The sequence below is a fragment of the Acinetobacter tandoii DSM 14970 = CIP 107469 genome, assembly GCF_000400735.1.
Classification (GTDB): domain Bacteria; phylum Pseudomonadota; class Gammaproteobacteria; order Pseudomonadales; family Moraxellaceae; genus Acinetobacter; species Acinetobacter tandoii.
The window spans coordinates 1-42,854 of record NZ_KE007376.1 but is presented as its reverse complement, the minus strand read 5'-3'; the positions used below and the strand labels follow the sequence as shown (position 1 = coordinate 42,854).

39 protein-coding genes, 8 pseudogenes and 1 other annotated feature are annotated in these 42,854 nt (G+C 38.4%); of the genes and pseudogenes, 18 read left to right on the top strand and 29 right to left on the bottom strand.

The features are described 5' to 3' along the window. From I593_RS18825 to I593_RS18785, 9 genes and pseudogenes are all read right to left on the bottom strand, one after another. Positions 1-446 (bottom strand): IS6 family transposase (locus I593_RS18825; RefSeq protein WP_016165440.1); only part of this gene is annotated, 446 nt, incomplete at its 3' end. Positions 447-510: 64 nt separating this feature from the next. Continuing rightward, positions 511-1,653 (bottom strand): annotated as a pseudogene (locus I593_RS18820) (SulP family inorganic anion transporter); the annotation flags it as partial. Positions 1,654-1,899: 246 nt separating this feature from the next. Beyond that, complete coding sequence (locus I593_RS18815) at positions 1,900-2,109, bottom strand: hypothetical protein (RefSeq protein WP_010116191.1); 210 nt, start codon at positions 2,107-2,109, stop codon at positions 1,900-1,902. A 179-nt stretch (positions 2,110-2,288) separates the two neighbouring features. After that, entirely contained in the window at positions 2,289-3,347 is a 1,059-nt protein-coding gene (locus tag I593_RS18810; RefSeq protein ID WP_016165438.1) for an ArsO family NAD(P)H-dependent flavin-containing monooxygenase, read from the bottom strand. 151 nt (positions 3,348-3,498) lie between these two features. Further along, entirely contained in the window at positions 3,499-4,446 is a 948-nt protein-coding gene (gene trxB / locus I593_RS18805) for a thioredoxin-disulfide reductase (protein ID WP_016165437.1), read from the bottom strand. 19 nt (positions 4,447-4,465) lie between these two features. Then, positions 4,466-5,170, bottom strand: coding sequence for an arsenical resistance protein ArsH (arsH, locus tag I593_RS18800; protein WP_016165436.1), 705 nt, complete (start codon positions 5,168-5,170; stop codon positions 4,466-4,468). Positions 5,171-5,180: 10 nt separating this feature from the next. Beyond that, positions 5,181-6,221 (bottom strand): ACR3 family arsenite efflux transporter, encoded by a 1,041-nt coding sequence (arsB, locus tag I593_RS18795; RefSeq protein WP_016165435.1) that lies wholly within the window; start codon positions 6,219-6,221, stop codon positions 5,181-5,183. Between the two features lie 11 nt (positions 6,222-6,232). After that, complete coding sequence (locus tag I593_RS18790; RefSeq protein ID WP_016165434.1) at positions 6,233-6,703, bottom strand: arsenate reductase ArsC; 471 nt, start codon at positions 6,701-6,703, stop codon at positions 6,233-6,235. A 6-nt stretch (positions 6,704-6,709) separates the two neighbouring features. Then, the gene (locus tag I593_RS18785) at positions 6,710-7,030 is read right to left on the bottom strand and encodes a metalloregulator ArsR/SmtB family transcription factor (protein WP_016165433.1); all 321 of its coding nucleotides are present in this window, start codon (positions 7,028-7,030) and stop codon (positions 6,710-6,712) included. 187 nt (positions 7,031-7,217) lie between these two features. Between I593_RS18785 and I593_RS18780 the strand changes: the two genes are divergently transcribed. Beyond that, complete coding sequence (locus I593_RS18780; RefSeq protein WP_016165432.1) at positions 7,218-7,646, top strand: universal stress protein; 429 nt, start codon at positions 7,218-7,220, stop codon at positions 7,644-7,646. A gap of 106 nt (positions 7,647-7,752) precedes the next feature. On the opposite strand, the gene I593_RS18775 is transcribed toward I593_RS18780, so the two are convergent. From I593_RS18775 to I593_RS18760, 5 genes are all read right to left on the bottom strand, one after another. Further along, complete coding sequence (locus I593_RS18775; RefSeq protein WP_016165431.1) at positions 7,753-7,992, bottom strand: thioredoxin family protein; 240 nt, start codon at positions 7,990-7,992, stop codon at positions 7,753-7,755. 19 nt (positions 7,993-8,011) lie between these two features. After that, positions 8,012-9,031 carry a permease gene (locus tag I593_RS18770; protein WP_016165430.1) on the bottom strand — a complete coding sequence of 340 codons (1,020 nt, stop codon included), beginning with the start codon at positions 9,029-9,031 and terminating at the stop codon, positions 8,012-8,014. After that, on the bottom strand, positions 9,032-9,319 hold the full coding sequence (locus tag I593_RS20195; RefSeq protein ID WP_016165429.1) for an ArsR/SmtB family transcription factor: 288 nt from the start codon (positions 9,317-9,319) through the stop codon (positions 9,032-9,034). It abuts the gene before it with no gap. Positions 9,320-9,442: 123 nt separating this feature from the next. Continuing rightward, positions 9,443-9,877, bottom strand: coding sequence for an arsenate reductase (glutaredoxin) (gene arsC / locus I593_RS18765; RefSeq protein ID WP_016165428.1), 435 nt, complete (start codon positions 9,875-9,877; stop codon positions 9,443-9,445). Between the two features lie 80 nt (positions 9,878-9,957). Beyond that, positions 9,958-10,887: a cation diffusion facilitator family transporter gene (locus tag I593_RS18760; protein ID WP_005253541.1), complete on the bottom strand. Its 930-nt coding sequence runs from the start codon at positions 10,885-10,887 to the stop codon at positions 9,958-9,960. Between the two features lie 133 nt (positions 10,888-11,020). Between I593_RS18760 and I593_RS18755 the strand changes: the two genes are divergently transcribed. After that, on the top strand, positions 11,021-11,725 hold the full coding sequence (locus I593_RS18755) for an IS6-like element IS1008 family transposase (RefSeq protein WP_001067783.1): 705 nt from the start codon (positions 11,021-11,023) through the stop codon (positions 11,723-11,725). Between the two features lie 27 nt (positions 11,726-11,752). Here I593_RS18755 and I593_RS19830 read toward each other — a convergent pair whose 3' ends face one another. The 3 genes from I593_RS19830 to I593_RS18740 are packed head-to-tail and all read right to left on the bottom strand — an operon-like array spanning position 11,753 to position 15,346. After that, positions 11,753-12,577 (bottom strand): lecithin retinol acyltransferase family protein, encoded by an 825-nt coding sequence (locus I593_RS19830; RefSeq protein ID WP_016165427.1) that lies wholly within the window; start codon positions 12,575-12,577, stop codon positions 11,753-11,755. A gap of 46 nt (positions 12,578-12,623) precedes the next feature. After that, positions 12,624-13,802: a restriction endonuclease subunit S gene (locus I593_RS19825; RefSeq protein WP_016165426.1), complete on the bottom strand. Its 1,179-nt coding sequence runs from the start codon at positions 13,800-13,802 to the stop codon at positions 12,624-12,626. Continuing rightward, positions 13,799-15,346 (bottom strand): type I restriction-modification system subunit M, encoded by a 1,548-nt coding sequence (locus I593_RS18740; protein WP_016165425.1) that lies wholly within the window; start codon positions 15,344-15,346, stop codon positions 13,799-13,801. The genes I593_RS19825 and I593_RS18740 overlap by 4 nt, the downstream gene beginning before the upstream one ends. A gap of 254 nt (positions 15,347-15,600) precedes the next feature. Between I593_RS18740 and I593_RS18735 the strand changes: the two genes are divergently transcribed. Both I593_RS18735 and I593_RS18730 read left to right on the top strand, forming a co-directional pair. Next, entirely contained in the window at positions 15,601-16,179 is a 579-nt protein-coding gene (locus I593_RS18735) for a LexA family protein (RefSeq protein ID WP_004676046.1), read from the top strand. Between the two features lie 15 nt (positions 16,180-16,194). Then, complete coding sequence (locus I593_RS18730) at positions 16,195-17,499, top strand: Y-family DNA polymerase (RefSeq protein ID WP_016165424.1); 1,305 nt, start codon at positions 16,195-16,197, stop codon at positions 17,497-17,499. A 164-nt stretch (positions 17,500-17,663) separates the two neighbouring features. Here the strand turns inward: I593_RS18730 and I593_RS18725 are convergent, their stop codons facing one another. Genes I593_RS18725 through I593_RS18715 form a run of 3 tightly spaced genes read right to left on the bottom strand, consistent with a single transcriptional unit; the run spans position 17,664 to position 18,653 of the window. Further along, positions 17,664-17,951 carry a type II toxin-antitoxin system RelE family toxin gene (locus tag I593_RS18725; RefSeq protein WP_005134734.1) on the bottom strand — a complete coding sequence of 96 codons (288 nt, stop codon included), beginning with the start codon at positions 17,949-17,951 and terminating at the stop codon, positions 17,664-17,666. Next, positions 17,941-18,189, bottom strand: a complete 249-nt coding sequence (locus tag I593_RS18720; protein ID WP_000192612.1) for a type II toxin-antitoxin system Phd/YefM family antitoxin — start codon at positions 18,187-18,189, stop codon at positions 17,941-17,943. Before I593_RS18720 ends, I593_RS18725 begins: the two co-directional genes overlap by 11 nt. Positions 18,190-18,191: 2 nt before the next feature. After that, complete coding sequence (locus tag I593_RS18715) at positions 18,192-18,653, bottom strand: hypothetical protein (RefSeq protein WP_016165423.1); 462 nt, start codon at positions 18,651-18,653, stop codon at positions 18,192-18,194. A 69-nt stretch (positions 18,654-18,722) separates the two neighbouring features. On the opposite strand from I593_RS18715, the pseudogene I593_RS18710 reads away from it, so the two are divergent. Next, a pseudogene (locus I593_RS18710) lies at positions 18,723-19,115 on the top strand (mechanosensitive ion channel family protein); the annotation flags it as partial. A gap of 1 nt (position 19,116) precedes the next feature. After that, positions 19,117-19,686, top strand: a pseudogene (locus tag I593_RS20185) (choline transporter); the annotation flags it as partial. Positions 19,687-19,718: 32 nt separating this feature from the next. Here the strand turns inward: I593_RS20185 and I593_RS18700 are convergent. Then, complete coding sequence (locus tag I593_RS18700) at positions 19,719-21,128, bottom strand: TIGR00341 family protein (RefSeq protein ID WP_016165420.1); 1,410 nt, start codon at positions 21,126-21,128, stop codon at positions 19,719-19,721. A 260-nt stretch (positions 21,129-21,388) separates the two neighbouring features. Here I593_RS18700 and mtlD point away from each other — a divergent pair. From mtlD to I593_RS18675, 5 genes and pseudogenes are all read left to right on the top strand, one after another. Further along, positions 21,389-22,969 (top strand): annotated as a pseudogene (mtlD, locus tag I593_RS18695) (bifunctional mannitol-1-phosphate dehydrogenase/phosphatase); the annotation flags it as partial. Continuing rightward, positions 22,969-23,544, top strand: a pseudogene (locus tag I593_RS18690) (MBL fold metallo-hydrolase); the annotation flags it as partial. The pseudogenes mtlD and I593_RS18690, both read left to right, overlap by 1 nt. Positions 23,545-23,628: 84 nt before the next feature. After that, a complete protein-coding gene (locus I593_RS18685; RefSeq protein WP_016165417.1) occupies positions 23,629-24,171 on the top strand; it encodes a cysteine hydrolase family protein in 543 nt (180 codons plus the stop codon). Between the two features lie 652 nt (positions 24,172-24,823). Beyond that, positions 24,824-29,872: an AAA domain-containing protein gene (locus I593_RS18680; protein WP_000052514.1), complete on the top strand. Its 5,049-nt coding sequence runs from the start codon at positions 24,824-24,826 to the stop codon at positions 29,870-29,872. Next, on the top strand, positions 29,865-31,253 hold the full coding sequence (locus I593_RS18675) for a hypothetical protein (protein ID WP_016165416.1): 1,389 nt from the start codon (positions 29,865-29,867) through the stop codon (positions 31,251-31,253). Before I593_RS18680 ends, I593_RS18675 begins: the two co-directional genes overlap by 8 nt. Before the next feature lie 376 nt (positions 31,254-31,629). Here I593_RS18675 and I593_RS18670 read toward each other — a convergent pair whose 3' ends face one another. From I593_RS18670 to I593_RS18665, 3 genes and pseudogenes are all read right to left on the bottom strand, one after another. Then, the gene (locus I593_RS18670; protein WP_004676004.1) at positions 31,630-32,193 is read right to left on the bottom strand and encodes a recombinase family protein; all 564 of its coding nucleotides are present in this window, start codon (positions 32,191-32,193) and stop codon (positions 31,630-31,632) included. 373 nt (positions 32,194-32,566) lie between these two features. Continuing rightward, positions 32,567-32,659, bottom strand: a pseudogene (locus I593_RS20510) (IS6 family transposase); the annotation flags it as partial. Between the two features lie 183 nt (positions 32,660-32,842). Beyond that, a complete protein-coding gene (locus I593_RS18665; RefSeq protein ID WP_016165159.1) occupies positions 32,843-33,259 on the bottom strand; it encodes a hypothetical protein in 417 nt (138 codons plus the stop codon). Between the two features lie 715 nt (positions 33,260-33,974). Here I593_RS18665 and I593_RS18660 point away from each other — a divergent pair. After that, entirely contained in the window at positions 33,975-34,169 is a 195-nt protein-coding gene (locus I593_RS18660; RefSeq protein ID WP_016165158.1) for a hypothetical protein, read from the top strand. A 206-nt stretch (positions 34,170-34,375) separates the two neighbouring features. On the opposite strand, the gene I593_RS18655 is transcribed toward I593_RS18660, so the two are convergent. Further along, positions 34,376-34,633: a hypothetical protein gene (locus tag I593_RS18655; protein ID WP_016165156.1), complete on the bottom strand. Its 258-nt coding sequence runs from the start codon at positions 34,631-34,633 to the stop codon at positions 34,376-34,378. A gap of 83 nt (positions 34,634-34,716) precedes the next feature. Between I593_RS18655 and I593_RS18650 the strand changes: the two are divergent. Beyond that, positions 34,717-34,941: pseudogene (locus tag I593_RS18650) on the top strand (ISNCY family transposase); the annotation flags it as partial. Between the two features lie 126 nt (positions 34,942-35,067). Here the strand turns inward: I593_RS18650 and I593_RS18645 are convergent. From I593_RS18645 to I593_RS18635, 3 genes are all read right to left on the bottom strand, one after another. Then, positions 35,068-35,499, bottom strand: a complete 432-nt coding sequence (locus tag I593_RS18645) for a hypothetical protein (protein ID WP_004763240.1) — start codon at positions 35,497-35,499, stop codon at positions 35,068-35,070. Positions 35,500-35,659: 160 nt separating this feature from the next. Beyond that, positions 35,660-36,055 carry a type II toxin-antitoxin system tRNA(fMet)-specific endonuclease VapC gene (gene vapC / locus I593_RS18640; protein ID WP_000639719.1) on the bottom strand — a complete coding sequence of 132 codons (396 nt, stop codon included), beginning with the start codon at positions 36,053-36,055 and terminating at the stop codon, positions 35,660-35,662. Then, positions 36,052-36,282 carry an antitoxin gene (locus I593_RS18635; protein ID WP_000401521.1) on the bottom strand — a complete coding sequence of 77 codons (231 nt, stop codon included), beginning with the start codon at positions 36,280-36,282 and terminating at the stop codon, positions 36,052-36,054. Before I593_RS18635 ends, vapC begins: the two co-directional genes overlap by 4 nt. Positions 36,283-36,976: 694 nt before the next feature. Here I593_RS18635 and I593_RS18630 point away from each other — a divergent pair. Both I593_RS18630 and I593_RS18620 read left to right on the top strand, forming a co-directional pair. Then, positions 36,977-37,455 (top strand): annotated as a pseudogene (locus tag I593_RS18630) (transposase); the annotation flags it as partial. Beyond that, positions 37,252-37,368, top strand: a sequence feature (AL1L pseudoknot). Its footprint overlaps the pseudogene before it by 117 nt. Positions 37,456-37,842: 387 nt before the next feature. Further along, positions 37,843-38,340 carry a hypothetical protein gene (locus I593_RS18620; protein WP_004726987.1) on the top strand — a complete coding sequence of 166 codons (498 nt, stop codon included), beginning with the start codon at positions 37,843-37,845 and terminating at the stop codon, positions 38,338-38,340. A 238-nt stretch (positions 38,341-38,578) separates the two neighbouring features. On the opposite strand, the gene I593_RS18615 is transcribed toward I593_RS18620, so the two are convergent. Then, the gene (locus tag I593_RS18615) at positions 38,579-39,751 is read right to left on the bottom strand and encodes a replication initiation protein (protein WP_000064928.1); all 1,173 of its coding nucleotides are present in this window, start codon (positions 39,749-39,751) and stop codon (positions 38,579-38,581) included. A gap of 891 nt (positions 39,752-40,642) precedes the next feature. On the opposite strand from I593_RS18615, the gene I593_RS18610 reads away from it, so the two are divergent. The 3 genes from I593_RS18610 to I593_RS18600 all read left to right on the top strand — a co-directional run. Then, positions 40,643-41,419 carry a ParA family protein gene (locus I593_RS18610; protein WP_000104830.1) on the top strand — a complete coding sequence of 259 codons (777 nt, stop codon included), beginning with the start codon at positions 40,643-40,645 and terminating at the stop codon, positions 41,417-41,419. Positions 41,420-41,437: 18 nt separating this feature from the next. Next, entirely contained in the window at positions 41,438-42,337 is a 900-nt protein-coding gene (locus I593_RS18605) for a ParB/RepB/Spo0J family partition protein (RefSeq protein WP_016165153.1), read from the top strand. Positions 42,338-42,485: 148 nt separating this feature from the next. Continuing rightward, positions 42,486-42,854: alkaline phosphatase (locus I593_RS18600; protein ID WP_016165414.1), on the top strand; the 369-nt coding region annotated here is incomplete at its 3' end.

Here is a 42,854-nt window from a genome sequence, read left to right as displayed (position 1 = left end):
CGTGATAAAGCATGGCCATAGGTCGCTGCTTTATCTGTATTGATGACCCGTGGAATTTGCCATTTTTTCACCGTATTGAAGATCTTTCCTAGAAAACTATAGGCTGATTTACTGTTCCGTCTAGCGGAAAGGTAAAAGTCAATCGTATGACCCCGTTGATCAACTGCACGATACAGGTAAGTCCATCGCCCCTTCACTTTGATATAAGTCTCATCCATATGCCATGAATGTAAATCTGTAGGATTACGCCAATACCAGCGTAACCGTTTTTCCATTTCTGGAGCATAACGCTGAACCCAACGATAAATTGTACTGTGATCCACATTTATGCCTCGTTCAGCGAGCATTTCTTGAAGTTCACGATAGCTGATGCCATATTTACAATACCAACGAACAGCCCAAAGAATGATTTCACCTTGAAAGTGCCGACCGTGGAAGGGATTCATCTGCTGTATCTCGAAATAAATAAGATATTTAGCTTATCATGTCAGCCTATTTGCAACAGTGCCAGAATAAGGCTGAAAGCAATACGCCCGTTAATACACCTAGAGCCAGGTTATGCGTAGCAACAACTACAATTACGGTCGCAATCATGACGATATTACTGCTCTTAGGATTATCTTTTAACTGAGTGACAGAACTCCATTCAAAGGTACTGATCGAGACCATGATCATCACCGCTACCAATGCAGCCATTGGAATCACTTTGAGCCAGTCACTAATAAATACAACCAGAATAAGAAGAAAAATACCCGCAGAGAATGTTGATAAGCGTGTAAGGCCGCCTGATTTTACGTTAATCATAGATTGACCAATCATGGCACAACCGGCCATGCCACCCATAAAGCCAGAAGCAATATTCGCAATCCCTTGTCCCTTACATTCCTGATATTTATCACTTGGCGTATCTGTCATTTCATCCACGATGGTTGCTGTCATCATCGATTCAAGTAAACCTACAGCCGCCAGTGCTACTGAGTAAGGCAAAATAATCATCAATGTTTCAATATTCAAAGGAATATTTGGAATCAAAAACATTGGAAGTGTGTCAGGTAAAGACCCCATATCACCAACAGTCCGTACATCAATTCCTAAAGCGATTGCCAGTAATGTGATCGCAATGATGCAGACAAGTGGAGAGGGGAGTAATTTTCCTAATTTGGGAACCAAAGGAAAGAGATAAATAATCGCCAGACCTAAAGCAACCAGAGCATATACATGCCAGGTCACATTAATCAGTTCTGGTAACTGAGCCATGAAAATTAAGATCGCTAACGCATTTACGAATCCAATAACTACAGATTTAGATACGAACCGCATTAACTTGGCGAGCTTTAAATAGCCTGCCAATATCTGAATCATGCCTGTCAGAATTGTTGCTGCCAGCAGATATTCAAGCCCATGCTCTTTGACCAATGTGACCATAAGCAGTGCCATAGCCCCTGTAGCAGCTGAAATCATTGCTGGACGACCACCTACGAAAGAAATCACGACAGCAATACAGAAGGATGCGTATAGACCGACTTTAGGATCTACACCTGCAATAATTGAAAATGCGATGGCTTCAGGGATGAGTGCAAGACCGACGACTAATCCGGCAAGTACATCCCCACGGATGTTAGAGAACCACTGTTCTCGAATAGTGGATAACATGAAAATAGCCTATTTTTTTAAATTTTAGGAAAGGCTAGTGATGTGATATATGACACACAAGCTACTACACCACATCACTAGACAGTGATGAGTTATTTACAGATTTAAGAGGGTAAATAAACTTAAGGTGGCGTAAGCGTCATAAGATGGAGGAACTTTTTAGAGTAAAAAATCAGGACAAGGGTAACAGCTAGGTACTTTTTTATAAAGCCTGGATGTTATACCAAGCTTTGTTTAATCGGTATTTTATGAAGCTTTTAGCTCCCCAAGTAATTGACCTATTTCCAAACGTGTATAGCCACGTTCTTTAAAGATCAAAACAATAGCCTGTTTATAATCTTCAGAAGTGGCCGTTTTATATTTATTAATTAATTGCAGCTCAGCATTAAGCTGAAGGTCATTTTTGATGGTCAATACTTCTGCAGAGACTTTATTAAAAATCTTGAAATTAAACATACAGGCGCTCTTTATCAGTATTGTAGCGGCCCGACTACAACAAACACCTGTCTTAGCCTAGCTAGACACCCTTAGTAACAAGGATTACAAATTTTAAAAGGGTCTGCAAGTTTTTCTAAATGGGGAGTATAAATGATCTACTAATTTTTATAGGCTCATAAATAACTACCCCATAAAATTTAAGCTAAAAATTTAGTAATTTCTTCAGCTGTTGCTTTTGCTGTCCTTGAAACGCCCACTAAAGTTGCTGAACCAGGTCCAGTCCATTCACCATATCCCACTAACCACAGGTTAGGTTGTTTGACTGACCTTGTCCCTGTAACCAGTACCGTATTGTTTTCCTCTACGACCTCAAGCGGTTTTAAATGATCTAGAGCCGCTTTAAACCCAGTACACCAAATCACGGCATCGATCTTTTGAGCTGATCCATCTTCCCAAATCACGCCATCTTCCGTGAATGCTGTAAATGGTCGCTCGCTATGCAGCACACCACGTGCACGTGCATCTTTGACCGAATCAATCATAACAATATCGCCTAGGCCGCCAATCGGCTGATCTACAGTACGACCTTCGAGTTGTGCCTTTAAACGCTCCGTGGCGCGTAAAAACAAGATACGTCCATCAACATCATCAGCTAGAAATTGAGGAGGTGTCGGCGTGATCCAAAGTGTATTTGCCACTTGAGAAACTTCAGCCAGAATTTGTGCTCCAGAATTTCCACCACCCACAATCATGACGTTCTTATCTTTGAAGTTTTCTGCATTTTGGTAATGTGCGGAATGTAATTGTAGTCCTTTAAAATTTTCCTGACCTGGATAAGCTGGCATATAAGGATGACTCCAGGTACCGGTTGCACTCACCACAGCCTTGGCTTTCCATGACTGTTCACCCGCATAGACGTTTAACATGTCTTCCTCAGCCTCAACACGATCAACATGCACAGGACGGACAACCGGAAAATGATAACGTTGCTCATATTGTTGTATGTATTCAATCACTTCATGACGAGTTGGATAGGTTTGTTCGGTCCCTGGCATCATCCAGCCTGGTAAGGAACTCCAGCTATTCGGTGAAAACAGTCGCAAAGAATCCCAAGCATGTAGCCAGGCACCGCCTGCCTGCGGCTGTTCATCTAAAATGATAAAAGACAGACCATTGCGCTTTAAAAAGTAAGATGTAGCTAATGCTGCTTGCCCCCCACCAATGATGATCACGTCTGTTTCTGTTGTTATTGACATTTTTCTTTCCCATAACTTCATTATTATCAAAAGTATATATCTATCTTGATCATTGTGCCCAATAAAAACCCAATATCAGGATGAACTGATATTGGGCATGGGCAGCACTATCTCTCTATATTAGAGGGTAGATAAAATGAGAGTATTACTTCTACAAATTATCAAGGTACTTTTCAGCATCCAATGCAGCCATACAGCCTGAACCAGCCGAAGTAATGGCTTGACGGTATACGCTATCTGCAACATCACCAGCAGCGAAAACACCCGGTACGGAAGTGGCTGTAGCATTGCCTGCAGTACCGCTTTGTACCTGGATATAGCCATTTCGTAACTCAAGCTGGCCTTCAAACATACTGGTATTTGGTTTATGACCAATTGCAATGAATACACCTTGAACATCAACGTCCTGAATGGAATCATCCTGTGTCGATTTTAAACGTACACCTGTAACACCGGTATTGTCACCCAATACATCATCCACTTGATGATTCCAGATGATACTGATCTTACCTTCTTTTTCTTTTTCGAAGAGATGATCTTGCAGGATCTTTTCTGAACGCAGGAAGTCACGACGGTGCACCAATGTCACATGCTCCGCGATGTTGGACAAATACAGGGCTTCTTCAACCGCTGTATTACCACCACCGACTACCATAACTTTCTGGTTCTTATAAAAGAAACCGTCACAGGTTGCACAGGCACTTACGCCTTGACCCATGAATGCCTGTTCGGATTCCAGGCCGAGATATTGTGCGGTTGCACCTGTTGCCACAATCAGGGCATCACAGGTGTATTCTTCCATATCACCTTTAAGGACAAATGGACGCGTGTTCAAATCAACTTCATTGATATGGTCATAGACCAGTTCAGTACCAAAACGTTCGGCATGCGCCTGCATACGTTCCATTAATGCCGGACCGGTTAAGCCTTCAGGATCACCTGGCCAGTTATCGACTTCAGTCGTGGTGGTCAACTGGCCGCCGAGTTGCATACCTGCAATCAGCATAGGTTTTAAGTTGGCACGTGCCGCATATACCGCTGCACTATAACCGGCAGGACCAGAACCTAAAATGATGAGTTTTGAATGGCGTGTTGACATTTTTATATTCTCTAACAGATTAGATGTTACGTTGATTGACACGCTTAGACAGCTCTTCAGCCGATTCCTTACGCTCCGAGTAACGATCCGTGAGGTACGCGCTTTGTCCGCGGGTCAGCAAGGTGAACTTATACAGTTCCTCCATCACATCGACAATCCGATCATATAAGGACGAAGGTTTCATGCGTCCCTCTTCATCAAATTCCAAAAAGGCCTTGGGAATAGAAGACTGATTCGGAATCGTGATCATCCGCATCCAGCGCCCCAAGATTCGCATCTGGTTGACGCTATTGAAAGACTGTGAGCCACCACTGACCTGCATCAGTGCCAGGGTTTTGCCCTGAGTCGCACGAATGGCTCCCGCTGCTAGTGGAATCCAGTCAATTTGCGCTTTAAAGATCGAACTCATCGAACCATGCCGCTCAGGTGAACACCAGACCATGCCTTCAGACCATGCTAGCAATTCATGCAGTTCCTTGACTTTAGGATGTTCCAGATCACCATCTTCCGGCAAAGGTAAACCTTTGGGATGAAAGATTTTTACTTCACAGCCAAACCGCTCCAAAATACGACCTGCTTCCGTCACTGCAAGACGACTGTACGAGCGTTCTCGGTTTGAGCCATACAGCAATAACATCCGTGGGGGATGGGTCAGTTCTTTGGCTTGTACCTCAGCAAATGTAGGCGTCGGCAAAAGATCAGATTCAAGATTTGGGAGTGTCATATTCTGCCTCTTAACTATTTGGATAATATTTTTTCTTCAGCCATAAAGATACGCTCACCAAGGCAATTAACACCGGTACTTCAACCAATGGACCAATAATGGTGGTAAAGGCAATCGGAGAAGCCAGACCAAACGTGGCGATTGCAACAGCCAAAGCCAACTCGAAGTTATTGCCCGCAGCAGTAAAGGAAATCGCGGTGGTTTTTGGATAATCATTGCCCATCCATTTACTCATAAAGAAGCTGACAAAGAACATCAGTACAAAGTAAATCGTTAGTGGAATCGCAATACGCAATACATCTAAAGGCAAGCTCACTACATCAGCGCCTTTTAAACTAAACATCGCCACGATGGTGAACAATAAAGCCAGCAAGCTGAGTGGGCCAATTTTTGGCAGGAATTTCGTCTGATACCAATCCAGACCTTTGGCTTTGACCAATGAAATACGCGTCAGGAAACCCATCAGGAAAGGAATACCCAGGTAGATCAAGACGGCATTGGCAATGGTCCAGAAATCCACATTAATCACATGACCTTCTACCCCAAAAAATGGTGGCAAATAAGTCAGGAAGAACCAGGCATAACTACTAAAGAAAACAATCTGGAAGATACTGTTAAACGCCACCAGTGCGGCACCGTATTGGTTATCACCACAAGCCAGGCCGTTCCAGATCAGTACCATCGCAATACAGCGTGCCAAACCGATCAGGATCAGGCCGGTCATGTATTCCGGATAATCACTGAGAAAGACGATGGCCAGCACAAACATCAGTACCGGTGCAATCAGCCAGTTTTGTACCAGTGATAAAGTCAGAGTCTTTTTATCGTGAAAAACCTGTGGCAGGGTCGCGTAGTCCACTTTGGCCAACGGGGGGTACATCATCAGAATCAGACCAATCGCAATCGGCAGATTGACCGAGTTCACACTCATGGCATCCAGTGCTGTCGATGCTTGCGGAAAAAACACCCCAATCGCAACACCCAATGCCATGGCCACAAAAATCCATAGCGTCAGGTTGCGATCTAAAAAGGATAATCCTTGTTTAGACATAATGTGCTCGATTAAATATGAGAAATTTTATTGATTTCAGCAATGAGCTCTGGACGGCTCAAGTTTTTTGCATCTAAAGCGAAGAACGCATCTAAACGCTTGTTGATGTGATCCACAGTGGTCAAGAACGCCTGTAATTTTTCTTCTTCAGGTAAGTCCAGATGTGAAGGATCAGACAAGCCCCAATGTGCCTTGATTGCGCCACCCAAATACAATGGGCAGGCTTCCTGTGCAGCTGAATCGCATACCGTAATCACGACTTCTGGCTCATATTGCTCGCAGGCATCAATGGTTTTGCTCGATAAGCCTTCGGTAGATAAACCCAGATTCTGCAAGGTTTTAATCGTTAAAGGATGCACCTGACCTGATGGTTTGCTGCCCGCACTGTAAGCGATCCAGCCTTCAGGCGCACGGCTGTTAAACAGAACTTCAGAGAGAATGCTGCGGCAACTGTTACCGGTGCACAAAAATAAAAACTTCATAAAAACTTACTCGCAATGGCTCTGAATCGGCAGAGCAGATGTGGAAAGGGAAATCGGAGATTGGCTGTGTTTGAGAGCATCCAGAATTTCAAAACACCACGCCGGTAATTGCGGATTGATGCTGTAATACACCCACTGACTTTGACGACGGTCATTCAACAAACCACTAGAGCGCAACAAAGCCAAATGCCGTGAAATCTTGGGTTGGCTCACTTGCAATTTGTCCGTCAGATCACAGACGCATTGCTCTTCATTTTCAGCAATCAACATGACAATACTGAGACGTGTCTCATCGGATAAACATTTAAAAAACTGAACGTGGTCCATAGCTGCTCCCATTCTATTATGCAAATATATACATATCCGCATATACAGTAAATAGTATAAGTTAAAAATGATAAAGGAAGGATTATAATGTGGTTTGAAAGAGGTCAATTTAAAAAATTGTCCGCTTTTCTCGGCTGTGTTATGAATAAAGAAAATTTTAACGATTAGAAAATTTAAGGAATATCGAATGACTGATAAAAATATTTTAGTGCCGATTGACGGTTCTGATCAGGCACTTGCAGCAGTCAGAGAGGCCGCCATTATGGCAAATGCCCTGGACAGCAAGCTGATTGTCATCAGTATTGTCGAAGAAAATCCGTTTGCCAATACCGATTTTTATTACTTTGGTGCAGATGCAACAACGATGAAAAAGTTTTTTGATGAAGCGTGTGGTAATGCAACAAAGGCCTTGGCCGATGCACAAAAACTCTCGGTCGATTCAGGTGCACGTGAGGTTGAAACCAAACTCGTCAAAGCTGAAGTGTCTGCGCAAACTATTGTCAGTCTCTCTGAAGAACTGGCTGCTTCACTGATTGTGATGGGATCGCATGGACGAAAAGGCATTCAGAAACTGGCTTTAGGTAGTGTGGCTGAAGAGGTATTAAAGTTGTCCTAAGTACCCGTATTAATCGTTAAGCAATAACTGACATAATTTCAGTTCACGCCATAAAAAACCCAGTAGTCTGAGCTACTGGTTTTTTTAAAGAAAATGCATTTTGGGCTTATTTATTTTTCTCAATCAGCTCCGCTACGGCTTGAGCTTCCAGCACCTTACCGCTAGAAACGATTTTATTATCAATAATCAGACCTGGCGTGCTTAACAGGCCTGTTTCCGCAATTTTCATCATATCCGTGACATATTCAATGTCCGCTTGCACACCCGTGCTTTGGACTGCTTCTTCTGTTGCCGCCAAGAGCGCCTTACATTTACGGCAGCCTGTACCTACGACTTTAATTTGCATGTTTTATTCTCCAAACGTTTTATAAAAACCAGTAACCAAAACTATTTAAACTGTAGCCGATGACCAAAATCCCGACAAATACGATACCAACAAACAGGCTAAGTAAAGGAAGTTTCACCACCTGTTTTAACAGGATCAAGGAAGGCAAGGAAAGCGCGGTCACCGCCATCATAAAGGCCAAGACCGTACCCAACCCTACACCTTTGCCTACCAACGCTTCCGCAATCGGCAGGGTACCAAAGATATCCGCGTACATCGGTATACCAACGACCGTAGCGATTAACACAGAATACCAGTGTTCCTGGCCGAGTAAGGCGGTAATCCATTGTTCAGGAATCCAGTTATGAATCGCCGCACCAATACCTACCCCGATCAGTACATACAACCAGACCTTTTTAAAAATTTCTACTACTTGCTCCCAAGCGAACTCGCGTCGCTGTTTAGCCGTCATACTAAAATCTTCTTCTCCCTGAATGGCACCATTATGGGTGACAAACTCAGCCACATACTTTTCCATTTTTAAAAAGCTAATCAATGAGCCGCCCAGTACCGCCAGCACTAAACCCAGTAGCACATAGATCATGGCGATTTTCCAGTTAAAAATACTGGCCAATAAAATAATTGAAGCTAGATCGACTAACGGAGATGAAATCAGAAATGAAAAGGTCACCCCCACAGGCAATCCGGCACGGGTAAAACCGATAAACAGCGGAATCGAGGAACAGGAACAAAATGGGGTAATGGTGCCGAGTAAGGCCCCCATTATATTGGCTTTAATCCCGGTCATTCGGCCTAAAATCTGCTTGGTACGTTCAGGCGGAAAATAACTCTGGATATATGACAGAGTATAGATCAGGACCGAGAGCAGAATAAAGATCTTGAAGACATCATAGATAAAGAAGTGAATACTGCCACCAAGCCGGGTCGCGACCGATAAACCGAAGACATTTTCGACCAGCCAGCGTACACCATCCGAGAGCCAGGTCATTTTAAGCAGCACATCATTCAGCCAAGCAAAGAGGGCAATTATTTGATCCATTTAAATCTCCTGGTCTTGGGGGAATAATAGTGCTTGTGTAAATAGAGACAGTTCTTCAGCACGGATGGGATTCAGTGAATAGCGTATCCAGCGTCCGTCTTTTCTTCCTTTGACCAGACCCGATTCAGTCAAACACTTCATGTGATGCGATAAAGTAGACTGGGTAATGGCAAGATTTTGCAACAATTCGCATGCGCAACATTCCCCTGTCTGTAGCATCTGTAAGATCTTGAGACGGGTAGCATCCGTCAAAACTTTATAAAGAGAAGTCGCTTGTTCATGATCCAATTAAGATTTTCCGTAACATACTTATAATATTGAGTATCTAAATTATATTGATGGCTGTCAATGTGTTTTTTTCTGTAAAAAAAAAGCCCAACAGAGTTGAGCTTTTCTTCAGTGAATAATGCTTTATTTTACGCGATTGCCCTGTTCATCAATGATGACTTCACCATCTTCTTTGGCAAAAGCTTTTAATTGTGGCAAAGGCAGGATGTCCAGCACTACTTCCGATGGACGGCATAAACGTGTTCCGAGATCCGTAACTACCAGTGGACGGTTAATCAGGATCGGATGTTCAAGCATGGCATCAATGAGTTTTTCATCGGTCCAACTTGCATCATCCAGATTCAACTCGGTATAAGGATCCACATTCTTACGTAACACTTCACGAACGCTTAAGCCAGAATCCTGAATCAGTTTGATCAACTGATCTTTTGAAGGGGGGGTGACCAGATATTCAATCACTTCAGGTTCAATGCCCGCATTACGAATTAAAGCCAGGGTATTACGTGAAGTGCCACAGGCAGGGTTATGATAAATTTGCACTTTCGGCATTTGATCCATGAGAGTTATCCTTAAAAGAATAGCTTGGTTATATATGAATATCCGAATATGCGCAATATGAAATATATGATTCTGAGACTTTATTTCAACAAGGATTGGCTAGAAGTATAATGTGGTTTAAGTTTCATTTCACAACCTTCAGCATAAGCGATCGATTCCAGCTGCACCGTCACATGTTTGAGATCAAAATGATGATGTAAAGCTTCGGTAATTTCTGCAAGTAAGGTATTCGCAGTTTGTAAGTTGTCATCATAAACCACATGCACCGTGAGTGCATTTTCCAGGGTACTCATACTCCAGATGTGTAAATCATGCAGATCCACAACGCTCGGAATATTGAGTAAGCAGTTCCTGACTTCTAAAAGGTTAATCTGATCGGGCACACCATCAAAGAGCAAGTGTAAGGATTGGCGGAACAAGGAAAATGTTCCCAAAATAATAATAATGGCGATAATCAAACCTACCACAGCGTCAATCCATAACCAGCCCTGCCATAAATATAAGGCCCCCGCGACCACTACGCCGACCGAAACAACGGCATCTGCCGCCATATGCAGAAAGGCACCTTTGATATTCAAATCATGCTGACTGTTTTTAAGAAACAAAAGGGCGGTGCTCAAATTCACTACCACACCGATTGCAGCGACGATCATAACGGTGACTGCCGCTACAGGGCTGGGAGACTGAATCCGTTGTATAGATTCCCAGCCTAGAGAAAACATCGCAAAGAGGATCAGCACGGCATTAGTAAAACTGGCCAGAATCGAGGCTTTTTGCCAACCATAAGTATGTCGACGATTGGAGTGAATACGCGCTACGCTATAGGCTGCCCATGCCAGAAGTAATCCACCGACATCGGTTAAGTTATGGCCCGCATCAGCCAGCAAGGCCATGGAGTCGGTTTGCCAGCCATAGAATGCTTCAATTAAAACAAAGCCCAAGTTCAATACAATACCGATAGCAAAGGCCGTACCGTAATGTGATGTCTCATGTGTGTGGGAATGAGCCATGGTCAATAAAAATCCAGATAAGGTCTGTTGTACTAATTAAAGCATTTCTAATGCTAAAGCAATTCCTTGCGGCACTGTTGCAAATAGGCTGACATGATAAGCTAAATATCTTATTTATTTCGAGATACAGCAGATGAATCCCTTCCACGGTCGGCACTTTCAAGGTGAAATCATTCTTTGGGCTGTTCGTTGGTATTGTAAATATGGCATCAGCTATCGTGAACTTCAAGAAATGCTCGCTGAACGAGGCATAAATGTGGATCACAGTACAATTTATCGTTGGGTTCAGCGTTATGCTCCAGAAATGGAAAAACGGTTACGCTGGTATTGGCGTAATCCTACAGATTTACATTCATGGCATATGGATGAGACTTATATCAAAGTGAAGGGGCGATGGACTTACCTGTATCGTGCAGTTGATCAACGGGGTCATACGATTGACTTTTACCTTTCCGCTAGACGGAACAGTAAATCAGCCTATAGTTTTCTAGGAAAGATCTTCAATACGGTGAAAAAATGGCAAATTCCACGGGTCATCAATACAGATAAAGCAGCGACCTATGGCCATGCTTTATCACGATTAAAGCGAGAAGGAAAATGTCCAGTAGATATTGAGCACAGGCAGATTAAGTATAAAAATAATGTCATTGAATGTGATCATGGTAAGTTAAAGCGAATCATCAGGGCCACATTAGGATTTAAATCTATGAAGACTGCTTATGCCACAATTAAAGGTATTGAAGTCATGCGTGCACTACGTAAAGGACAAGCATCGTCATTTTATTATGGTCAGCCTCAGGGTGAAGTGTGTCTAATCAACAGGGTTTTCGGTCTCTAAGTACTTTTTAAAGGGAACATCATCGACTCAAATCACTATTTGCAACAGTGCCCTTGAAATACCTAATGCAGCAGTTGTGGCTGTAGTTGCTGTATACATTCCCCAACCTGCATACATCATGCGTAAACCAATAATTGTAGTAGTAGTTGTCGTCACGTGCTCTTTTACTTTTTCAACTTGTTCACTTCTGTGTTCACCTGTAATGCACCAAACAGCAAAGTGCTCACAATTATTGGTAAACAGGTTATAGCTATTTTCATCCAACCTACTTCGTGCACGATCCACAATCTCAAACTTGGAGTAGGCAACAACTTCAGGAGAGTATTGAATGTGATACAGAGTGTCTGCATCACCTTGGAATTCCTCCAACGATGTAATAGTGATTTCGCCTTTCTTAAGAGGTTCTGAGAATCCGCTATAATGAGCAACTAAATCTGTACCATTGAAGTTTCCAAGATAAATTCCATGATGGTCATACAATCCTCTTGATGCCTTAATATGGATTCCTGACACAACCAAATTCCCTTCTAAAGGTTCTCCCATAAAGCACCATTCGACAAATTCTTCCCCACTACAAAAATGAGGTAAATCTTCTGGTTTATCCAAGGCTGTTAGGGCTCTATTCAGAACTGTGATGTCATCATATAGTCTCTTATTATCTGAATAACGATATGTGGTATAGCTATCATAAGGTGCTAAAAAATCTTCTAAAATTTGAAGTCTAATTTGAGAGTCTTCTTCAGAAAAAAATACTACATATTTTCCATTTTCTGTTTCTGTTAGATAAAGAGCATGCTGTTCAAATACTCCATCAGAAACCATAAAGTGTGTTGCTATTTTTAAATTGTCCATAATGCTCTCCCTTAAGGTGAAGCCATCAAATGACTTCACCGCAATATTATGCAATTTGTTCTGTTTGGTGTTGGACTCTGACTTCACCGCTCATGAGCTTTGGTAGAAGCGTATCTCTTAGGTTTTCTAGTGTTTGGATTTGTCGGTTGTTTTCCCAACATTTTTCAAATATTGGTTTAACGATCTTGACTGCTTTATCCTGTAAATCTTTGGGTGGTAATTGTATTGGAAACTTACGAAAGTCTTTTAAGACAATCCTTGGAATCACAGCCCCAGTGACGATGTTTTGCATCAACTCATGGGTTGAATCTAGTTTCAAGAATAAGGTTAAAAGCATAGGGTGGTATTGACCATTTGGTCTCAACATAGCAATAGACGATAATAAGACGACATCTAAGCTCTCCTCCATAAGGAAGACATGTTTTAGATAACTACCATCTTTAGCTATTAGGATGTCACCTTGTAATGCCTTACAATCTGCCTGTACTAAAACCTCGTAATCTTCTTTAGAGATTTTGCGACATGTAGACTGATTAATACCCCAATCATACATATCTTTTACCGAAGCCATTGGATACCCATCCTCAACCGATGCAGGACTACTATGAGATCCATCAGTGATACGAGTACAAACATCAGCTAGAGTTACTTCCTCCCAATCCTCTTTCGCTTCCTCAATAAACCACTGACGAAATAGTGTTTCAGCCATGGCTTCCAAGGTCTTGTTCTGACGATGCAGTAAGTCAATCTTGTCATCCAATGATGAAAGGATTGAGGCTATGGCTTTTTGTTCAGGGAAGGATGGATAGCTTATCTCAAGCTCGTTTAACTGATCTTTTGAGACATTCGGGAAAGTTGAACCTGACGCTGAAGCCAACATAGTATCAAGGTAGTAATCGAGAATAGCTTTTACAAAGTAACGATACTCTTCCCCCTGCTTGTGCCTAATGGCAGCTAGACCACGACCAATTGCATAGTCTTCATCAGCCCAATTCATTCGCCCTGTGGTTGAACCACGAACGCAAAACAGTATGTCATTAACTTTGCTAAATCTTTTAGGATCAGTTGAGAATTGAACAGCTTTAGGATACCTAATCGTAAATTCAGTTGGACCATTTAACAAAGGTACCCCTAATCCATTGGTATTGACTGATTCGCCTGTTGGTGATTGTCCCATTACGATATCAGCAATATCTCCGAGATTCCCACTTAACCACTCGCTCATACAATCACCTTTGCCAAGTTTTCAGCAATTGCTTGATTGAGCTTAGCTTCCTCTGCAAGCTGTCCTTCAAACTCTGCCTTTAAGCTTGTAAAGCGTTCCTTAAAGTCGAACTCATCTTCATCATCAGCTAAACCAACATAACGACCTGGGGTGAGTACATAATCAAGCTCTGCCACTTTTTCAAGTGGTACAGATGCACAGAAGCCAGCAACATCCTCATACTCACCCTCTTGGTTTCTCCAATTGTGGTAAGTGTCAGTAATCAGCTTGATGTCTTCATCAGACAATACTTTGGTTCTGCGGTTAATGAGATGACCTAAGTTACGAGCATCAATGAATAGGATTTCATTGCTACGATCTTTGTATTGGGTTGAACCAACACGATCCCGACGCATAAACCATAAAGCAGCAGGAATCTGAGTATTCAAGAACAGCTTGGCAGGTAGATTCACAATACAGTCAATCACATTGGCTTCAGAAACCAAGGCTTTACGAATCTCACCTTCACCACTGGTCTTAGAGGTCAATGCACCTTTCGCAAGGACTACACCTGCCTGACCTTTAGGACTCATGTGATACAGGAAGTGTTGCATCCATGCGAAGTTGGCATTACCTGCAGGTGGTACACCCAATGACCAACGAGCATCTTCTTTAAGTAAGTCACCACTCCAGTCAGAGACGTTGAATGGTGGGTTAGCAATGATGTAATCCGCTTTTAGGTCTTTGTGTGCATCGTTCAGGAATGAACCCTCAGAGTTCCATTTCACATGCTCTGAGTTGATGCCACGAATCGCTAAGTTCATTTTGGCTAATCGCCAAGTCGTTTGGTTACTCTCTTGTCCATAGATGGAGATGTCATCGACTAAGCCCTGATGCGATTCTACGAACTTCTCGGACTGTACGAACATACCACCCGAACCACAGCAAGGATCGAATACACGTCCTTTGTATGGTTCAAGCATATTGACCAATAGGCTCACAATAGATTTAGGCGTGTAGAACTGCCCGCCTTGCTTGCCTTCAGCTAAAGCGAACTCACCAAGGAAGTACTCGAATACATGCCCTAGAACGTCTGCAGAGCGCGATTTCGCATCGCCTAGTGCAATGTTACCAATCAGGTCAATCAGCTCTCCTAGGCTCGTAGGATCGAGATTCTGACGTGCATAGACTTTAGGAAGTACACCCTTCAATTGAGGGTTGTCATTCTCGATGGCTTCCATTGCCTCATCAACGAGCTTCCCGATGTTAGGCTGTTTGGCTTGGTTTAACAGGAATGACCAACGTGCATTCTCTGGAACAAAGAAGACGTTGTATGCCGTGTATTCATCACGGTCTTCAGGGTCAGCTCCTGCAAACTCACCCTCACCCTGTTCTAAATTTTGGAAATGGACATCGAAAGAATCCGAAATATACTTCAGAAAAATTAAGCCAAGCACTACGTGCTTATATTCCGCCGCATCAATGTTCTTACGAAGTTTGTCTGCTGTTTTCCACAGAACGACTTCTAAGGGTTCTTGTTTGGTTTGCTTTGGAGCACGAGCCATAAAATCATCCTGCAATGAATAGCTTATCTAATATTTGTTAATTGAATACTAACCAATTATCTATGCGTGCGTAAGCATGCAGATGACATTAATTGTCGTATACCTCCAGTGAGGTGGCGATAATGCGGGAAAATTTGCAGTAGCCTTTATGGGAACCATAAGGTTTATTCGCCACTCATCGAAATGGTCTTGAATCTGTAATACATTCAGTCATATATTTGATTACGTCACAAAATCAAAAAAGTAGATGAGTCATGAGCAATAGTCGTGGGGGAAGCCGAGAAGGTTCCGGTAGAAAGCTCAAATATAATGAGCCTACAAAAACGATAAGAGTACCTGTATCCAAAATCATAGAGATCAGGAATTACCTCAACGAGGCAGAGAAGCAAAGCTTCAATGATGTGACATCCATCACGCTTGTAGATCCTACAACACTTATGCATATTCCTTTGGCTTCAGAAAAGGTTGCTGCTGGTTTCCCTTCTCCTGCCCAGGACTATATCGACAAAACTTTGGACATGAATGAACACCTCATCAAAAATGAAGCTGCAACCTTCGTTGTGAAAGTAGCTTCACTTTCCATGAGAGATGCAGGTATTGAGATTGATGATGAACTGATTGTAGACCGGAGCATTGAAGCCAAGCATGAAGACATCGTGATTGCACTGATCGACAATGAGTTCACTGTAAAACGTCTCATGATTGAGGGTGATGATAACCGTTGGCTTAAAGCAGAGAACCCTGAGTATTCTGACATTCATCTAAAGGATGGGCAGGAAATGGTGATTTGGGGTGTAGTGACTTTTGTTATCAAGCCATTCAGAAAGCGTTAATACTTTATTGGTTTCATGCTCATGCAAGCATCTCACCAGAAGATCTACGCTTTAGTAGACATCAACAACTGCTATGTCAGTTGTGAACGCATCTTTAACCCAAGTTTGAACAATAAGCCTGTCATTGTGCTATCCAACAATGATGGCTGTGCTGTAGCTCGATCTCAGGAAGCCAAGGACTTGGGCATCAAGATGGGTGTTCCTCTCTTTCAGATCAAGGACATCGTAGAGCAGCATCAGGTGCAGGTGCTATCAAGCAACTATGCACTGTATGCAGAAATGTCTCGCAGATTCATGAAAATCCTATCAGATTTCGTATCTCCCAAAGAGCAGGAGATTTACTCAATTGATGAGTGCTTTCTGGATCTGACAGCTCATTCAGGGAATTACGACTTGACTGAATATGCCCATCAGATTCGTCAGCGTGTGTTTTCTTGGCTTGGTTTACCTGTATGTATTGGCATTGGACGCTCAAAGACTGAAGCGAAACTAGCGAACCATATTGCCAAGAAGAACGCTTACTTCAATGGTGTTTGCAACTTGGTTTCAATGGATCCATGCTCTGCTGAAACTCTGCATCAAGCCATAGATGTTGGTGAAATCTGGGGCATAGGCCGAAAGCATTCCAAGAAGCTCAACAGCCTGGGGATTCATTCAGTTATGGATTTTGTCTTGGCTTCCCCTCTGATGATCAGGGACCAATTTTCTGTAGTGATGCACAGAACCTTATTGGAACTCCATGGAATTGCTTGCATTGAACTGGAACATACGCCACCTGCAAAGAAGCAAATCATTGCTAGTCGTTCTTTTGGTCAACGCATCTACCATATTGATGATCTCAAGGAGGCTATGTCGCTATATGTAATGGATGCGGTTAGCAGACTGAGAGATGATAATCTGTTGTGTGGTTGTTTGATTGGTTTCGTACAATCAAACCCATTTGATAGCTCAAAGCCCTTCTACAACAAGTCTTTATCCTTGGCTTTACCAGAACCTACCGACAACCTGTTGGTGCTCTCTAAACTCGCTACAGCGATGATTGATGGCCTGTATGCAAAGGATATAGCATTCAAGAAATGTGGCGTGATTCTGACGTGTCTCGAACCAAAGGCAAGTCCTGTGTATGACATGTTTACCGACATGAAGCGCATCGAAGTCAGTAATGCCTTGATGGATTCCCTTGAAGCGATTCATCTTAAGTATGGCAAAACCAAGATTGCCTTGGGCGCGAGTTTAATGCCGAACAGAACATGGAATATGTCACGAAATCGGCTAACACAGAACTACTTTAAATGGGATCAACTGCTTTGTGTGAAGTAAATGTCCTGCCTATAAATTGATTTCGTTTTGGTTTCATAATAGTTGTTTATTGATTTCAAAATAGTTGTAATTTACTACTACCTAATCGAAGATTATCTACATCAAAAATGCCCATAAACATGAGTGTTTTCATAGACACTATCTGCTTATGGGCATTACATCATTTATGAATGACGAGAGTTTGCATCATCATAGACGGCATTGTTTTCACGTCTGCCTACAGCAATCACGATGACAACTACCTCATCATCAATGACTTCATAAACCAGACGATAACCAATGCTGCGAAGCTTGATCTTGTAGCGGTTAGGATGCCCTGACAGCTTATTCTTGGGAATACGAGGATTCTCCAAAACCTTGATCAACTTTTTCTTCAATGGCTGCTTAATACTTGGATTCAGCTTATTCCATTCTGCTAATGCTTCTTCTAAAAAGTCTAACTTATAGGTCATCAATATTTACTCGAATGCGTTTCTGATTCGCACGAGCATCTGCAATCTTATTCAGTTCCAGGTCTTCTAGTTGTTCCATCATCGTTTCATACAGATCAGCCGGAACACAGTAAAACGCTGGTGTATTACGATTGAGGATTGCGACAGGTTCGCCTTTGCCTGCCAACACTGTATCCATCGGGCTCTTTTTGAGTTCAGTAATACTTGCAGTCATTCGTGCATGGATTAATTGAGTCATAGTTAAGCCTCTATAGAATTTAGTGTTTGGAGTTTGGGTTGAATCATTACGAGTAGGTTCGGATAGCTAATTTCAGCATACCGGTCCAATGTGGATCTCAATCTGATAAACAAGGAGGCATCAGTAACTAGCAGCATCTTCGCAAGGTAAGGCATTGCTGAACGAAATGCCTTTAACCATTTACGATGTTGCTCAGTGGAGTCTACACATTGATGATACGCTGCAATACGACCAGAAAGTGCTTGCTCTTCTAGAGCCTCTAGCCCAGGACATACATCTAGGTCTTCAAAATCGGACCATGAAAGTACCCTTAGAGCTTTTCCTAATTTAGCTTCAGCTACTTCCTCCGCTTCCTCTCTTTCATCCATTAAATCAAATAGACGTCTGAGTTTCTGTATACGAACTTCATCCTCTCGTTTCAAACGAGATTCTTCAGTTTCAGTCCAGATAGCATCAGAATTCATAGGTACTCCTATTCAACAATAGGACTATAGCACAGATAAAAGCACTTTTAAAAGTACGTTTAAAAAACCTTAATCAGCACTCTGCAAATGGGCACACAGGCTTTTATATTCTTGACTATTGCACTGGCAATATCAGAATTTCTCAATATTTTTAACCTGATTTATCAGCGTAATCCTAAATCTAGAAACAAACCTATTAAAGGATACCTGCAGTTAGTAAAACTGATTATTTATGTGGTCTGTGTCCTGATGATTATTGGCACGTTCCTAGATAAAGATGTGTTTACTTTACTGGCAGGTTTTGGAGCAATGGCAGCCGTATTGATGCTGGTGTTTCAAAATACCATCTTGTCTTTAGTCGCATCTGTACAAATTTCTTCGTATGACATGGTGCGTATTGGTGATTGGATTGAAATGCCATCACTAAATGCAGATGGTGATGTCATTGATATCTCCTTGCATAAGTGCCTTGCAATCTGCAGTGATCATGAGTGCCTTGCCTTTTACTTTCATTATGCTGTTATTGTGCTGGGGGTTAATCAAGGCACTACGTTTAGATGTCTTAAAAGTACAGGCCCTACAAAGTGCTAGGATCACACCACGAGCTATACAAAACCCAAGAAGCTGGCAACAGCGTCTAGGTTTAATTATGCATTACCCACATTCTAAAGCCGAAGTAACGGCCTATATTCATCAGAATGTTCATCAGGCTTTTCAGAACATAAAACATGAATTTCAGCGCCGGAATCTGGATGTTTCAATCCGTGAGGTTGATGGGGGGCTATTACTGAAAGTAGATCATCAAAATGAAATCAACTTCATCTATCAAGTCGTGGCTACTGAAACACGAGCTCCGAGTTTTATGCTCGATGACGAAAGTAGCCTCTCTCAGAAATATTACAAAGCGGAAGTTTTTCTAAAAGAAGGGGGGAAAAACTACAATGTCATGGAATGGACACAAGAAGATTTACTCCAGGACATTATTGATCAATACGAACGCCACTTGTATTTTTTAAATGTAGTCCGTAATTAAACAATCTACATAGCAGTTCAAATTAACAAGTATTAGTTTGAACTGCTATCTTTTTGATTAACAATATCTTGATTTACCAAAAAATTTAATAGTACAGCATCCGTCTTCATTCTAACCTTGAACCAATTTTCTATTCGCACTTTATCTTCACTAGATAGTGGTTCAGATGTTCTCACGCTGAGTTGAAGTATTTGCTTTTGATTGGCAACAGTTGGTAAATCAATGCCCTGTCCAAGAAAGACTGAGGTTACGCTTGGATACTGTGCACGCAGTTCGGCAAAAATATCATCTGCATTGGTAAATAAGGCATTTTTTTCCTTCAGTTCTTGCTGTAACTGTTTTACCTGTTCATCCTTTTGACGTAGGGCCTCTTGTCCATTCAAATACAAATCACTCAGTAATCCAGACTTCAAGGCAGTCACATCCACCTTATTATCGCTGGTTTGATGAACAATAATTTTAGTTCCTTCAAGCTGTGCAACAGCAAGTCTTCCCTCAATATTCTGCAATGTGGCCTGACTTAATGGCAAACCGACCAGAGCCAACTCAATCGTACGTGTTTTGCTATCAATTTTTGAACTGGCGACTTGTGTATCTTTGAAGGTAAATTCTTGTGTAATGAATTTGTTGGCATTGGATTTAAAGACTTCTTCATTCACTAATTTGGTTGCCAGATAGGCGCTCGGAATTGCGGTTACAATCGCAATCATCAGCAATGACAGCTTCACACGTCTTTCGACTTTTTCGTCAGCAAAACTATGTGGCTTTAACCTTAAAATCCAGATACCGATAATAGTTGCCAAGCTGATGAACACACAATTGATAGTATATAAATATAGTGCGCCACCGACAAAGCTCCACTGTTCGGTCGCAATACCAAATCCGGCGGTACAAACAGGTGGCATCAATGCGGTAGCGATCGCCACCCCTGGAATAACATTCGACTTTTCTTCTCGGGTGACCCCAATGATCCCTGCCAATCCACCGAATAATGCGATAAGCACATCCCAAACTGTTGGGCTAGTCCGTGATAAAAGTTCGGATTGTGCATTATCGAGTGGTGATATCGAGAAATATAGGGTTGATACGACCAGACTGATCAGTGTTGCAATACCCAGATTGAAAAGTGCACGTTTCACCAGTTTAAAATCATAAACTGCTACACCCAGCCCTACCCCCATAATCGGTCCCATGAGTGGGGAAATCAGCATGGCTCCAATCACCACAGCGGTTGAATTAATATTTAATCCGACGGATGCAATAAAAATGGCGAAGATGAGAATCCAGGGAATCGCCCCTGATAGCTCGATCCCGTCACGAATTCGACGTTCTATTTCATCATCTTCAGCCTTATCTGCCAGTAGACTAAAGCGATGACGGACTCGTCTTAATCTACTGATTGAGTTAGGGGGTGAATTATGTTCATTCGAGTGGTTTGTCAATTTAACATCCTACGTCTTATCCATATCAGTGAAAATCTTGAATCTCTACTGATTCATGAGTCTTTGGATTACGCTCTACCCTGGGACATATATACACTTCAGAAAAGTAACTTTACTTAAAATTACATAATTTTGCAAATCCAGCTATCAAGCGACTAAAAAATAAACAAAACTGTTTCATTTCTTATAATCGTTCCATCATGTTATCAGTTTTCCTTATGCTGTATTTGATTGTAGTGTTACAGTAAGAGGGATTATAAGTGCTTAAATTTAATAATGATATTATTCATGGGGCAATTTTCGACATGGATGGAACCATGTTTGATACTGAACGTTTACGTTTTCAAACCTTGAAGCAAGCATCTCAGGAATTGATCGGTGTTTCATTTAGTGATGCTTATTTAATGGCTTGTCTGGGACTCAGTGCAAGTAGTGCACATCAACTAGCCAAACAGCAGTATGGGGACGATATCCCTTATGCAGAGATCCGACAACGAGCTGATGAGCTTGAACTCGAAAGTGTCAGAAGTTTAGGTGTACCCATTAAAAAAGGGTTGGTACAGGTACTAGAACGTTTACGTAAATCTGGTTTACGCATGGCAGTTGCGACATCAAGTCGTCGCTTAATTGCTGAAGAATATCTGATCAATGCCAACGTTTATAAATTCTTTGATGTACTGGTGTGTGGTGATGAAGTACAGAAAGGTAAACCACATCCGGAAATTTTTCTTTCCGCTGCTGAAAAACTCAATTTACCTACATCAGAATGCTTAATGTTCGAGGATTCGGAAAATGGTATTACTTCAGCCTATAATGCTGGTGGGGTTACCATCTTGCTACAAGACATCAAGGAACCTAATTCCAACATGCTGGCCAAAACAGATTACTTTTTTGAAAGTATGTATGACTGCCTGCATCAATTGGATCAACATACACTAAACTTGGAAATGCCAACACTTCAAGAGTCTTTTCCACAAAGTCTGAATCAATTGACCGTTGGCATTCATGGATTTGGTGCGATTGGCGGTGGCTTCATGGCACAGATCCTGTCCCACTGGGATGGCTATACACGTCCAAAGCGAATCTATGCCTCAACCCATAATTCCTTGTATCGTTCAGCAGTGAATGCCTTTGGCAGTTACTGTATTCGTTATGGCCAGCTTTCCTATGATGAACGTATTGAAAATATGCATATCATTGATGCGGGTAATATTGAACAGATGCAGGAGATGTATATTGCCTCAAGCATGATAGCTGTTTGCTTGCCGGAACAGGCGATTGCAACTGAGGCCAGAACAATTGCCCAAGGCTTATATGCCCGTCATATTGCCAATAATGAACAGTTCACGAATCCTTTAACCGTCCTCATTATCTTAAATAAAATCGGTGCTAAACACTTATTGCTTGAACATGTGCATAGCGCTCTGGTTGAAATTACAGCTCCAGACATTGCTGAGCAGATTTTAGAGCAGCATTATTTCTGTGATACGGTCGTTAACCGAATGGTTTCCAAATTGACCGACCAAAACCTTTACCGTCAGTTGCGTATTAAGTACAACATTTTTAAGCAATACCAACTCGATCACGACCTTGATCATGCTGATATTGAAGATGCTACCCGTTTGAATCCTGAACAGGAAAGGTTAGCTTCAATGTATGTCGAAGAGATGTGCAGTAACTTTAAACCCAGCCATATTTTGCAGACCATGGACTTGATTCTATTCCATGCAGAAGTGGACATGCCGATTTACGTAGAAAATAACAGTCCCTTGCTAGGCAAAATGCGTCAGATGGTGTTGGTGGATGATATTCAGGAAATTCAGTTGATAAAAAACAGGTTACCCATTTAGATCATTGGGATGATGCAGCACAAGCGACTATTCCGAAAAACATGCCGTTGTTTGTACAGAATAAAGAAGACCAGAAAATCATTCAGTCACAAGGCTTCAAAGATGTTCGTGTATTAACTCAAGCGACCTTTGAAGGGATTAAGCTCACTAAAACTGGTGGTCAACACGGTACTGATGCCATGTACCGTATTCCTAAGCTTAAAGCTGGATTAGGTGAAGCAATGGGTGTGGTATTTGAAGCTGCTGGCCATGAAACTGTTTATGTGGCAGGAGATACCATCTGGCGTTCTGAAGTTGATCAAGCGATTCAAACATTTAAACCTGATGTGATTGTCTTGAATACAGGTAACGCCTTGGTTGATGGCTTTAAAGAATCCATTATTATGGGCAAAGAAGATACTTATCATGCAACTCAGAAAGCACCAAATGCTAAAGTGGTTGCTGTTCACATGGATGCAATTAACCACATGTCGGTAACACGTGCTGAGCTTGCAGAATATGTAAAAGACAAAGGAATTCAAGATAAGGTTTTAATTCCTATCGATGGTGAAACACTTTCTTTCTAAAGTAACTTAAAGAAATGGAATACTTCCACTTCTTTAAAAACCTAAGTAGAACAAAACAAATATTAGTTAAGTAAAGGAACAGATATGTCAAAATCAGCTTTATTAGTTATCGACTTACAAAATGAATATCTACCTACAGGTAAATTACCATTGGTAAATATTGAACAAGCTGCTGCTAATGCAGTGAAAGTAATTGCGAAAGCCCGTCAACAGGGTACTCAAGTGATTCATGTCCAACATATTGCTGATGCTGAATCTCCTATATTTGAACCTAGCTCAAATGGTATTGAATTTCAGGACACAGTTAAGCCGCAAGAAGATGAATCTGTGATCATTAAAAATCACATCAATGCGTTCTTAAACACGAATCTCAAAGAAATTTTAGATAGCAATCAAGTGACTGAGTTAGTCGTGATTGGTGCTATGACGCATATGTGTGTTGATGCTGCTGTTCGTGCTGCTTCTGATTTTGGTTATAAGGTAAAAGTGGTACATGATGCTTGTGCAACACTAGACCTGGAATTTAATGGCGTTAAAGTACCTGCTGGTCATGTCCATGCAACATTAATGGCCGCTTTTGAATTTGCATATGCTCAAGTAATATCAACTGAAGATTATGTTAGCTAAAGACTAAGATTTCCTAAAATTAACATAATACACGTTATGCGAAATTATTTTAATTTTTCATTAAAATTCAATTACATAATTATATAACAAAAGCCCAGTCACACCAGATTGGGCTTTTTATGTGAATAATTGTGTTTCACCTATTTCAAGATTTATGAACCTAAATTCTTACGATACTGAATGAAGCCTGTATTTTCCGCCAACTGATCGTATAAGATTCTTACCGGATAGTTGGTTTCATGGGTTAGCCAACGAAGAAAACCCATCTCTAATAGCTGCTTAACCTCTACTTTTAACTTCGATTATTTATGGGAGGATTACCGTTTCGAGCGCTAAAATTAGTGAGTTAATTGTCCGTTTTTACGGGGGCTAATATATTTAGCGTATATAAATCCAGTATATAAATTAAATATTTGCACAAAATCCTTTACTTATTTTGTTTATGAGATTAGATTTTATACAAGAAATTATTATTGGTTCAGTCGGGACCGAGGAAAGATAACTATAAAAAACCACCTAATTTGAGCAGATGCAACTCATACAGTGCGTTTAGCCCATAACCATAACCCAAACTTTATATACAGAAATTAAGTAAATTTAATTAAGTTTCTAAATTCAATGGATTCTTATATCTATTTTTTATGGATTTTTTATGTCTTTAATTATTAAAACTCAAGCAAATGGTCTTCATCAACACGAAACAAAAGCAATTGCTGATATTCGAGATGCATTTAGTATTGAAGATGAAATGCGAAGAGTTAGTCCTTGGTATGGTTATGCTGGCTATACCTTAGTTGATCCGATCTCAAAAAAAGAAGGGGAATTTGATTTAATCTTAGTGACCAACAGTGTCCTAATAGTTATTGAATTAAAAGACTGGAACGGTAAGTCTATTAAGTCTGCCAATGGTAATTGGTACATGGATGACCGTGATATGGGAGTATCACCCGTATCTACGACACGCTTAAAGCAATACATTCTTGTTAATAAGCTAAAGACTCTCAAAGATAAATTTACAGCTAACCCAGGTTTTGTACCACGGGTATATTTCTTTGTTGTAATGTGTGGCAAGGTGAATTTTTCAAGTTTGCCTGATGATGAACAAAAGCATGTAATTAGCCTTGATAAATTCTTAAAATTTGCTAATAAAAATTCATTTAACAAAGAATTTACACCTCATCCAAATGCACAGCACCTTTATAAAGATTTCGATTTAATTGACAAAATTTTTGTGCAGAAAAGTACGCTACCTAAAAAAATCATTGTTCAAAAATATAAACAAGATGATGAGCTTCTAAGTCACCCTAAAAAGTTATATACGGAGTATGAAGCTACTTCAACTATTTCACGCTCTGACAAGGCAATAATAAGACAGTGGATGTTTTCAAATTTTCAGGAATTGAGTATTCAATCACCTAAAATGAGAGCAGCATTGCTGAACCATGAGCGAGTTATTAGTGCTGAATTTAAGCAAAGCAGCCATTTGTACAATACGGCACTTGTTCCGTTAATCATGCCGGATGAGGATCAAATTACTCAACAGTACAATGAATTGGTTGAATATCGTCAAAGTCATCTTAGGTTTAACGATTTTATTACTACAATCTCTCCTAATTTGAGTGACGATGATAAGTTAAATTTAATTCAGATTTTACTAAGCAAATTTTCTGCAATGCACAACCTTGGTATCTCTCATGGAGATATTAATTCGCATTGTATTTGGATATCGCCTCAGAAAGATGTGGCTATTTCACACTTTTTGACATCAGATGCTAAGAATATAACGAATAATATCCGTGATTTACAGCCAACCCTCTCATTTGTTGCTGATGGTACACAATCAGAAATTGCTAATGTGCAAGCGTTTAAAAAAGACGTATATATGTTAGCTGTCATTGTATGGCATTTGTGGTTGAATATTCGCTTAACGCCAAAAGCTTTAAATAATATATGTGTTAATAGCGATCATTGGTTAGCGGATTTAGTGAAAAGAGCTATAAATCTTGAAATTGAAGATGCAGGCCAGTTGCTCAGAGAATTCAATGCAAAACGCCCCGTTCAAGTCGTAGAATTTATAGCGGATACTTCATTTTTAAATGAATATATTACGGCAGAAAGGCTGAGTAGATTATATCCTGAAGATGATGAAATTTATGAAGATGATGATAATGACGTTATCTTATATCGTTCAGGTGACTTATGTGTCAAAGAATGGTCTGATGTCCATGTAAATGAATTGTCATCTAGCGATATTTTGAAATATCAGCACTTTTTTGAGCGTATTAAGGAAGCTAATTCTCAAAACTTATCATATTTACCAAGCATTGAAAGATTTGGTATTTCAACAAAATCAAGATCGTTATTTCTGGTTAGCAAGTTCGTTGAAGGTATAACTGTAGACCAAATTGAGACTACGAAAGAGTCAAGATTACTGCTGGCAGCTAATTTAATTGAGGCCATAATCCATCTACACAAATTAGGTTTGCCAATCGGAAGAATTTGCCATGGAAGTGTGTTATTCAATTTGGATGATAACAGTTTTATTTTTAATGACATTATTGATATTAATGAATATTTAGATCACGAAAGTGCGTATTATCCATCACATATTGATAATCCAACAAGTGAACAGTGTCAAAATTATGCAATTATGAGGCTGGTATGTGAAATTCTTGGATTCGATATAGGAAATGATAGTTCAGAATTTAAATGGGTTAGCGATGCTGTAAATATAGAACTTGAGGAGTCTGAATATCCTTTAGGGGATTTAAATCGCTTATTAGAAAGTATTGAGACTGAACAAGTTCATGGTGATACTCCAACAATCCGTATTCCTGTACCTGATAAATTTTCAGAGCTTCAAATTTTTGCAGATAACAAACGTATCTATGTGGGACTAGAAAAGGGACGTAATGCCAGTGATATTGTTGTCAAGATGCAAGGTGTTGGGGGGGCAATACAGTTTATTCTAGATCCAATTAGTAAGACTATACGCTTCGTGACGGGAGTGCGTGAGTCAGATGTTGTTCCACACTATGTCATAGATCAGGCTGTGCTTGAAATAAATGTGGCTCTTGATATTAAGCATTCTGTTGGTAGACCCGAATATACTGAATTCTCACAATTTCTCTTTAAACTTGATGAGTTTTCAACAGCCGTTAATGATGTTCTTCAAGAGCAATCTAACGATCAAGATGAAAGTATTGATGTATGTAACAATTTAATATCATCTGATGCCTTGATAGTAGATGAGCAGCTACTTTCAAATGAAAAACAACCTCTGGTTGAAAGTTCTTCAAAATTTACTGATATTGACAGTCTAAGCGATGAAGCTCAAAAACTAGCTGCTTTAAATATTGATACTAAGAAGCTATGGAAAGCAATTTTAGAGACTGAGACAGAGGCATTACCATATATCATCTTGTCACAACCATTACATTTGGTTGATAGCAAAATCTATATTGCAAGATATGAAGATGACAACGATGTATTAGATAAATTTCCTAAAGATTCACTTATCAGCCTAATACACAAGACAGTTGATTTTAATGGTGAAGATAGGGAGTTCCGAGTAGGTGATATTGATATTCAGAATTCACTCGCAGGTGAGTTAAGAGTTAAAGGTGTTAAACATGCTGATAAAATTAAGGTTGGTGAAGTTTTATATTTAAGAACGAAGGCTGATAAATCTTCATTCTTGAAACGAAAAAATGCCTTAGAGCAGATTCTAAGAAGACAATCTGATATTCCGAACCTGGTTGAATATTTCGAGCCTAATTCAGAAATTAATCCTATCCACTATGACATTACTGTCACTGATCGGGACTTTGAAAGATATGACCAATATGATCAACAAGGCGAAGTCATTGTTAGTCTAAACAATCTCCAACGAGAAGCTTTCCGAAAATTAATAAACTATGGACCGGTTTCAATTTTACAAGGTCCCCCAGGAACAGGTAAAACTGAATTTATTGCAGCTTTTGTGCATTTTCTATTTGAAAAACAGAATGTTAATAATGTCTTGATGGTCAGTCAATCACATGAGGCCGTTAATACTGCTGCGGAACGCATAAGAAATCACTCGCATCGACTAAATACACCGTTGGAGATCGTCCGTTTCAGTAACAGAGAGAATGCAGTATCAAATAACCTTAAAGACGTATTTTCTGATTCGATTATATCAACACATCGCAATCTATTTTTAACTGAAATGGAAGACCGAGTTCTGTCTTTGAGTCAGTCAATAGGTGTTGATAGAGATTATTTGGCATGTGCTTTGTTCCTAAAAGTACATCTGTTTGGTCACTTATCTAGAATGTGGGTATCAACTGAATCAGAAGATAATAAATTAATCTCAAAGGCTGAGTGGAATAACCTATCAACGAAGCTTATTGAAAGACTTAAGGATTATTCAAAAGAATTGCATACTGCATTATTGGGATGGAATAGTCGTCAGGTCTTAGATCGAGAAAATCAAATATGGGAGATGCTTGACGAGGTTTTTGAGGTTCAAGGTAAAGCTGTGAATAATGCTAAAGCCCTTGTACAAATTGCTTTCGACTATGATCAACTTATAGATAGTCCAAATGCTAATTATGAAACTTACCTTTCTAAAACTAGACAATTTATCTGCGGTACATGTGTGGGTATTGGACATCACTCAATTGATATTGCGAACCAATCATTCGATTGGGTAATTATTGATGAGTCAGCGAGGTCAATTTCTTCAGAGTTAGCTATTGCGATGCAATCTGCTAAACGCATTCTATTAGTGGGAGATCATAAACAATTACCTCCATTATATTCACCGGAACATGCTAAGGCTCTTGGTCGAAAGTTAGGGTTTACAAAAAACCGTATAGAAGTGAACTTAAAAAGTGATTTTGAACGATTATTCAAATCGCCATATGGCAAGGCTGTTCAGGGTAAGTTATTAGTTCAATATCGTATGGCTCCAGCAATTGGAGAAATGGTTTCTGCATGTTTCTATGATAAGGAATTAGTAACAGGCGTTATTGAGCCTCTAGGTAAGCCTTATCAAGAGAAAATGGTTCGAGTCGTACCAAATATATACCAACATTGTTCGGTTCAAGAATTACGTTCTACAGTCACATGGGTCGATACGTCTGACAAATTTAGTGATGGTGTTGGAACGACTTTCTTTAACAAGCATGAAGCTCGTAAGATTATTGGCTTATTAGAAAAAATTTATGCAGATGAGGAGTTATTAAAAGAGTTAAGAGAACGATCTAAGCCTAATGAACCTCCGATTGGCATTATATGTATGTATGGTGAACAAAAGCGTTATTTACGCAAGCAGTTCAATTCTAAGTCCTGGAATGAAGATTTTAGATCATTAGTAAAAATTGATACTGTTGATAGTTACCAAGGTAAAGAGAATAGAATCATTATTTTGTCTGTAACTCGGAATAGTCCAGATAACAAAATTGGATTCATGAACGTGCCAAATCGAATTAATGTTGCATTATCTAGGGCAATGGATCGTTTAGTTATTTTTGGTGCTTCACGTTTATGGAATATGCCAAAACATCAAGAATCACCGCTTGGCGAAGTATTTAACTATATCAAAGAGCATTCAAGCGATAGGACAAGCTACCAATATATTGCTGATAGAAATGCTGAATCCAAACTAAACGCAAATATCAAAACAAATACAGGTCGAGGTATTAGTCATGAGTAATTACAGCATTCCATATCATGATGTTGATATTTTGATTCCGGCACAGAAGTTTGAAATAAAATTCAGCTATACATCAAGCCAAATGCCAAACTTTATTGATTCAATGGTTATGCGTTTACTGCGTATTAGTCCAATGTCAGTCAAAAACATAGCAAACTTTTTGGGCATGAATCAAAGGGAGTCTCGGATTGTTTTAGATCAACTCATTACAAATAACGAGATTGAACTTAAACAAGATGGTTTATTTCATTTGACGAACAAATCAATGAAATATTTTACTACTGTGGATTCGATCCCTAAAATTGCATCGATTTTGGAGCATACACATGGTCTAGTTTATGAGCTTACTAATTTTAATTACATTGCTCAGAAGCCTGACACTAATATGTACGGCTTAAAACTGATCGCTACAAACGAACATGCAGCAAATAGTGAAAGCATTGTTCGAGATAGATTCCAAAAGCAATTCTACCAACTAATTGAAGACGAAATTATCACCCTAAAAAAAATGGATGGTAGACCTGTCATCTACAAAATGGGTACGGTGAAAAAGGTAACAGAATGCACAGTGCGCAAGTCGCTGGATCTTAATATCGATGCTCAAGCCGATCCACAACCTATAAAAGTTTTGGACTCTATTATGAGCGATGAGCTTAAAGATAAGACTTATCAGGCTTTAGGGCAGAGTAAGAAAGGGAATAATATTCGAGATATTGTGAAGAACCTTGAGGGCTTTGAGCAGTTAAATTTGCACCAATATTTTAAAGATGGTCGTTTTTTAGCACCAGTCGCATTATTTGATAGCTTAAACCCTGTAGAGAGCAAAGCGAGTGATGAAAACCACCTGTTTATTGGACCTTGTTATAATCAAGGTAATTCAAAACTAATATTGAACAAAATTAAAGATGTTCTCACGAAGAATCAAGCTGTAAAGAATATTTATTGGTTAGCTCCAGATGATGCCTTTTGGGGTAAATCTCTTAGATTCAATACGTTCGTCGGTGCTTTGGGGCAACTCAAAAATAAACAAAATAATGAAATACAGCTTAAGTGTTTCTTACCGATGTCAGATGAGCGAGATCGTGTTTCCGTACATAATTACCGAAAGATCATTTCAAAAGACCATCAAAAATATTTTTACGGTATTAAAGAAGGTTTGCTCGATGGTAATTTTGAAATCATCGTAGTTGAAAACGAATTTGCTATAGTAATTTTACATGTATTAGATTCAGAAGCAGATTTCTTGACCTCATTCCCAATAGGCTCAATGAGCTATAATAAGACATTGGTCAGCAACTTAGTCAATTTATTTGATGCTTGGCAGCGTCCTAAAGAAGAAAATGGCATTAGTTATGGTCCAATTTTCAAGAAAAATGTCTAATAAATAAAGAAAAATTACATCGCTCTTTTACTTATTAGGGCATGTACTTTTCGAAAAGGGCTAGTATTACTAGCTCTTGTTTTATTGTATTTATAGGGAAATTTTGGAGAAAAAAACGTAAAAATCAAATCTAAAGAGACTGTAAATTAAATTGTGTAATTGCCTGAATTTGCTATGTTCATATTCACAACGGAGTCAGGCAACATTTAGCCCCCGTAAAAAACGGACAGTTAACTCGCTAATTTTAGCTATATTAGTTCGGACTTGATCGTACATTCTTCTTGAAAAATAGAAAGTTACCCGTTTTGATAAAGGTGTCGAAATCTTAATCAAACAAAGGGAACTGGGCTGCCATCACTCTCTAGACAATTTTTATTTAATCTCTTTGCAAATACCTATACACAGCCTGTCGGCTGATGCCAAATGCATTTGCTAATGCAACTTTCGATTTGTATTTTCCTTCTTCCCAAGCTTGTCGTAAGGCTTTGGCCTGATCGGGATTCAATTTATGGACTCGTCCTTTATATTTCCCTTGAGCTGCTGCGAGCTTAATCCCTTCTTTCTGACGTTCTAAGATAATTTCCCGTTCGAATTGAGCAAAAGCGCCCATGAGCTGCAACATCAGGTTATCCATCGGAGTGGCCTGAGCTGTGAAGGTAATATTCTCTTTGACAAACTGAATAGCAATTCCCCTCTTTACGAGTTGATCAACTTCAGTGACTAAATCCTTCAGACTCCGAGCGAAACGATCCATAGAGTGAACAACAATCATATCCCCTTCACGCACATAGCTGAGCATTTCCTGAAATTTCGGGCGGGCAGTATTTTTTCCAGAAGCCTTATCGATAAAAACCCGGTCGACCTCAATTCCCTCAAGTTGACGTCCAATATTCTGGTCAACAGAACTGACTCTGACATATCCCACCTTATGACCTTTCATCTTACACCCTACCAGACGCTTATTTCTGCTTATTGTAAATAATGAATATTATATTTAAAAGTTACATGTAACGTATGGATAAATTTTATTTAAATGAGACATAAATTCTGGGGTGTTGTCAGTGTTACTTTAGGGTACGCTCTATAGTTACAAAAGAATCATTATTCATTTAAGGGCTAAAAATATAGGCTATTTTTTTAGAAAATATTTTTTAATCTTATGCAATATAATTTTCATTGAAAAAACTTATCCTAAAACTATTTTTGATTAGTATTAAGGATAGAGAGTATTTAACCTAGGGCGTGTCATCAATTAATTTGAGGAAAACCGTCTTGTCCCCATTATACTTTTATGACTAAACGCCATGCATTAAGAGATGATCATAGCTAATGCCATATTTACAATACCAGCGCACAGCCCAAAGAATGATTTCGCCCTGAAAATGCCGACCATGGAAAGGATTCACATGCTGCACCTTTAGCTAAAACAGTCTTCAGCTTACCATTCGTGGTTATTTGCAACAGTGCCAATAAGAGTTCAAATATTCTATTTAATTGTCATTAAACCGGATTCTGGCAGGGTGATATATGGAAAATTTGGACGAATTAAAAAGCCTGCATTTGCGGGCTTTTTAATGTCTGGTTTGGAGTTAGTTATTTTTCTTTTCTAATTTTTGGGCAACGGCTAATTCACATTCTACTGGATGGAAGCTGACCAGATCTGCCGATGTACTTAACTTGCCATTTTCACGGTCGAAAATAAAAGAGACAGAACATTTTTGATTTTCCTGATCGGTGATTTGAACACCGTAATACCAGGTTTCCGCATCGCTAATCACTACGACGTTTTTAGTCTCACCTAAATTTTCTTTTAATACCGCCTGAGTTGGGGTGCTAATTGCACTAGCAATAAAATCTAATGAAACAGGTTTGTGCTCAGTGATTTTAGAGGTGATTTCTGGACTAAACAGTTGGTAATCATTACTGATTAACTGTTCATGATTATGTGCGTTTGCCAGTGATGCTGCGGATAGTGCTAATGTCAGCGTGATTAACTTGATTTTCATATTGTATCCCCATGATTCGAATATTTTAAAGTTTGAGTTTCTTTCAAATTTCTAAAATCATATACGATCTTAAAAATAATAAAGGGTTTGGAGATAAAATCTCATTTTTTTGTTTCACTCTGATGGGCATGCTGTTCCACAGTGGGAAAATATGCAGTCAGATCTTTAAGGATTTTGAGACCAATATATCGGAGACAGTTTATTTAACTGATGTTACGCATCCATTCTATATGTTGTAAATTTTAAAAAAATCGACCGCAACATGTAGTGGCGAAGATGCTCAAAAATACACTTATTGCGTAACATCAGTTATTTAAGTTAGGCTGCCAGTTTAGATTTGCTAAAATTTACATAACGCACGTTAGACAAATTGAGAAAAAAGCCAGTTCAATATGTACTGGCTTTTTAGTGTCACGTATATAAATCTAAGAATTGTTTTAATCGTTGCTAAGATGATGTTTCACGGCTTCTAAACCATTGATTTAAAGTTCAGGATTTTGACTGGCATGACCTTACTTTGGCGTGTGCTCTAAAATTACATTAGGCCATTCATTAAAGTTGTAAACCATAAATAGAAATGTCCGGTTTTCTATCCGATCAGGAATAACAATATTATTAATAAAAAACAATAAATTAAATAGTTGCTTAGTTTTCATAATGTATATATAGTGTATATACATTTTATTGTTTTAATGCCTTTGGGAATAAATATCTTATGACTGATCAACCCAAAAAAATAAAGGCCAACAAAAAAGATGGGCAACTCTTAATTCGCATTAACAGCACTGAACGTGATGAGTTCATTCAATTGTGTGAAGCTATGGACACCAGTGCCGCTAGAGAATTAAGAAAATTTATCCGTAGTTTTATGAAAAAAAATCAGTCAGCGGATATTCATACCAAGGAGTGACATCATGTCGAAGCAAGTTAAAATCTTGAAACAGAAGATCAAAGCACGTCTTGAAAAGATTTCAAAACACAAAAACAAGTTAAATAAGTTCAAAAAGCAGCTTAAAAAACAGAAGTAATATAGTGAGGATTAGTCTCACTAGAAAGTAAAAAAAAGCTGAATTTCCTATTAGGAAATTCAGCTTTTTTCATTATTTACTGTCGGGACTATACCAGCTCAGAAATAATATCTGCCAATACTTCGTCTGCTTGCGAAGTACTTTTCACAGAAGAAATTTCCTTTTTAATTTTAGTGAGAGATTTCCCAGTTTCTTTAAAAGAAAAAACGGTTTTATTTCCTGTGAGGATTAGAGGGGTAAGATTAGAGACTTCGCCTATTTTTAAAAATAGCTCTGCCACTCTGACTTGATGAGCATAAATAGATCGTAACTTTTGGGTAATTTCTAAAGCAGTCCGTTTATTCATAAATATATCCATTAATTTTATTAGATTTTTTGAACATTTTAATTCTTATAAACCCAATCTTAGCAGAACCAGTATCGATGAGTAAATGCCTATACAGCATCCTCAATAAATTAGCTGGGCTACAGCAGAATAAAGTCGTTGATAATAAAAGATTAGGTTCAGTTCTGGCGCATATCCAGCAACAGCATGAAGAGTTGGAGAAACAGAATAAACGTTCCCGTCTCAAGAAAAGTATGCCGAGCCGTAAAGCTCAGAAAGCCGATATTGAACAAAGAAAGTTAAATCCTGTGCTTGACTCTTGTAGTTAAAAACAGGACATTTTAAATGGTTTATCGCATAGACATTTTAATTGGTGAATAACATAACATAAAAAATCCTAGACTCAAATCTAGGGTTTAAATTTAAAAAAATACATAAAAATTAATAACATGGTATTAATATTGTCCCATTGTAATTTGTTTCAATTCTAATGAATTATGAAACTCAAAATGTAAATAATTATCAAATATTTTGTATTTAAGCCAACTGTTACTTTCTCTTTCGGGGGTTCCAAATAAATTAGCTACAGATTGCATCGTACTTTTGTGATTAATACCTGTGATCAGATTTTCTAAAAATGGGTATGGGTAATATTCTTCATTCTCTTTGACGTAGATGAAAATGGTATCTAGTATCTGATGTTCATTAAACCTGAACGTAATACCTCTCTTAAAAAATTGCCAATAGGATAGCTTTTCTCCACCAAAATTAGTCTCTAATGAGTCAAACTCACTTGCAACAAGAATAACTGCTTTCAAAATATCTGAACTTGACTCTTTAGTTCCAAGACAAGATAAAAAAACCTCTACATCACCTGAAAAATTCACTTATGACATACCTAAATCAAAATTTTCTTTATCCTTTGGTTTTTATCATATTAAAAATGAAATCTCTGATTCAAAGTTAAAATTTTCAAAAGCTGTATCCATTTAACATAAATCTCTTATACGAATTCTAGCCCTGCATAGGGCGGGCTAGATATAGCGATTAGACCCAATTCTCTAGCTTCAGACCATCAATTCGTTCAAATTCTTTTGTATTGTTCGTAACTAATACAACATCCAATGCCAAAGCATGAGCAGCGATCAGCATATCTAAGCTGCCAATCGGTTTACCTGTAGATTGAAGATTCTGGCGTAATTTGGCGTAATGCCAAATCGCCTGTTCATCGTAAGGAAGAATCTCTAAAGGTGACAAAAACTTGTTTAACGCCTGTTTATTGCGTTCAGATCCAGACTTCTCTACACCAAAAGCCAGCTCAGATGCCGTGATACTCGAAATCGCAAGCTGGCCGAGTTGATATTGCTTAAAGCGCTCAAAAACTTGTTGAGGCTTATTATTGATGACATAGATACAAATATTTGTGTCTAAGAGGTAAATCATCTGAACTCCTCACGGAGCTGTTCGCCTTGATCAGCTCGCTCCAATTGGAATCCAACCTCAAACTCATTTATTGCTTCTAACATGACATCCCAAGGATTGTCGATGGGCATGAGTAATACACCACGACCGAAGCTTTTGATGGCCACTTCCGTGCCATTAAAGCGAAAGGCTTTAGGCAAGCGAACAGCCTGACTGCGACCAGTTTGAAATACTTTCGCAATTTCCATAATTACCTCCCGAAACCAAGATATATATCATTGATACATATCTTAACATTAAATCTTGTAAAGTCAAAGTGAAATTAAAATCATAAGGCAATAAAAAAGCCCGACATCCTGTCGGGCTTTTTCATATCGGGGTGCTCGTCTTACTGATCTCGTGCTGCCCATTCCTTGCGCTATTTTCTTATTCTTGTTTTCTGGAAACATCCAGTTCTCTTATGTATTCATCATAGGGCTAATGCTTTGGATTACCAATCCTCAAAAATCTTAAATTCATGTAAGTTTTAGCTTACAAAGTTGGCCTATTTTATCCCAAGAGTTGTCCGCAGAAATTGGGGATTATTTATGAACTGTGACCCTTGAGAAATCAGGAAAAAATGCAAAAACGAATGTTTTTTGATCAATTTTATTGGCTAAAAGTTACAGTTTTGCTTAAAAAGAAACCGACTTGTTTCCAAGTCGGTTGAACGAGAACGTTCCAGAGGGTATGAATAACGATAAGATACTGATCTTAAAGTAATATTAAAAACACTGTTATTCACCAATTAAAATGTCTATGCGATAAACCATTTAAAATGTCCTGTTTTTAACTACAAGAGTCAAGCACAGGATTTAAATTTCTTTGTTCAATAACAGCTTTCTGAGCTTTATGAACCGTACCGGGTTTGTCGGAGAGTCAATATTCTGAGAGACTATCCCGATGACAAAATTAAAATATACCCCTGAAATCAGAGAAAGAGCGGTTCAATTATTGATTGAATCTGAAAAAGATTATCCTTCTACTTGGGCTGCAATCACAGCAATTGCGCCTAAGATTGGTTGTACTCCTGAAACACTTCGTGCCTGGCATCAAAAGCATTTAGATCAGCAAAATCCTATTAAAGTACAACAGATATCTGATCAAGAAAAAATGAAGCAAATGGAACGTGAAATTAAAGAATTAAAGCGTGCCAATGAAATTCTACGTAAAGCAGCCGCTTTTTTCGCCCAGGCGGAGCTCGACCGCCCACACAAATAATGGTGGATTTCATCCATAACAATAAAGACTTATATGGTGTTGATGCGATTTGTAGGATTTTACCGATCGCAGCTTCAACCTATTACCGGACTCTAGATCTCTGCGAAAATCCAGAACATCGAGCAAAGCGAGATTTACATGACTTGCATCATGCTGAGGAGTGACTATTAAGCCATGCCATAACAGCTATACAAAATAGAAAAAAGATACAAGGTAATATCCAAACTTTAGGATAACGTTCCAGTACCATTAACAATGTATAGAACTCTCCTCGTATTCAATTCCACATCATAAATCTTCCTTATCTCATGACACCCTGTTGCAAACTGTATTTCCATAACATTCTAAAGGCAGTATCTTTTGAATATTGCTTATACATAACCATTTTAGGACCTCAAATTCATCAACGGCTTTATTCGATTTCGCCCCCGTGTTAAGAGTTCTTTTGATGTAAGCATCCAGCTTGTTTTTAAGATTCAAGATAAAACCTCGAATAAAGTCTGGTAAATCTAATATCAAAAGTGCTCTGAGTTTGATCAGAACTTCAAATGATTTTTTTTGCATGTCTTATATTATTAGAATTAACTACTCTACCTCACTATATCGTAGAGTTCATTTCATCCAATCGACGTATTAAAGATTTTGATAAGAGTTGCTTAGAACATATAGCAAGCTATGGCTCACTCGACAGCCTATGTACATTGTATTTATTGCATCACTGGGGAGTAACAATTAATAGTACTGCTCTTTCTAATGATTGCTGTTCACTTCTCATAAATTCATTAGAGTTATTACTAAAAAGAAATCCTCACTTCCATCGTTCACATGTCTTTTTATTTGATGAATTATGTGATCAGATCTTCCTTATGGAATTAAAAGGATATAGTCGTCCACTCAAAATTAAATTAAATTGGCGAGAATACAGAAAGGAAAACTGGTCTAGTGAAGTTAAAGAGATATCTACAAAAGCTGAAGCAGATTTCCGTGTTCACCCCAAACTTCAAGACTTCATTCCAAGCACAGATCAAAACCTAGTAGAACTATAGAAAGAAACTGTTTGTTTAAGTTGATTTTATCTGCTTACCAGAATCTAAAAACAAAAAAACCACTTACGATTTGTACGCGTAAGTGGTTGTTTTATATGGTGGGCCCAGACAGAATTGAACTGTCGACCAACGGATTATGAGTTCATAGGTCTATTAAATAGCTATCAAAATATGACGTAAACTGATATCAAGCTTATTTCACACCTTATAGTGAAAAGTGTAGCAAGTTGCTACACAGTCATATAACGTCTTTTCCAAATATTTCATTCAATCGTTTTCTATTTTCTTTTACAAAATTTGGATTATTTTTTAATTTATATTTCATTTCTTTCTTAAATTCACTCATTGAACTGCCAGCTACAGCAAAATCCATTTGGAACATAATATCATTCACTATCACATTTGCTTGAGATTCAGTTAAGCACCCTTCTGTCTTAAACCACTTACTAAATTGTTTATAATTTGGATCGTTTGCATAGATGTACCAAGACCTTACAGTCATATCGAACTTCGCACCTAATTCTTTAACAAGCGCATTATCATCAAAATTGACATCTAAATAGATTTGAGTCTTATCATTAGTATTAGATACAACAACTTCAGTGGCATGCCTATTAAGAATTTTAAATCGAACTCCGACAATAGGTCGACCTTTCTTGATGGTATCGTATTCTAATTGAAGACTAGTCCTTTCATTAATTTCTTCAATAATTTTGTCTAAAACGTATCGTCTAAAATCAACCCAACGATCGTATTTTTTCTCCCCAATATCAATTAATGCTTTGATATTCTCAAGTGAAAGTTCAACCTCATAAGAATCTTGATTAGCATACTTAAATTCATTTTTGATAAAGTATGAATACAAACTCATACTAGTTACAGAGTCCAAAGCAAATAAATCTTTCAATTGATAGGTCGTAAAATTTCCATTTGCTAAACGAGTAAAATATGGAAGTACTTCACTGGTGAAACGTATCTGCAAAGCATTTTTAGCGTCATCTTCCCAACGGAGTTCACGAATAATTGGTACTACTGAGTGTACTTTTTTAACTTTACGCTTATTATCATCCACGGGCTCTTCAATTACAAAATGAGCTACTCGTGATGATAATTCTTTATAAATACGATCAATAGCAACATTAATGGAATTCTTTTTATCTAATCCTAATAGTTCGCCTAAATCATCTTTATGCAAATAAATATAAGTTTGCTCTGTAATTTCACGATCTTGATTATTCTTCTCACCATAATTCGCAACAGCCATTGCATAAAGTAGAGCTTTATACTCATTAGATGATAATTCAATTGGTCTAATCAGACGGTTACTAGTGCTGACTACTCCATTATGTCGAATATTACCAATACAATAAGGTAGATGTTCTAATTCTTCTGGTTCGTTGTGATTGCTCATAAGTGGAAAGATTAAAATATTTTCTACATGTTATACACAAAAGTGGAAGAAGATGCAAACCGCTCACTATTTTCTCTTGCTTACATTAAATTAACTCAGTTTATGCCCATCAAACATCTTAAGAGTGGAAGAAGTGTCACTATTAAAGTGCAATTTTGATACTATTCAGCCTTATGGTGGAATATCTATAAAACTAAACACTTTTAAGTGACAATTCTTCCACCTTTGAGAATTCATCCGTGTCGCTAAAGTAATCAATTTGAAAGTAGGAATAGCCTACAACACCACTAAAGTGGAATTACTTAACACATATTCCACTATTAAAGTGACAAACCTTCCACCATTCCGGTATTCTTGACTATCAAACATCATGTTATCAATTAAATTTTATACAAATAGTTTATCCACAGAATAAAAAACATCTAATGACAAGTCTTCCACCTTTATTTTAAGAAAAACAAACTTATCAACATCATAAGCAATTGAATTATATTGTTTTAAATTAAAAAATCCACGTTAAAATAAATCACAAGGACAAGTCTTCCACCATAGTGACAAACCTTCCACTTATCGGTGACAGACCTTCCACTTATTAGTGACAAACCTTCCACTTATCGGTGACAGATCTTCCACTTATCAATGACAGGCCTTCCACTTTAAAAACTCTATATATTTGTTTTTAAACAAATAAAATCAGTCTAATTATAATTAACTAATTAATATTAATTAATACTAATTAAAATTAGCTAGCTATATTTTTAAAAAAAGTTAAGAAATGTTTTTCCCACATCTTTTGAATTCAAAAGATAAAAATATGACAAAGGAACTGTAGCAAGTTGCTACAAATATCTTTATATTAAATGAAATCAAAGTAAATTCCTTAAGACAAATATGTCAACTAAAATCATTGCTGTAGCTAATCATAAAGGTGGTTGCGGGAAAACAACTACTGTAGTACATCTTGCTTCAGAACTTGCTGAATTAGGAAATAAGGTCTTAGTAATTGATCTGGATCCACAAGCAAATGCAAGTTTACATATAGGATTAAGACATCCTAGCGAAGTTGAAACTACATCAGCTGAATTACTTATTGGTGATATAAGTCTATTATCGGAAGCATTAGAAGAAGAAACAAAATTTAAAAATGTTTCCTTAATATATGGCTCATTAACTCTTGGTAAAACTGAAGATCAATTGAAAGATGATGCACCAAGACCATCCGAGGAACTTTCAAATAAATTGGAAATTCTAGAAGGATTATATGACTACATTCTTATTGATTGCCCTCCTAGCTTAAAATTACTAACCAGCAATGCTTTAGCCGCTTCGACACATGTTATTGTTCCAATTGAATCTGGTTCACAATACGGTCTCTATGGTGTTACTGATTTAATTAATCATTTAAGTAAAATTAGAAGAGTTAACCCTGAATTAGAACTCTTAGGTGCTTTATTAATTAAACATGATGAGCGTCAGAATGTATGTAAATTAATAAAAGATGAAGCATTTAATCAAGTTGGAGAATTATTGCATACCACAATTCCAATGAGCACTAAGGTTAATCAAGCTGCAATTTTGCAACAACCTTTATTATCTGTTGATAAAAACTCAAAAGTTCGAAAAGCTTTTGAAACTTTAGCACAAGAAATTGTTCAGCGTGTCGGATAATATAATTCTGGAAATACTATGGTAAGTAATAAAGAGCTATTGGCTAAACGTCTTCAGCAAAATACTCAAAAGCATCAACATGCCCAAAAGGAGCATATTAACGATGTCAAAGAGCTAAGACGTAATGTACAAATTACAGATATTCAGGCTAGCCCTAACCAGCCTCGAAAACTCTTTAATCAACAAGATATTGAAGATTTAGCAGCATCAATTGAGGAAATTGGGCTATTACAACCAATTGCAGTTCGTAGAATAAATGATAAATATGAGTTGATTGCTGGTGAAAGACGATTGAAAGCCCACCAATTTCTCAATAAGAACACCATTGAAGTAATCATTATTGATGCATCGGATGAAGAAGTTGCTTTATTAACATTAGCTGAAAATTTAAAGCGAGAAGATCTGACAGATTATGAAATATATGTTGGATTAACTTCTTTGGATGAAAAATTAAAAAAAAATAAGCAGAAGTTAGCAAAGTCATTAGGTATGAATCGTGAAGATATGTATAAATATTTATCTTTTGAAAAATTACCTGGAGAGTTGATTGAAGATTTGGAAAAACAGCCGTCATTATTAGCACGGACCGCTGCTACAGCAGTGAAAAAGTTTCTATCAGATCATGAAGAAAACCATGAAAATGCTAAAGAAGCATTATTCGAAGCATGGTCAAAATTGCTTAAAAAAGAAGTTGAACAGACAAAACTGGCATCACTAGCTGAAAAAATCTTTAAGTCAAGAGAAACGAAAGAAGTAATTCAAACTTCAATTGTACATAAAATTGAATATGATGGGAAAGTTGCTGGTAATATCAAATTTGACCATAATACATTAAAGATATCTTTAAAAATCGGACAATTTGATGATCAAAATTTACAAGAATTAGAAGCTTTCCTAAAAAGAATGTTAGAAAAATAAAGTAAAAAAATAGTGTAGCAACTTGCTACACTATTTTTTGCAATTAGGAAAATTTATATAAGTAGTCATAATAATATTTTCATAAATTTGTCATTTAAATTGAATATTTAAAGCGTATTTTTCGACCATCCTAAGATGAGTCGATGCAATGCTTTGGCATAAGAAAAAATTTAATAAAAAATTAATAAGTTTGGCATGCTGTAGTTTGGGCACAGTTATTTTGATGGGCTGTCAAAGTCCTGCTTTAGTTCAATCAACTTCTACTTCAGTACAACCATCAAAACAGCCTCAACGTGTGGTTTTTTTCTTGGGAGATGGAATGGGTATCACGACACTAACAGCTGCACGAATCTATGCTGTTGGTGAAGACGGGCAACTGCCGATAGATCAACTTCCAGAGTCAGCATTTGTTCGTACTTTCTCAGAAGATGCACAGGTTACAGATAGCGCACCATCGATGGGTGCTTATATGACAGGTGTAAAAATGAAAAATGAAGTGATATCCATGCAGACTGGA

Excerpts from the sequence above, each read along its gene's own strand:
- vapC (WP_000639719.1), bottom strand. The coding sequence starts at position 36,055 with ATGATTTACCTCTTAGACACAAATATTTGTATCTATGTCATCAATAAT.
- I593_RS19825 (WP_016165426.1), bottom strand. The coding sequence starts at position 13,802 with ATGAGCGAGTGGTTAAGTGGGAATCTCGGAGATATTGCTGATATCGTA.
- I593_RS18615 (WP_000064928.1), bottom strand. The coding sequence starts at position 39,751 with ATGAGCAATCACAACGAACCAGAAGAATTAGAACATCTACCTTATTGT.
- I593_RS18675 (WP_016165416.1), top strand. The coding sequence starts at position 29,865 with ATGAGTAATTACAGCATTCCATATCATGATGTTGATATTTTGATTCCG.
- I593_RS19830 (WP_016165427.1), bottom strand. The coding sequence starts at position 12,577 with ATGGACAATTTAAAAATAGCAACACACTTTATGGTTTCTGATGGAGTA.
- I593_RS18760 (WP_005253541.1), bottom strand. The coding sequence starts at position 10,887 with ATGGCTCATTCCCACACACATGAGACATCACATTACGGTACGGCCTTT.
- I593_RS18605 (WP_016165153.1), top strand. The coding sequence starts at position 41,438 with ATGGTAAGTAATAAAGAGCTATTGGCTAAACGTCTTCAGCAAAATACT.
- I593_RS18770 (WP_016165430.1), bottom strand. The coding sequence starts at position 9,031 with ATGGATCAAATAATTGCCCTCTTTGCTTGGCTGAATGATGTGCTGCTT.
- I593_RS18730 (WP_016165424.1), top strand. The coding sequence starts at position 16,195 with ATGCTCATGCAAGCATCTCACCAGAAGATCTACGCTTTAGTAGACATC.
- I593_RS18815 (WP_010116191.1), bottom strand. The coding sequence starts at position 2,109 with ATGTTTAATTTCAAGATTTTTAATAAAGTCTCTGCAGAAGTATTGACC.
- I593_RS18740 (WP_016165425.1), bottom strand. The coding sequence starts at position 15,346 with ATGGCTCGTGCTCCAAAGCAAACCAAACAAGAACCCTTAGAAGTCGTT.
- arsC (WP_016165428.1), bottom strand. The coding sequence starts at position 9,877 with ATGGATCAAATGCCGAAAGTGCAAATTTATCATAACCCTGCCTGTGGC.
- arsB (WP_016165435.1), bottom strand. The coding sequence starts at position 6,221 with ATGTCTAAACAAGGATTATCCTTTTTAGATCGCAACCTGACGCTATGG.
- I593_RS18810 (WP_016165438.1), bottom strand. The coding sequence starts at position 3,347 with ATGTCAATAACAACAGAAACAGACGTGATCATCATTGGTGGGGGGCAA.
- I593_RS18755 (WP_001067783.1), top strand. The coding sequence starts at position 11,021 with ATGAATCCCTTCCACGGTCGGCACTTTCAAGGTGAAATCATTCTTTGG.
- I593_RS18725 (WP_005134734.1), bottom strand. The coding sequence starts at position 17,951 with ATGACCTATAAGTTAGACTTTTTAGAAGAAGCATTAGCAGAATGGAAT.
- arsH (WP_016165436.1), bottom strand. The coding sequence starts at position 5,170 with ATGACACTCCCAAATCTTGAATCTGATCTTTTGCCGACGCCTACATTT.
- I593_RS18635 (WP_000401521.1), bottom strand. The coding sequence starts at position 36,282 with ATGGAAATTGCGAAAGTATTTCAAACTGGTCGCAGTCAGGCTGTTCGC.
- I593_RS18735 (WP_004676046.1), top strand. The coding sequence starts at position 15,601 with ATGAGCAATAGTCGTGGGGGAAGCCGAGAAGGTTCCGGTAGAAAGCTC.
- I593_RS18665 (WP_016165159.1), bottom strand. The coding sequence starts at position 33,259 with ATGAAAATCAAGTTAATCACGCTGACATTAGCACTATCCGCAGCATCA.
- trxB (WP_016165437.1), bottom strand. The coding sequence starts at position 4,446 with ATGTCAACACGCCATTCAAAACTCATCATTTTAGGTTCTGGTCCTGCC.
- I593_RS18655 (WP_016165156.1), bottom strand. The coding sequence starts at position 34,633 with ATGAATAAACGGACTGCTTTAGAAATTACCCAAAAGTTACGATCTATT.
- I593_RS18670 (WP_004676004.1), bottom strand. The coding sequence starts at position 32,193 with ATGAAAGGTCATAAGGTGGGATATGTCAGAGTCAGTTCTGTTGACCAG.
- I593_RS18780 (WP_016165432.1), top strand. The coding sequence starts at position 7,218 with ATGACTGATAAAAATATTTTAGTGCCGATTGACGGTTCTGATCAGGCA.
- I593_RS18790 (WP_016165434.1), bottom strand. The coding sequence starts at position 6,703 with ATGAAGTTTTTATTTTTGTGCACCGGTAACAGTTGCCGCAGCATTCTC.
- I593_RS18685 (WP_016165417.1), top strand. The coding sequence starts at position 23,629 with ATGTCAAAATCAGCTTTATTAGTTATCGACTTACAAAATGAATATCTA.
- I593_RS18775 (WP_016165431.1), bottom strand. The coding sequence starts at position 7,992 with ATGCAAATTAAAGTCGTAGGTACAGGCTGCCGTAAATGTAAGGCGCTC.
- I593_RS18610 (WP_000104830.1), top strand. The coding sequence starts at position 40,643 with ATGTCAACTAAAATCATTGCTGTAGCTAATCATAAAGGTGGTTGCGGG.
- I593_RS18785 (WP_016165433.1), bottom strand. The coding sequence starts at position 7,030 with ATGGACCACGTTCAGTTTTTTAAATGTTTATCCGATGAGACACGTCTC.
- I593_RS18720 (WP_000192612.1), bottom strand. The coding sequence starts at position 18,189 with ATGACTCAATTAATCCATGCACGAATGACTGCAAGTATTACTGAACTC.
- I593_RS18715 (WP_016165423.1), bottom strand. The coding sequence starts at position 18,653 with ATGAATTCTGATGCTATCTGGACTGAAACTGAAGAATCTCGTTTGAAA.
- I593_RS18620 (WP_004726987.1), top strand. The coding sequence starts at position 37,843 with ATGATTTTTTTTGCATGTCTTATATTATTAGAATTAACTACTCTACCT.
- I593_RS18680 (WP_000052514.1), top strand. The coding sequence starts at position 24,824 with ATGTCTTTAATTATTAAAACTCAAGCAAATGGTCTTCATCAACACGAA.
- I593_RS18660 (WP_016165158.1), top strand. The coding sequence starts at position 33,975 with ATGACTGATCAACCCAAAAAAATAAAGGCCAACAAAAAAGATGGGCAA.